Here is a 55655-nt window from a genome sequence, read left to right on the forward strand (position 1 = left end):
CGAGTCCGTGCCCGTGGAGGTCGGCGTCGGCGACTCCGTCACCGGGGCCACCCTCAACGCGGGCGGCCGGCTCGTCGTCGAGGCCACCCGGATCGGCGCCGACACCCAGCTCGCCCGGATGGCGAAGCTCGTCGAGGACGCCCAGAACGGCAAGGCCGCGGCCCAGCGGCTCGCCGACCGGATCTCCGCCGTCTTCGTCCCCGTGGTGATCGCCCTGGCGCTCGGCACGCTCGGCTTCTGGCTGGGCAACGGTTCGGGTCTGACCGCCGCGTTCACGGCCGCCGTGGCCGTACTGATCATCGCCTGCCCCTGCGCCCTGGGCCTCGCCACCCCGACCGCCCTCATGGTCGGCACCGGACGCGGCGCCCAGCTCGGCATCCTCATCAAGGGACCGGAAGTCCTGGAGACCACCCGCCGCGTCGACACCATCGTCCTCGACAAGACCGGCACCGTCACCACCGGCCGCATGACCCTCCTCGACGTCCACACCACCGCCACCACCACCGAGAACGAGGTCCTCCGCCTCGCCGGAGCCCTGGAACACTCCTCCGAACACCCCATCGCCCAGGCCGTCGCCACCGGAGCCACCGACCGCACCGGCACCACCCTCCCCACCCCCGAGGACTTCACCAACGTCCCCGGACTCGGCGTCCAGGGAATCGTCGAGGGCCACGCGGTCCTGGTCGGCCGGGAGCAGCTGCTGGCCGAGTGGGAGATCCACCTGCCGGTGGAGCTGGCCCGGCTCAAGGCCGCGGCCGAGGCCGCGGGCCGGACGGCCATCGCGGTCGCCTGGGACGGTGAGGCGCGGGCGGTGCTCGAAGTCGCCGACGCGGTGAAGGACACCAGCGCCGAGGCCATCGAGCGGCTGCGGGCCCTGGGGCTCACCCCGATCCTGCTGACCGGTGACAACCGGGCGGTGGCCGAGTCGGTCGCCGCCGAGGTCGGGATCGACACGGTGTACGCGGAGGTCATGCCGGAGGACAAGGTCGACGTCGTCAAGAAGCTCCAGGCCGAGGGCCGTTCGGTCGCCATGGTCGGGGACGGGGTCAACGACGCCGCCGCCCTCGCCCAGGCCGATCTGGGCCTCGCGATGGGGACCGGCACGGACGCCGCGATCGAGGCGGGCGACCTGACACTGGTCCGCGGTGACCTGCGGTCCGCTGCGGACGCCATCCGGCTGTCGCGCAAGACTCTCGGCACCATCCGCACCAACCTGTTCTGGGCCTTCGCCTACAACGTGGCCGCACTGCCGCTCGCGGCTGCCGGGCTGCTCAACCCGATGATCGCGGGCGCCGCGATGGCGTTCTCCTCGGTCTTCGTCGTCGGCAACTCGCTGCGGCTGCGGGGCTTCAAGGCCGCTTCGTAACCGTCGGACACCGCTGACAACGCGGCCTGCCGGGAGTCCAACAGGGCTCCCGGCAGGCCGCGTTGTCAGTGCGGGCACTTAGGGTTTCCGGCATGACGAGCTGGATGCACGACTCCTTCCCCGGCCACGAGGTGAACATCGTTCTCGCTCGTGGCCTGCCGCTTGACGCGCTCACCGCGGGCCTGCGCGAGCTGCGGCGCGAACCACTGGCGCACGGCGGAGCGGAGGGCGGTGATGACGGCACCGGGGCGGGCGGCTGGGCCTGGGCGGTGCACGACATGGTCAACGAGGAGATAGAGGACTACAACGGGGTCGACTACCGGCGGCTCTGCCCGCAGGGCACGGAGCTGGTCGTGTTCGAGACCGAGCCGTGCAGCGCGAAGGCGCACGGGCCCAGTTTCGAGTACCACCGCGACGGCCGCCTGGTCCTCGCCTTCAGCTTCGAGAACATCGGCCAGCGGGTCGGGGAGAACCCCGACCACCTCTCCGCCGAGCTGCTCGCCGCCGGACTCATAGGCCCCGGCGCGGAGTGCGAGGAAGCGGACGCGAAGGACGGCCACGACTGCTTCGACCACCACTACGACGACGAGGACCGCCTGGTGCGGACGATCGCCGGGGCCTTCGGCCTGCCGTCGCCCCCGCTGGCCCGGAAGGTGGTGAGCGGGGCATGAACGACCCGATCGCCTCCGGCGCCTCCGGCACTTTTGTCACCTACGCCCAGGGCCTGGACCTGCCCACGCTGACCGAGATCTTCGCCGCGGCGGGATACCCCGCCCGCACGCGGGGCGCGTCGGACGGCTGGTCCTGGCTGACGCACGACGCGGCGACCGTGCCCGGCGACGAAGTGGCGGACCTGTCGCGCGACATCACCGGGTTCCGTTACGAGGAACGCTTCGGCGGGCCCGACCGGGTGCGGACGGTGTTCCTGGCCACCACGCCCGCCTGCCCGTGCCCGCACGGGCAGAACTACATGGTGCCGCACTGCCCCGACCATCCCTTCCAGTTCCAGTACTGCCGGGGCGGGTTCGAACGGTCGTACTTCAACGTGGGGCAGCGCCGCGAGTCACGCCGCAGCGGTGACCTGCTGGTACGGGAGCTGCTGGACGCCGGGATAGTCGGCCGGGAGACCCCGGCGTACGAGAACGACCCCGGCTTCAATGCCGACGGCGCCGTGACGATGCGGATCATCAGGGACCACTTCGGGCTGCCCGCCGCGTCCTGACGGTCGCGGCGGTGAACCGTAGCCGGGTTCCCGCGACCGCCTGCGCCGCGGCCGCCAGCGCGGGCTCGGCGACCACCCCGATCACCGGATAACCGCCCGTCGTCGGATGGTCGTTGAGGAACACCACCGGGTGGCCGTCCGGTGGCACCTGGACGGCGCCGAGCACCATGCCCTCACTGGGCAGTTCGCCCGTGCGGGCGCAGGTGAGCGCCGGTCCCTCGGTGCGCAGCCCGATCCGGTTGCTGTCCGGCGAGATCCGGTACGTGGCCGTGGTGAGCGTACGCAGCGCCCCCGCGGTGAACCAGGCGTGACGGGGGCCGAGGCGGAGCGGGAGCACCAGCTCGGCGGGGACACCGGGCCAGGGCACCGCGTCGGCGGCCGGGGGGCTCGCCGGGGCCTCGCCCAGCGGCAGCACGTCGCCGGTGCGCAGGGGGGCCGGGCCGAGCCCGGAGAGCAGGTCGGCCGACCGGCTGCCCAGCACCGGTTCCGGCACCAGGCCGCCGCCGAACGCCAGGTAGCCGCGCAGGCCCCGCACCGCCGGGCCCGCGTCGAGCACCGCACCCGCCGGGACGCGGACCGGGGCGCCCCAGGCCACCGGCCGCCCGTCCACGGTGACCCGGCAGGGCGCGCCGCCCACGACCACGAGGACGGGCCGGTCGGGGCGGACCGCACAGCCGGTGACGGTGGTCTCCAGGAGCGCCGCGTCCGGCCCGTTCCCGGCCAGCCGGTTGGCGAGCCGGGCCGCCGGGACGTCCAGGGCGCCGGAACGCGGTACGCCGAGGTGCGCCCAGCCGGTGCGGCCGGAGTCCTGGACGGTGGTCAGCGCACCGGCCCGGACGACCTGGACCGCCCCGGTCACGACGCCGCCCCCAGCCCGACGAAACGCACCCGGGTTCCGGGGGTCAGCAGCGCGGCCGGTTCGCGGGCCGGGTTCCACAGCCCGCCCGGTTCGGGCATGCGCCCGACGAGCTGCCAGCCGCCGGGCGACGGGCGCGGGTAGATCCCGGTGTACGCCCCCGCGAGCGCCAGCGCACCGGCCGGGACCTGGGTGCGCGGGGTCGCACGCCGAGGCAGGTGGAGGTGCGCGGGGAGCCCGGTGAGGTAGCCGAAGCCGGGGGCGAACCCGCAGAAGGCCACCCGGAATTCGGTCGCCGCGTGGATACGGGACACCTCGGCCACCGGAACGCCCCAGGCCGCCGCGACGAACGCGAGGTCGGGGCCGTCGTAGACGACGGGGATCTCGACGGCCGCCCCCGACCCGTGACGCAGCGGCGGAATCCGCCAGGAGGCGAGTTCCCGGGTGAACCGGGCGAACCGGGCCCGACCGGCCGGGGTGCGGTCCACGAGCCCGTCGATGAGCACGGTCCGGGCCCCGGGCACGATCTCGCGCACGGCGGGCAGCTCACCGCGCGCGCGGCGGCGCAGCAGCTCGGCGTGGAAGGCGGCGGCCCGCTCGGCGCAGGGCAGTTCGACGAGCACCGCCCCGTCCCCGGCGGGCAGCACGACCAGCTCCCCGGCCCCGGCCCCGCTCCCGGCGGCCAGCCCCACCGGCTCACCGGCCCCGGCCCCGCCCCCGTCCCCGTCCCCGTCCCCCTGCGCGGTGTCCCTGCCGTACCCGCTCACGCGAAGGCCCGCAGGGGCACGTTCGCCGCCTCCAGCGCGGCCCGGACCCGGCGCGCCAGCGCTGCCGCTCCCGGAGTGTCGCCGTGCACGCACAACGAGCGCGCCGCGACCGGTATCCGGCTGCCGTCCGCCCCGGTGACCCCGCCCTCCACCGCCACGCCGACACTGCGCCGTACGACCTCGTCCGCGTCGTGCACCACCGCACCGGGCTCACCGCGCGGCACCAGCGTCCCCCGCGCCGTGTACGCCCGGTCGGCGAAGGCCTCCCCCACGGCGGCCAGGCCCGCGGCCCTGGCGTGGGCGAGCAGGCGCGAGCCCGGCAGGCCGAGGACCGCCAGGTCACCACCGGCCAGCCCGACGCCCGCGACCACGGCGGCGGCCTGCTCGTCGTCCCAGACGGCCCGGTTGTAGAGGGCGCCGTGCGGTTTGACGTACGCGACGCAGGCCCCGGCCGCCTCGGCGAACACCCGCAGCGCACCGATCTGGTAGGCGACCTCCGCGGTCAGCTCGGCGGGCGGGACGTCCATCGAGCGGCGCCCGAACCCGGCCAGGTCCCGGTAGGAGACCTGGGCGCCGATCGTCACGCCCCGGGCGGCGGCGGTGTCGCAGACCCGCCGCATCACGGAGGCGTCGCCCGCGTGGAATCCACAGGCCACATTGGCGCTGGTGACACAGGAGAGGAGGGCGTCGTCATCGGTGAGGGTCCAGTGCCCGAACCCCTCGCCGAGATCGGCGTTGAGGTCCATCGGGGCGGTCCGGCCGGCCGGGTTCGTCAGATCCGTCACAGGCGCACGCTAGTGAGCGCCCGGCCCGCCGGACAAGGCCCGCCCACATCACGGGACGGGCCCTCGGAACACCCCGTAGCCTCGTGCCCATGGCCGACAGCTCGCGTACCCACGGCACCGACGGACACCTGCGCGCCCGCTGGGCGGACACCCTGGTCCGCGCCCGGAACGGCGCACCGGGCCCCGATCCGGTGCCGTACGCCGACAACCTGCTGGCCCGCTGGGCCGAACCGCAGCGCAAGTACCACACCACCGCGCACCTGGTCGCGGTGCTCGACCACATCGACACGCTCGCCCCGTACGCCGCCGACCCGGACGCGGTGCGCCTCGCCGCCTGGTTCCATGACGCCGTGTACCGGCCCGACCGGTCCGAGAACGAGGAGCGCAGCGCCGCCCTGGCCGAGCGCGCCCTCCCGGAGGCCGGTGTGCCGGACGGGGTCACGGCCGAGGTCGCCCGTCTCGTCCGGCTCACCGTCACCCACGACCCGGCGGAGGGCGACACCGACGGGGAGGTCCTCTGCGACGCGGACCTGGCCGTGCTCGCGGGGAGCCCGAAGGAGTACGCGGCCTACGCGGCACGGGTACGCGAGGAGTACGGCTTCGTGCCCGACGAGGCGTTCCGGGAGGGGCGGGCGGCGGTGCTGCGCCAACTGCTCGGCCTGCCGAGGCTGTTCCGTACGCCGTACGGGGCGGAGCACTGGGAGCCGCGGGCTCGGCAGAACCTGCGGGCCGAACGGGACCTGCTGACCCGCTGAGCCATGGGTGAGCCACGGAGCGGTAGGCAGGAGAGCTGGTGGGCTGGTGGGCTGGTGGGCAGATACGCCGGTAGGCAGCTGCGCCCGTGGGCAGGGGAGCCAGCAGGCAGGAAGATGACAACTACGTAAATCCGACAAGCGCCGGGAATCACGTAGCGGCGGACACGGTTGTCTGCTGTCATGCCCGACTCTGCCGCACGACGCTCCCGCATGCCCCTGGCCGTCTACATCCTGGGTCTCTCGGTCTTCGCCCTGGGAACCAGCGAGTTCATGCTCTCCGGCCTGCTGCCGCCCATCGCCGACGACATGAACGTGTCGATCCCGCGTGCCGGTCTCCTCATATCCGCGTTCGCGATCGGCATGGTGATCGGCGCCCCGCTGCTCGCCGTGGCCACGCTCCGGCTGCCGCGCCGCACCACTCTGATCACTCTGATCACCGTCTTCGGGCTCGGCCAGGTCGCGGGCGCGCTGGCCCCGACGTACGAGGTGCTGTTCGTGTCCCGGGTGGTGAGCGCGTTCGCCTGCGCCGGGTTCTGGGCGGTGGGCGCGGCGGTCGCCATCGCGATGGTGCCGGTGAACGCGCGGGCCCGTGCGATGGCCGTGATGATCGGCGGCCTGTCGATCGCCAACGTGCTGGGCGTTCCGCTGGGCGCGTTCCTCGGTGAGAACCTCGGCTGGCGGTCGGCGTTCTGGGCGGTCGGCGCGGCCTCCGCCGTGGCACTGGTCGGGGTGGCGACACTGATCCCGCGCATCCCCCTGCCGGAGCGCAAGCCCCGGCTGAAGCAGGAGATGGCCATCTACCGGGACCGGCAGGTGTGGCTGTCGATCGTGATCACGGCGCTCGCCGCGGGCGGCGTCTTCTGCGCGTTCAGCTATCTGGCCCCGCTGCTGACGGACGTCGCCGGGCTGGACTCGGGCTGGGTGCCGACCGTGCTCGCGCTCTTCGGGATCGGTGCGCTGGTCGGCACGACGATCGGCGGCCGGGTCGCGGACGCGCACCTCTTCGGGGTGCTGATGAGCGGGATCGCGGCCTCGACGGTCTTCCTGGTCGCGCTGGCGCTGTTCGCGTCGAGCCCGGTCGCGGCGGTCGGGCTCGCGTTCCTGCTGGGCCTCTCGGCGTTCTACACGGCCCCGGCGCTGAACGCCCGGATGTTCAACGTCGCGGGTGCCGCCCCGACGCTGGCCGGGGCGACGACGACCGCCGCGTTCAACCTGGGCAACACGGGCGGCCCCTGGCTGGGCGGTGCGGTGATCGACGCCGACTTCGGCTTCACGGCGACGGCGTGGGCGGGGGCGGCGATGACGGTGGTGGCGCTGGTGGCCGTGGTGTTCTCGCTGCGGCTCCAGGGCGGCGGACGCTCGCGCCGGGTGGCGGGGGCGCCAGCCGCGGCGTCCGTGGCAAAGGCAACGGGATCGGCATCGGCGGCCCCCGGGGCTTCGGTCGTGGGACCGGCGGACGTGCCGGTGCAGGCTCCGGTGGACGTGCCGGTGGAGGCGTGCGCGGACGGGCGCCCCTCGACCACTGCCTGATCGCGGATCGCGCTCTCCCCTTCCCCTCTTTCCCCTTCCCCCGTTCTCCCCCTCCCCTGTTTTCCCCTCCCCCGTACACCGGCTCCCGGAATCCGCCGTCAGGCGCCGGGGGCCGGTCGTCCTTTCGGGCGGCGCAGCCCCGCCTGCGTGATCCGGCGGACCAGCTCCTTCGAACCGATCTGCACGGCCCCGGCGCGTACCGCGTCCTCGTACCGCGCATCCGGTACGTCGTAGTGGTCCCGGTCGAAGGCCCGGGGCGGGCAGCCGATGGACGCCGCGAAGGCGTGCAGTTCCTCGAAGGACACATCGCTGACCAGGTGCGACCAGAACCGGCCATGCCCCGGCCACTGCGGCGGGTCGATGTACAGCGTCACCGGCGCAGTATCCCGGCCAGTGAACCGACCGGCGCCACGGCCACCGCGGCCTTGGTGCACACCCAGTGCGGATCCGGCCCCAGCTCCGGTTCGACATCGAGGGCGTGCGGGTCGCCCGCGTCACAGACCGGGCAGAGCGGCCAGCGTCCGTACCGTTCGAGCAGGGCGTCCTGCACGTCCTGGGCAACGAGCCCGACCACGAACGCGGCGCCCTCGGGCCACTGCTCCACCCACCAGCGGCGGTGCGTCACCGCGTCCTCGACCATCGAGACGATCCCGGCCTCGGCGACATCCCCCGCGGCGAGATCGGCCATGACCAGCGCACGGGCCGTATGCAGGGCCTGTTCCAAGGGATTCATCTCCATGGCCCCATTGTCCCCTGCCCGAACAGTCGGCCCCCCTCGGCGGGATAGGGACAGACGCGGTCCGCCCCGCACGGCCGGAAGCGGACGGAAGGGGGACCGGCCGAAGGAACAGGGGCCAGAGAGGGGTTGACGGGTAACCCGGTTGAAAATATCTTTCAAATGTGACCCATGACCTGAAGGAAAGTTTCAGCGCTGAATCCCCGCCCGCCCCGGCGGCCCTCGCGGCCAAGGTGCGTACGCTCGCGCCGTCCATGACCCGTTCCATGCAGCGCGTCGCCGAGGCCGTGGCCGGTGATCCGGCCGGCTGCGCCGCCCTCACGGTCACCGGTCTCGCCGAGCTCACCGGCACCAGCGAGGCGACCGTGGTCCGCACCGCCCGCCTCCTCGGTTACCCCGGCTACCGGGACCTGCGCCTGGCCCTCGCCGGGCTCGCCGCGCACCAGCAGTCCGGCCGGGCCCCCTCCGTCACCGCCGACATAGCGGTCGACGACCCGATCGCCGACGTGGTCGCCAAGCTGGCCTACGACGAGCAGCAGACCCTCGCCGACACGGCCGCCGGACTCGACACGGTGCAGCTCGGCGCCGCCGTGGCCGCCGCCGCCACCGCCCGCCGGATCGACATCTACGGGGTCGGCGCCTCCTCGCTCGTCGGCCAGGACCTGGCGCAGAAGCTCGCCCGCATCGGCCTGATCGCGCACTCCCACACGGACCCGCACCTCGCGGTGACCAACGCCGTACAGCTGCGCTCGGGCGACGTGGCGATAGCGATCACGCACTCCGGCTCCACGGTCGACGTCATCGAGCCGCTGCGCGTCGCCTTCGACCGCGGGGCGACGACGATCGCGATCACCGGCCGCCCCGACGGCCCGGTCACGCAGTACGCCGACCACGTGCTGACCACGTCCACCGCCCGGGAGAGCGAGCTGCGGCCCGCCGCCATGTCGAGCCGCACGAGCCAGCTGCTCGTGGTCGACTGTTTGTTCATAGGCGTCGCGCAGCGCACCTACGAAACGGCCGCACCGGCCCTCGCGGCCTCCTACGAAGCACTGGCCCACCGCCACACCCCGCGCCCCCGCTGACCGTCCCGGTCCCCGACGGGCCGGGGAACGCACCACCGTACGAGACCGAGAAGACGAAGACCGAGAAAGCTGAGCCGCCCCCCATGACCTCCACCCCCGACACCGACGCCGCCTCCCCCGCCGCTTCCGACCCGTCCGGCGGATACGGCGAGCTGCGCGCCGAGCTGGCGACGCTCACCACCGAGGCGTTCCGGCCGGAGCTCGCCGAGATCGACCGCCTCGGCACGCTCGACATCGCCCGCATCATGAACGGCGAGGACCAGTCCGTACCGGCCGCCGTCGGCGCCCGGCTCCCCGAGATAGCCGCCGCCATCGACGGCACCGCGGCGCGCATGGCCCGCGGCGGCCGGCTGATCTACGCGGGCGCGGGCACCGCCGGACGGCTCGGCGTGCTCGACGCCAGCGAATGCCCGCCCACCTTCAACACCGACCCGTCCGAGGTCATCGGGCTGATCGCGGGCGGCCCCGGCGCCATGGTCAAGGCCGTCGAGGGTGCCGAGGACAGCAAGGAGCTGGCCGCAGCCGACCTCGAAGCACTGCACCTCACCGCCGACGACACCGTGGTCGGGATCTCCGCCTCCGGCCGCACGCCGTACGCGATCGGCGCCGTCGAGCACGCCCGCGCCAAGGGCGCCCTGACGATCGGCCTGTCCTGCAACGCGGACTCCGCACTCGGCGCGGCCGCGGAACACGGCATCGAGATCGTCGTGGGCCCGGAGCTGCTCACCGGCTCCACCCGGCTCAAGGCGGGCACGGCCCAGAAGCTCGTCCTCAACATGATCTCGACGATCACGATGATCCGGCTCGGCAAGACGTACGGGAACCTGATGGTCGACGTCCGCGCCTCGAACGAGAAGCTGCGCGCCCGTTCCCGCCGGATCGTCTCGCTCGCCACCGGTGCCTCCGACGCCGAGATTGAAGCCGCCCTGGCCGCGACCGACGGCGAGGTGAAGAACGCCATCCTCACCCTCCTCGGCCAGGTCGACGGCCCCACCGCCGCCACACTGCTGGCCTCGTCCGACGGCCACCTCCGCGCCGCCCTCGCCGCCGCCCCCCGCACCACCTGACCGCCAGCCCCGCCCCCACACCACCTACCTCTTCCCTGTCCCCCGCCCCCGCACTACCTGTACTGCCCGCACCACCCGCACCCCCGCACAGCAAGGCCCCAGCACCATGGCACCAGAAGACAAGAACCGCGCCACCGCCGCCGCGATCCTCCCCCTCGTCGGCGGCGCCGCGAATGTCGAATCCGTCGCCCACTGCATGACCCGGCTACGGCTGGGTCTGCGCGACCGCTCGCTCGCCGACGACGAAGCCCTGAAGGCGGTCCCCGCCGTCATGGGCGTGGTCGAGGACGACACCTACCAGATCGTCCTCGGCCCGGGAACCGTCGCCCGGGTCACTCCGGAATTCGAACGACTGGTCGCCGAAGCCCGGACGGCGGAGCCCGGAGCCCCCTCCACCCCACAGCCCGCACCCCCCACCGGAACCGGGCCTGATCCCACCGAGCCCGCCACGACCGCGGCCGGGCTGGCCGCGCAGGGGGCCGCGATGAAGGCGGCCCGGAAGGCGAAGAACGCCACACCGTTCAAACTGTTCCTGCGCCGGGTCGCGAACATCTTCGTCCCGCTGATCCCCGCGCTCATCGGCTGCGGCATCATCGCCGGGCTCAACGGCCTGCTGGTGAACCTGGGCTGGCTGCCCTCGGTCACCCCCGCACTGGCCGCGACGGCCTCCGGCTTCATGGCGCTGATCGCCGTGTTCGTCGGCTTCAACACGGCGAAGGAGTTCGGCGGAACACCGATCCTGGGCGGCGCGGTCGCCGCGATCATCGTCTTCCCGGGCGTCGCGAACATCGAGGCGTTCGGCCAGAAGCTCTCCCCGGGCCAGGGCGGTGTGCTCGGCGCGCTCGGCGCGGCGGTACTCGCGGTGTACGTGGAGAAGTGGTGCCGCCGCTGGGTTCCGGAGGCACTGGACGTCCTGGTCACCCCGACCCTCACGGTCCTGGTCTCCGGTCTGGTCACGCTCTTCGGCCTGATGTACGTGGCGGGCGAGATCTCCACCGCCATCGGCACCTTCGCCGACTGGCTGCTCTCCAACGGCGGCGCGGGCGCGGGCTTCGTACTCGGCGGCCTCTTCCTCCCCCTGGTGATGCTGGGCCTGCACCAGGCGCTGATCCCCATCCACACCACCCTCATCGAGCAGCAGGGCTACACCGTGCTGCTCCCCATCCTCGCGATGGCGGGCGCGGGCCAGGTCGGTGCGGCCGTCGCGGTCTACTTCCGCCTCCCCCGCAACGGCTCGATCCGCCGCACGATCAAGTCCGCCCTCCCGGCCGGTCTGCTCGGCGTCGGCGAACCGCTGATCTACGGCGTCAGCCTCCCGCTCGGCCGCCCGTTCATCACGGCGTGTGTGGGCGGCGCGTTCGGCGGCGGCTTCGTCGGCCTGTTCAACCAGCTCGGTGACAAGGTCGGCTCCACCGCCATCGGCCCGTCCGGCTGGGCGCTCTTCCCGCTCCTCGACGGCAACCACGGCCTGGGCACCACGGTCGCGATCTACGCGGGCGGCCTGCTGGTCGGCTACCTGGCCGGCTTCCTCGCGACGTACTTCTTCGGCTTCGGCAAGGATCTGCTGGCGGAGTTCGACGTCGCCCAGGAACCGGCCGCGCCCCCGGCGACGGCGCCCGGCTCCCCGGCCAACGGCCCCGACACCCCCACGAAGGAACCCGCCGGAGTCTGACCCCCGCGCCCCGGCACCCGGCACCCGGCACCCGGCACGAACGGCCGCACACGGATGAGGGGCGGCACCCAGGCCGGGTGTCATCCCTCATCCGTGTGCGGCCGCCCCGCTCACACCGGGGGCACCTCCGCACCGCCCTCGTCCGGCTCGGTGAACAGAGCAGACATCGGCGTGCCCCCACACCCATGGCCCCTGTTCCTCGTCACCGCTGTCACCGCTGTCACCACTGTCACCACTGTCATGGCCGTCATGGCCGTCATGGCCGTCATGGCAGCCTTCCTTGCCTGTTGACCTCCCGGACCCGGGCCCGCAGCACCTCCCGCAGCGGCGCGGGGCGCACCGAATCCGGCGGGCACTCCCACTCCGGCCCCCCGCCCGGCGCCCGCAGCTGCACGTACGACCCGCTCGTCCCCATCACGCGGCCCACCCGGCCGTCCCGGGTGTCCACCGCGAACGATCCCGGCTCGGGCGCCACCGGCTCACGGCTCTCACTCCTCATGACCAGCCGACCTCTGCGCCTCCAGCACCACACTCAGCCGCAACGCCGTATCGAGGTTGCACCGCCCCAGGTCGACCAGCGGCGCCACCGGATCGTCCCCCGCACACGACACCGGGTCGATCCGCAACGACGGCAAGGTGATCCCGATGCTTGAGAATCCCTCCTTCAGCCGTGTCACCGCGTCCTCCGCGGCCCGCACTCTGCCCTCCGCGACCCCGCGCCGTTCCTTGATCGTCATGAGCCATTCCTTTCCACGCTGAGTAACGACAATGCACACCCAGCGTGTCCAACGCGCCGCACGCCAGGAAGAGGCGCCGAACCTACAACCGCACATCTGTCACAGGGAGTTGTCATGCTGCGCCCAAGCGATTCACCCCTCCGGATTCCGGCGCACAACAGGCGCGGACCAGCCGGCAGCACTCCCCGTAACACCCCCGAGCACCCCGAAACCCCTCCGCTCCCCTACCACCGCACGCGCACCCCTGCACAACGACGCCACCGTTCATCCGGAGAACTAGGAATAAAGACCGAAATCCCTTGATTGAGTGGAGGTTTCAGGCCATACATGCGATTGGGGCGAAGAATGCCCCATCCGGACGCAATCATGCGGCGGTGATCTCAACAACCCGGACGGCACACCGCTCCCGTCCCCGCCCCAAGTCGCTGCGCACGGCCGGACTCGGCGCCCTCGCCGCGCTGGCCCTGCTCCCCGCGTTCCCGGCCGCGGCCGTCTCCCCCGCCGCCGCTCCCGCGCAGGCGCCGGCCGCCCGTACCGCCGCCCATGTGCTTCCCCGCACCCCCACCCCCGCCGAGGCCAGGACCTCCGCGCGCCTCGCGGCCCTGCGCGACAACCCGGCGCGGCTGACTGCCTTCTTCAAGGCGCTGCCCAAGGGCGGCGACCTGCACAACCACCTGTCGGGCGCGGTCACCACCGAGTACCTGATCAAGCTCGCGACCGAGGACGGGCTCTGCATCGACGCGACGACGACGGCCGTGGCGCCGCCGTGCGGTCCGGGAACCCGGCCCGTGGCCGACGCGCAGCGCGACGCCGCGTTCCACCGGCGGATCATCCGGGCCTGGTCGATGCAGGACTTCCCGGCCGGCAAGTCCGGGCACGACCAGTTCTTCGACGCGTTCGGCAAGTTCAGCATGGCCACCTGGTACACCCGGGGCAAGATGCTCGCCAACGTGGCCAACACCGTGGTCGAGCAGAACCAGTTCTACCTGGAGACCCTGGTCACCCCCGCGTCGGAAAGCAGCAAGGCGCTCGCCGAGAAGGTGGGGTACGACTCCGACCTGGCCGCCCTGCACCGCAAACTGCTGGCGGGCGGGCAGCTCGACCGGGTGGTGGACGAGGCGGTCAAGGAGGCCGACGACGCCGACGTGCAGTTCCGGGCGACCGCGCACTGCGACACCCCGCGCCCCGACCCGGGCTGCAGGCTCCCCGTCCGGTGGGTCTCCCAGGTGTCCCGGAACAGCTCCCCGGTACGGGTGTTCACACAGATGGCGGTCGGCATGCGGCTTGCCGAGCGCGACCCGAGGTTCGTCGCGGTCAACCTCGTGCAGCCCGAGGACGGCGCGACCGCACTGGCCGACTACAGCCTCCAGATGCGGATGCTGAAGTACCTGCGCGGCCAGTACCCGGCCTCCCACCTCACCCTGCACGCCGGTGAGCTGGCCCCCGGCCTGGTCAAGCCCGAGGGCCTGACCTTCCACATCCGTGAAGCCGTGCTCGTCGCCGGGACCGAGCGCGTCGGCCACGGCGTGGACCTGCTCCACGAGGACGACTGGCGCCAGCTCGCCCGGACGATGGCGCGGCGGAACGTGGCCGTCGAGGTGCCGTTCTCCAGCAACAAGCAGATCCTCGGCGTCGCGGGCGGCGACCACCCGTTCGACGCGTACCGCCGCTACGGCGTTCCGGTCGTGCTGGCCAGCGACGACCCGGGCGTCTCCCGGATCGACATCAGCCACGAGTACCAGTACGCGTCCACGACGTACGACCTCGGCTACGTCGAGCTGAAGGACCTGGCCCGCGCCTCGCTGGAGTACGCCTTCCGCGAGGGCCGCGGCCTGTGGGCCGACTCCGCGCCGTCCCGCTACCGCCCGGTCGGCGCCTGCCTCGCCGACCGGCTGGGCAGCGACCGCCCGAGCCCGCGCTGCGCCCGCTACCTCGCCGCCAACCCCAAGGCGGCGACCGAGTGGCGTCAGGAAGCGGCCTTCGCCGTGTTCGAGCGCCACAACGCCTGATCACCCACCCGCACCACCCGCTTCACCTGTCTCCTCCGGGCCCGGGGCCTGTGTCCCGGGCCTGTGTCCCGGGCCCGGAGGAGACAGCCCCGCACCCCCTTGCTCACCCGGTTCGCCCGAATCCGCCGACCACAGATGGCCGAGCGTGCCGAGCACCAGACGGCAGACCTCGTCCGGCTCCGCGCCGGCCAGCGGTTCGCGCGCGACGACCGTCCGCATCAGACCGATGCCCAGCAGCCAGGCCATGGCCAGATCCGCCCGCAGCACCGCGTCCGGAGCCCCGGAGAGCCCGGCCAGCGCGCTCTGATACTCCTCCCCCAGTTCTCGCAGCGTTCCGGCCGCTTCGTCGCCACGCCCCACCGAACGCAGATAGACCTCCAGGGAACGGTCCTCCGCACCCTCCGCACTACGGGTCAGCATCGAACGCAGGGCGGTCTCGAACAGCTCCTCCGGCGGCGTCGCCCGCAACTGCTCCAGCCCGCCCAGAGCCACGACTTCCGTCAGCAAACCTCGTTTCGAGCCGAAATAGCGGAACAGCAGGGCCTGGTTGACCCCGGCCCTCGCCGCGATGCCGCGGACCGTCGTCCCCTCGTAGCCCCGCTCCGCGAACAGGTCACGGGCCGCCTCCAGCAGCCGCCGGCGGGTGGCCACGGCGTCCCTGCGGCGTTCTTCGGGCGGCGGAACGGAACCGGGCTCCATGACGCTCTCCTCTCGAACGGCCCGTCAGGATAACGGCCGTAAAGCGTCGTTGACTGCCCCAGAAGGACGCTCCTACCGTTGTAAGCAGCTGCTTACATCCGGGAGGACGCAGTGACCACCGCTGACATCACACCCCTCGCCTACCCCTTCAACACCCCCGACGGGCTCCAGCTCGCGGACGCCTACGAGCGCGTACGCGAACAGCCCGGCCTGTTACGGGTCCAGATGCCCTACGGCGAACCGGCCTGGCTCGTCACCCGCTACGCCGACGCCCGGCTGGTCCTCGGCGACCAGCGCTTCAGCCGCGCCGCCGCCGCCTCGCACGACGAGCCCCGGCAGTCCGAGGGACAGCGGGACGGCGGCATCCTCGGGATGGACCCGCCCGACCACACCCGGCTGCGGTCCCTGGTGGCCAAGGCGTTCACCGTCCGCCAGGTCGAGAAGCTGCGCCCCCAGGTCCGCGAGCTGACCGCCGGCCTCCTGGACACGATGGAGGCGACCGGGGCCCCCGCAGATCTGGTCGACCTCTTCGCGCTGCCGCTGCCGGTCGCCGTGATCTGCCGCATGCTGGGCGTCCCCACCGAGGACCGGCCGCTCTTTCGCAAGTGGAGCGACGACGCGCTGTCGACCAGCTCCCTCACCGCCGCGGAGTTCGAGGCGAGCCGCGAGGAACTGCGGGCCTACATGGCCGGGTTGATCGAGCAGCACCGCCGCGCACCGCAGGACGACCTGATGACGGCGCTCATCGAGGCCCGCGACGGCGGCGACCGGCTCTCCGAGCTCGAACTCGTCGATCTGTGCGTCGGCATCCTGGTGGCCGGGCACGAGACCACCGCGTCCCAGATCCCCAACTTCGTGCTCACCCTCCTGGACCACCCGGACCAGCTCGCCCGCCTCCGGGCCGAACCCGCGCTCGTCCCGAACGCGGTGGAGGAGCTGCTGCGCTTCGTGCCGCTGGGCAGCGGCGCGGGGCAGGCCCGGTACGCCACCGAGGACATCGAGGTCGGCGGAACGCTCGTCCGCGCGGGCAGCCCGGTCCTGGTCGCCGTCGGCGCCGCCAACCGCGACGCCCTGCGGTTCAGCGCCCCGGGCGTGCTCGATGTCGCCCGGGAGGGCAACCAGCACCTCGGCTTCGGCCATGGCGTCCACCACTGCCTGGGCGCCCCGCTGGCCCGGCTGGAACTCCAGGAGGCGCTGTCCGCCCTCATCACCCGCTTCCCGGGACTGCGCCTGGCGGCCGACGTCACCTGGAAGTCCGAGATGCTCGTACGCGGCCCACGCGTCATGCCGGTGGAGTGGTGACCGCCATGACCTGGACCGTACGCGTCGACCCCCAGCTCTGCCAGGGCTCCGGCATGTGCGCCGGTACGGTCCCCGGCGTGTTCGAACTCGACGGTGAACGCGCCCGCGCCCGCACCGACGAGATCGAGCCGGACGAACAGGTCCTGGACGCCTCCGACATCTGCCCGGCCCTGGCCATCACCATCCACGAGGGAACCACCGTCATCGGCCCCCGCCGCGACTGACCCGCCCACTGCCCCGCTCACCCGGTGTGCCGGACCCCCGTCCCGCACACCGGGTCGCACCCCTCCCGTCGGTCAACTCGGGGTTCACCCGCCACCCGCCGCCCGGCACCCGGCACCCCCGCGTTCCGCGTTCCCTGGCCCGCACCCGCTGAACGGCCTTGACCTCAAGTCCAGTTGAGCTTCTAAGGTCGGTTCCGTCGCCCCAGCCCGAGCGAGGGCGGCGATGCCCGAGCACGTGCCGCGATGACGGAACCGACGGAGGAACCAGTCATGGAGTACTCGCACAACGACGCCGAACTGACGCAGCAGCCCATCGGCTACTGGAGCTGGGCGGCCTACAAGGCCGTCGTCTCCCGGACCCGGGCCGCGCTCGGGGAGATCGGCACCAACCAGCCGCAGTGGTGGGTTCTCGCACAGGTCGCGCGGGCCGAAGGCGGCAGGAGCCGTGACGAGGTGTCCCGGCTCCTGCGCAACTACCTCGACACCGGCCCGGAGAACATGGAGGCGGAGATCGACCAGACCATCGCCCGGGGCTGGGTCACCGAGGACGCCGAGGGACGCCTGGACATCACCGCCGAGGGCACGGCCTTTCACGCCAAGGCCGCGGCCCTGCAGGAAGAGCTGTGGGCGGAACGGCACGCCGGCATCTCCGACGAGGAGTACCTCACCACGCTCAAGGTGCTCCAGCGGTTCATCCACAACACCGGCGGGCGCGCCTGGCACCACTGACGCGGCTGCGGCGGGACGGCGAGGCGGTGGCGCAGCGGGGCTGCGGGACGGCGTGCCGGAGCGGGGGCGGGAGGGCAGTGGGGCGTGTCCGAAAGTTGCTCCCACCTGGGGGTGGTTTGGCAGCGCATCGCCCGCTGGACAGCCACCGCACGTGCTCCCCTTGGCGCGCATCGTAATCAACCGTCCCAAAGGGGAACACCACCCATGTCCGAGCCGTCCCGCGAGCAGATCGTCTCCGCGCTCCACGAAAGGCCCGCCATCGCGCTGACGCCCGGCACCCGGCTGGACGCCGAGCGGCCCGGCTCGCTTCCGGTGTCGCCCAGCGCCGTGTGGGATCTGCCGGGCGGCACCGCCTGGGTGTACCACGGCGAGGGCAACCCCGGCCTCGTACGTCCGGTGATCCTCGCCGACGGCTTCGGTACGGGCCCCAGCGAGCTGGAGTTCTCCTGGCAGATCCTGGAGTTCGGTGACTATCCGCTCATCAGCGAGCTGCGCCGCCGCGGGCGTGACGTCATTCTCCTCGGCCACCACGAGCGCGGGGCGTCGATTCTGGACAACTCCCGCACCGCGCGCGCCGCGATCACCCGGGCTCTGGCGGAGCGGCTGGGCGCCACCCCGCTGGTCGTCGGCGGGTTCAGCACGGGTGGGCTGGTCACCCGGCACGCGCTGGCCAGGATGGAGTACGAGGGCGCCGACCACGGCACGGCGCTTTACTTCTCGTACGACACTCCGCACCGGGGCGCCTGGGTGCCGGTCGCGCTCCAGGCGTTCGCGCATTACGTCAAGGACCTCGACGGCCGGTTCTCCGAGCAGATCAACAGTCCGGGCACCCGTGAACTGCTGTGGCGGCACATCGGGACCTGGGACGGCACGCCGGGCCGGAGCCAGGCGCGTACCGCGTTCCTCGCGGAGATGGCGGCCGTCGGCGAATGGCCGCGCCGCCCCCGGCTGATCGGTGTCGCCAACGGCACCGCCGACGGCGTCGGCACCGACGTACGGGCGGGCGAGCTGGCCCTGGAGGGGACGGGCCGCTCGGTCGTCGGCACCCTGCTCCACACCCAGGCGCCCGGCCCCGGCGTCTGCGTGGCGAAGCTCCGGGTGGCGGCGCCGAAGACCCATGAGGTACGGACGCAGGGGCTGCCGTCGATCGACGGCGCACCCGGCGGCTCGCTGGAGGGCTTCGGCATCGTCGCCGACGGCCTCAACGCCCTCGGCCCGGACCTCGGCCTCACGACCGCCGTGCGCATCCGGTCGCACTGCTTCGTACCGTCCGTCAGCGCGGTGGACGTCGGCGATCCGGACACGGACACGGAGCTGTACCAGGACATCTCCGCGCTTCCGGCCGGGGCGGGCGGGCTGGACGACTACCGGCTCGCCTCCCGGAACGAACCGCACGCGCTCGTGACCGGGGAGCTCTGCGCCTGGCTCCTCGGCCACCTTCCGTAGACGTCTCCGGCCTCCTTTCCGGCCTCCTTCGGCGGACCCGCGGAAGGAGGAACGGCGTCGGCCCCTGGGACCAGTTGGTCCCAGGGGCCGACGCGGCAGAGCTCGACGCTGTGCCGGAAGGAACTACCGATCCGTCAGGATCAGAAGTCCATGTCACCGCCCGGCATGCCGCCCGGGGCGGCCGCGGCGGCCTTCTCCGGCTTGTCGGCGATGACGGCCTCGGTGGTGAGGAACAGCGCGGCGATGGACGCGGCGTTCTGCAGGGCGGAGCGGGTGACCTTCGCCGGGTCGAGGATGCCCTCGGCGATCATGTCGACGTACTCGCCGGTCGCGGCGTTCAGACCGTGGCCGACGGCCAGGTTGCGCACCTTCTCGACGACGACGCCGCCCTCAAGACCACCGTTGACGGCGATCTGCTTGAGCGGGGCCTCCAGCGCCAGCTTCACGGCGTTGGCGCCGGTCGCCTCGTCACCCGAGAGCTCCAGCTTCTCGAAGACGGCCGAGGCCTGGAGCAGAGCCACGCCACCACCGGCGACGATGCCCTCCTCGACGGCGGCCTTGGCGTTGCGCACCGCGTCCTCGATGCGGTGCTTGCGCTCCTTCAGCTCGACCTCGGTCGCGGCACCGGCCTTGATGACGGCCACGCCGCCGGCCAGCTTCGCGAGGCGCTCCTGGAGCTTCTCACGGTCGTAGTCCGAGTCGGAGTTCTCGATCTCGGCACGGATCTGGTTGACGCGGCCCTGGACCTGGTCGCTGTCACCGGCACCGTCGACGATCGTCGTCTCGTCCTTGGTGATGACGACCTTGCGGGCGCGGCCGAGCAGGTCGAGACCGGCGTTCTCCAGCTTGAGGCCGACCTCCTCGGAGATGACCTGGCCACCGGTGAGGATGGCGATGTCACCGAGCATGGCCTTGCGGCGGTCACCGAAGCCCGGGGCCTTGACGGCGACGGACTTGAAGGTGCCACGGATCTTGTTGACGACCAGGGTCGACAGGGCCTCGCCCTCGACGTCCTCGGCGATGATCAGCAGCGGCTTGCCGGACTGCATGACCTTCTCCAGCAGCGGAAGGAGGTCCTTCACGTTGCTGATCTTCGAGTTGACGATCAGGATGTACGGGTCGTCGAGCGACGCCTCCATACGCTCCATGTCGGTGGCGAAGTACGCCGAGATGTAGCCCTTGTCGAAGCGCATACCCTCGGTGAGCTCCAGCTCCAGACCGAAGGTCTGGGACTCCTCGACGGTGATGACGCCTTCCTTGCCGACCTTGTCCATGGCCTCGGCGATGAGCTCGCCGATCTGGGTGTCGGCAGCGGAGATGGAGGCCGTCGAAGCGATCTGCTCCTTGGTCTCCACGTCCTTGGCCTGCTCCAGGAGAGCGGCGGAGACGGCCTCGACGGCCTTCTCGATGCCCCGCTTGAGCGCCATCGGGTTGGCACCCGCGGCGACGTTGCGCAGACCCTCGCGGACGAGCGCCTGGGCGAGAACGGTGGCGGTGGTCGTACCGTCGCCGGCGACGTCGTCCGTCTTCTTGGCGACCTCCTTGACCAGCTCCGCACCGATCTTCTCGTACGGGTCCTCCAGCTCGATCTCCTTGGCGATGGAGACACCATCGTTGGTGATCGTGGGGGCGCCCCACTTCTTCTCAAGGACGACGTTGCGACCCTTGGGGCCAAGGGTGACCTTGACGGCGTCGGCGAGCTGGTTCATGCCGCGCTCGAGACCGCGCCGGGCCTCCTCGTCGAACGCGATGATCTTGGCCATGTGAAGTGGTCCTCCCGGACAGGGGTGGATTTCTCCGGACCGGATGGCGCCCGCGACGGACGGCCTGCGTGCCTGGTGGTTCCTTGCCCCACCGGCCTGCGGGCCTCACCGGCCCGGTCCAAGTTCTGTCACTCTCACCTGGAGAGTGCTAACGCCAATGATTAGCACTCGACCCCCGAGAGTGCAAGCGTCCCCCTCGGGATGTGGACAGTGCGCCGGACGCGCCACAGGCCGTCCGCGGGGCGCACCACAGGCCGTACACAGGGCGCGTCGCAGGTCGTACGCAAGGCGCGTCGCAGGCGCGTGCCGGACGCACCACGGACGGGTGCGCCGGACGGCGTCACGCGCGGTGTGCCGGGGCGTCACGGGACGCGCTGAGGGCCCGTACCTCATGGGTACGGGCCCTCAGTGCGTGAGTGGTGTCGTTGGCCGACCGCTCGAACTCAGCCGACGGCGAGCTTGACCATGTCTGCCTGCGGCCCCTTCTGGCCCTGCGAGATCTCGAACTCAACTCGCTGACCCTCTTCAAGGGTGCGGTACCCGTCCATCTGGATCGCGCTGTAGTGGACGAAAACATCCGCACCACCGTCGACCGCGATGAAGCCGTACCCCTTCTCCGCGTTGAACCACTTGACGGTGCCCTGAGCCATGCCTAACTCCCCTATTACTGGCCCTTGCGCAGGACCGCACTTCGCGGACCCGGGTCAGAACTCACCCTCCGACAGGTAGAGGGTGTGTGCGCCGGAACGCGTCGACCGCGGCTGAATGTATCTGCCCAACTGCCCTCTGCAACAGGTCAATCGGACGAGAATTCTCGGCAGCACCGAACACCCGGATATACGCGATTCAGAAGATTCCCGGGCAAGTCGGGCCGGGCAAAGGCGACTTATGCCGCAAGGGGAACACGCACTTTGGCTGCATCTTGTCGTGAGGGGGCGCATTCTCATACGCGGTTGACGCGAGCAGCTGGGGGGACTTCCCCTACTCTACCGCGCTCAACCATGCAGAATTGCCCCCTCCGTTTGAATGACGGAGAGGGCAATTCGACAACTCGGCGCAACGACAACGCGGCGCGATCAGACAGGCGTCAGCAGCCGCCCGCCACAGCCGGGATGATCGAAATACCGGCGCCCTCCGGCGTGGCGGTGTTCAGGCCGTCCTCGAAGCGGACATCGTCGTCGTTGACGTACACGTTCACGAAGCGGCGCAGCTTGCCCTGGTCGTCCAGGACACGGGCGGCGATGCCCGGGTGGCTCCGCTCCAGGGACTCGATCACCTGGGAGAGGGTCGCGCCCTCGGCGGGGACCTCGGCCTGGCCGCCGGTGTAGGTGCGGAGGATGGTGGGGATACGGACCTTGACGCTCATGGTGGTGTCCTTCCTGGAGGCTCGGGTGGTCAGCTGGTGGCGAGGCCGGCGGCGCGGAACGCCTCCAGGCTGGGCCGGATCGTCGCGGTCGCCTGCGAGGTCTCGGCCACCGCGTCGAGGGTCTTGAGACCGTCACCCGTGTTCAGTACGACGGTGGTCAGCGCGGGGTCGATCAGACCGGCCTCGATGAGCTTCTTCGTCACGCCGACCGTCACCCCGCCCGCCGTCTCCGCGAAGATGCCCTCGGTGCGGGCCAGCAGCTTGATCGCGTCGACGACCTGCTCGTCGTTCACGTCCTCGACCGCGCCGCCGGTGCGGCGGGCGATGTCCAGGACGTACGGGCCGTCGGCCGGGTTGCCGATCGCGAGGGACTTGGCGATCGTGTCCGGCTTCTGCGGCCGGACGACGTCGTGACCGCCCTTGTACGCCACCGAGACCGGCGAGCAGCCCTCGGCCTGGGCGCCGAAGAGCTTGTACGGCTTGTCCTCGACGAGGCCGAGCTTGATCAGCTCCTGGAGCCCCTTGTCGATCTTGGTGAACTGCGAGCCGGAGGCGATCGGGATGACCAGCTGGTCCGGGAGCCGCCAGCCGAGCTGCTCGCAGATCTCGTACGCCAGGGTCTTGGAGCCCTCGCCGTAGTACGGGCGCAGGTTGACGTTGACGAAGCCCCAGCCCTCGCCGAGCGGGTCGCCGATCAGTTCGGAGCAGAAGCGGTTGACGTCGTCGTAGGTGCCCTCGATGCCGACCAGCTCGCCGCCGTACACCGCGGCCATGACGACCTTGCCCTGCTCCAGGTCGTGCGGGATGAACACGCAGGAGCGGAAGCCGGCCCGGGCGGCGGCGGCGCCCACCGCACCGGCGAGGTTGCCGGTGGAGGAGCAGGACAGCGTGGTGAAGCCGAAGGCGCGGGCGGCCTCGATGGCCTGGGCGACGACACGGTCCTTGAAGGAGTGCGTGGGGTTGCCGGAGTCGTCCTTGACGAACAGCCTGCCCGGCTCGACGCCCAGCTCACGGGCGAGGTTGTCGGCCTGGACCAGCTTGGTCCAGCCGGGGTTCAGGTTCGGCTTCTCGGCGACGTCGGCGGGGACCGGCAGCAGCGGGGCGTAGCGCCAGATGTTGGCCGGACCGGCCTCGATGCGCTTCTTCAGCTCCTCGGGGGAACCGCTCGGCAGTTCGTACGCGACTTCGAGCGGTCCGAAACAGGAGGCACAGGCGAAAATCGGGCCGAGGTCGAAACGTTCGCCGCATTCGCGGCAGGAAAGCCCGGAAGCGGGTCCGAGGTCGACGGTCGCGGCGGATTCGGTGGTGTCGGCGGAAGCGTCGATGCTTACTGCAGCGGTCTGCGCAGCCATGATGGCGAGGCCCTTTCTCCTCATCTTCCCCGCGGCGCGTTTCGCCACGAGACGGAATTGGCACCTTCCTCACCGGACCGCACGGTCGGTGGGGGGGTTGCCGGGACTTCAACGGGCCGTTCCCTCAGTCCCTCTGGATGAGCGCTGTGGCACCGGACCTTCGATCCGGGCATTTATCGGCGGACGGACCCCGGCATGCGAGGGTCGTCCGCGTTGTTCAAGACTGTAACCGAAGCAGCGGACGGTTGAGATAGTCGTCCGAACCGCGAGATGGATCACATACAGGGAGTATCGACCGTGCTGGAAGAGGTCGAGTGCTGGCTGGCCAGGCGTTCCTGGTCGGCCGCCGACCGCCCGCTGGACCGCCTCCTGGCCGCGCGGGCCGCGGCCGGGGAGGCGGGGCGCGGAAGCGTCAGCGTCGTACTGCCCGCGCTGAACGAGGAGGCGACGGTCGGCGAGATCGTCGCGACGATCCGGCGCGAGCTGATGGAGAAGGTCCGGCTGGTCGACGAGCTGGTGGTGATCGATTCCGGTTCCACCGACGCCACCGCCCGGGTGGCCAGGGAGGCGGGCGCCCGGGTGGTGCACCGCGACGCGATCCTGCCCCGGATACCGGCCGTGCCCGGCAAGGGCGAGGTGCTGTGGCGGTCGCTCCTGGTGACCGGCGGGGACATCGTGTGCTTCGTGGACGCCGACCTGAAGGACTTCTCGGCGGACTTCGTCTCCGGCATCGTCGGCCCGCTGCTGACCGATCCGGACGTGCAGTTCGTCAAGGCGATGTACGACCGCCCCTTCGGTGACACGGCGGGGCAGGGCGGCCGGGTGACCGAGCTGGTGGCGCGTCCGCTGCTCAATCTGCACTGGCCCCGGCTGGCCGGTTTCGTACAGCCGCTGGGCGGTGAGTACGCGGTGCGCCGCTCGCTGCTCGAACAGCTTCCGTTCCCGGTCGGCTACGGCGTGGAGCTGGGGCTCCTGGTCGACGCGCTGCACACGGTGGGGCTGGACGCGCTGGCCCAGGTCGACGTGGGGGTGCGCAAGCACCGGCACCAGGACGGGCAGGCGCTCGGCCGGATGGCGGCAGCCATCTACCGGACGGCCCAACTCCGGCTGTCCCGAGGGCACTTGGTGCGCCCGGCGCTCACCCAGTTCGAACGCGGGGCGAACGGGTTCGTGCCCCGGACCCACGCCGTGGACACCGAGGAGCGGCCCCCGATGTGCGAGATCGAGGAGTACGTGGCGCGCCGCGCGGCCTGATTTCGCACGTTTGGGCGGTTCGCGATCGGGCTAGATTCCGCAACATGGTCTCCGCGCACGCATCCCGCCCCACCGACCGGACCGGCGACACCCGGCCCGACGGCGCCCCGTCGGGCGACGCCCCGCCCGGCGCCCAGGTTCTCGTCGCGTCCAACCGCGGCCCGGTCTCGTACACCCGGGAGCACGACGGGTCGCTCACCCCGCGGCGGGGCGGCGGCGGTCTGGTCTCCGGGCTGAGCGCCGTGGACGACAAGCTGTGGGTGTGCGCGGCGCTGGGCGACGGGGACCGGGAGGCGGTCCGGCGCGGGGTGGGCGAGCCGGGCGTACGGATGCTCGACATCGACGCGGGCACGTACGCCGACGCGTACAACGGCATCGCCAACTCGGTGCTCTGGTTCGTCCACCACCTGCTGTACCAGACCCCGTTGGAGCCGGCCTTCGATGCGGGCTTCCGCCGCCGGTGGGCGTCGTTCGAGCGGTACAACCGGGCCTTCGCCGAGGCGCTCGCCGAGGAGGCCGGGCCGGGCGCGGCGGTGCTGGTGCAGGACTACCACTTGGTGCTGGTCCCGGGCATGCTCCGCGCGCTCCGGCCCGATCTGCGCATCGGCCACTTCTCGCACACCCCGTGGGCGCCGGTCGACTACTTCCGGCTGCTCCCCGACGACATCGCCGAGCAGGTGCTGCGCGGCGTCCTGGGCGCGGACCGGGCGGCGTTCCTGACCCGGCGCTGGGCGGACGCGTTCACCGGCTGCTGCGAGCGGATCCTGGGCGGCACCGGGGACACCCGGATCGGGGTGCACGGGCTCGGCGCGGACGGGGACTTCCTGCGCCACCGGGCGCATGAGGCGGACGTGGACGAGCGGATGGCGGCGTTGCGCGAGCAGATCGGCCCCGGCCGGAGGACGATCGTGCGGGTGGACCGAACGGAACTGTCCAAGAACATCGTGCGTGGCCTGCTCGCGTACCAGGAGCTCCTGGCCGAGCGGCCCCAGTGGCGCGAGCGCGTCGTCCACGTCGCCTTCGCCTACCCCTCGCGGCAGGACCTCGCGGTGTACCGGGACTACACGGCCGAGGTCCGGCGGGTCGCCGACGACATCAACAGGAAGTTCGGCACGGACGGCTGGACGCCGGTGGTGCTGCACGTCGAGGACGACTTCGCCCGCTCCCTGGCCGCGTACCGGCTGGCCGACGTGGCACTCGTCAACCCGATCCGCGACGGCATGAACCTGGTCGCCAAGGAGATCCCGGTGGTCTCCGACCACGGCTGTGCGCTGGTCCTGTCCCGGGAGGCGGGGGCGTACGAGGAGCTGGGCGGCGACGCGGTCGTGGTGAATCCGTACGACGTGTCGGCGACGGCGGCGGCGCTGCACGAGGCGCTGACGATGGCGGAGGACGAGCGGGCCGCCCGCACCGAGCGCCTGGCCGCGGCGGCGGTCGCGCTGCCTCCGCAGCAGTGGTTCCTGGACCAGCTGGACGCGCTGCGGCGGGGGTAGGCCGTGCCCCGGCCCGGGGTGCGGAAGGGCGGGGCACAGCCCGCGGGGCGCGGGGCGCGGGAGGGCGAAGGGCGGCGGAATCCCGGCTCGATCAGCCTGTACCCGCCTCCAGCCGGCTCGCGAGTGAGCGCAGGAACTCCACCACCGCCCCCGGGCCGGACAGGAGGAGGTCGGCGCGGCCGGACAGCTCGGGCACTTCCGCGCTGCCGCTGCACGCCAGCAGTCCGGGGATGCTGTCGGCACCGTCGGCGCGGAGCCTCTCCACCGCGGCGAAGGCGGCGAGGTCGCCGAGGTCGTCGCCCGCGTAGAGCACGGACCGGGCGCCCGTCTCGCGTACGTACTCGGTGAGTGCTACGCCCTTGTCGACGCCGGGCGGGCGCAGCTCCAGGACCATACGGCCGGGCTCGACGATCAGTCCGTGCCGGGCGGCCAGCTCGTCGAGGGGCTTGCCCAGGGCCTCGAACGCCCCCTGCGGGTCGGCGGCGCGGCGGGTATGGACGGCGATGGCCTGGCCCTTCTCCTCGATCCAGGTGCCGTGCCAGGAGCCGGAGCGGTCCAGGACGCCGGGGAGTTCGGCGCGGACGGTGGCGATGCCGGGGTGCGGGGCGGGGGCGTGGACGGTGCCGGTGACGGCGTCCCAGCGTTCGGCGCCGTAGTGGCCGAGGACGACGAGGTGGTCGAGGCCGGGCACGGAGGCGAACCCGCCGTGCCGGACCGCGACCGAGGCCGGGCGGCCGGTGATCACGGCGACGGAGGCCACCTTCGGGGCGAGCGCGGCGAGGGCCGGGACGGCGCCGGGGTGGGCGCGGGCCTGCTCCGGGTCGGGGACGATGTCGGCGAGGGTGCCGTCGAAGTCGAGCGCGATCACGGCACGGCCGGGGCGGGCGAGGATCGCGGCGAGGGCCTCGCGGCCGGCCGCGGTGGTGGGGGTCGGGAGCCCGGCGGGCGGCTGGCCCGGGGCGGGTGCGGATGCGGGGGTGGGTGCTTCCGGGTTGCTGCCCATGGGGCGAGCCTATAGCGGGGAGGCGGGGCGGGGGCGGCCGTCCGCCAAGCCCGTCCCCGGCGGGGAGTGGCCGGTGGGCGCTCCGGGGACGGCGGGGTGTTCCTGGGCCCCGCCGGGTGTGCTCGGCCCCGCCGGTGTTCCTGGGTCTGCGGGCGTTCCCGAGCCCGGCGGTCCTGGCCCGGGGGTGTCAGCGGGCCCCGGAGGCGTTGCTGGGTCCGGTGGGGCTTCCCGGGCCTGCGGGTGTTCTCGGGCCTGCGGGTGTTCTCGGGCCCGGGGCCGTTCCCGGGCCAGGACCGTTCCCGGGCCGGGCGGGGTGTGCTCGGCGGCGGGGTGCCGGGGTGCGCGGCCGTGCTCAGCGGCGGTCGCGGCGGGCGTCGCGTACCCGGCGCAGGCGGTTGACCGTGACCGGGTCCTCCGCCAGGGCGCGGCGGTCGTCGAGGAGGGCGTTGAGCAGCTGGTAGTAGCGGGTGGGCGAGATGCCCAGCTGCTCACGGATCGCCCGTTCCTTCGCCCCGGGACCGGGCCACGACTGCCGTTCGACGGCGAGCACGGAGCGGTCCCGCTCGGAGAGGGCGTCGGGGGCGTCGTCGGCCCCGGGCGTGGCAGCGGTCATATCAGCCAACCTATCGCCCGTCCGGCAGAGTGACACCTGGGCCGGTGCCCGGGAGTCCGGCGCCCAGGCAACCGGTGCCGTGGGTGACCGGCGCCCTGGGAGACCGGTGCCGCGGGAGGCGCCCCTACTCGTCGCGCTCCGCCGCGGCCGCGTCACGGGCGACCTGGCTCAGCGCCTTCTCGGGGCTGCTGCCCGGCTCGACGGCCCGGCCCACGTTCTCCTTGAGCGAGGCGCTGGTCTGGGCCCACGACGTCCTGCCGTACGGGTAGAACTGCGAGTCCGGCAGCGCGCTCAGGAACTTCCGCAGCGGCGCGTACCTGGGGTCGGACTCCATGGCCGCCGAGGCGCTGTCGGTGACCGGGAGCATGTCGTACTCGTCGGCGAAGGCGATGACGTTCTTGTCGGTGAACAGGTAGTCGAAGAACTTGCCCAGCTGCACGCGGTGGCCGCTCTGCCTGAAGCCCATGATCCAGTCGGCCACGCCCAGCGAGTTGCGGGCCGGGCCGTCGCGACCGGGCATCGGCACCATGCCGACCGGCACGCCCTTGCGCCCGGCCTCCTGCATCAGCGTCGGGTGCCCGTTCAGCATGCCGACCCGGCCGTCGGTGAAGGCGGAGAACGCCTTCTGCCGGTCGAGTTCGCCGGGGGCCTGCGGGCCGACGAGCCCCGGCTCGACCAGGTTGGTCTTCAGCCATGCGAACGTCTTCACGTTCTCGGTGGAGTCGATGTCGTACGAGCCGCTGTCGTCGGTGTAGCCGCCATCCCCGCCGAGCAGCCACATCATGGTCTCGGCCTGGGCCTCCTCCCGGCCGAGCGGCAGCGCGAAGGGGTAGTCCACGCCGCGCTGCTTGAGCGCCGCCGCGTCGTCGCGGATGTCGTCCCAGGTCCGCGGGGCGTCGAGGCCCGCCTGCGCGAAGAGCTTCTTGTTGTAGAAGAGCAGCCGGGTGCTGGCGACGAACGGCAGCCCGTACTGGGTGCGGTCGACGCTGCCCGCGTCGGCGAGGGACGGCAGGAAGTTGGCCTGCGTACGTATGGACAGCATCTGGTCGGCCCGGTAGAGCTTCCCGGCCTTGGCGTAGTCGGCGTACGAGGCGACCTGGGCGATGTCGGGGGCCTGCCCCTTCTCCACCATCGCGGCGACCTCGCGGTCGATGTCCTTCCAGGAGCGGATGCTGACGTCGACCTTGATCCCGGGGTGGGAGGACTCGAAGCCCTTGACGACCGCGTCCCAGTACTTCCGCGAGGTGTTGGCCGGGCCCGTTCCGTAGTCGGCCGCGACGAGCTTGAGCGTGACGTCCCCCGACCCGCCGTCTCCCCCGCAGCCCGTCAGCGCCGCCGTCATGCCCAGCGCGGTGAAGACCGCCGTCCGTACCCGGTAGCGCAACTGCACAGCCCAGACCGTCCTCGTCCATCGCGGTGTCCGCGCCGGCCGCACCGGCACGGGGTCCTCGGATGAGGAGCGATCCTGCACCAGCGGATCACCGCAGGTCTACACCTTCGGCGGTCTCGCTTTCGCAACGCGACCGGTACCTCACCAGGAGCAGCGGCCGGAAGCGGGCACGTCCTTGACCGTTATTTTGTATGCATCCGCAACAAACCGGGGTAGTGGACTAGACCTTTTTGGCTCCTCGGGCGAAACTGTTTCCCGTGAAACACGTCATCGCCCTCGATGTGGGCGGCACCGGAATGAAGGCCGCACTGGTCGGGGCTGACGGCGCACTGCTGCACGAAGCGCGGCGGGCGACCGGCCGCGAGCGCGGCGCCGAAGCGGTCGTGGAGTCGATTCTCGGCTTCGCCGCCGACCTTCGGGCGTACGGCGAGGAGCACTTCGGCGAGAGCGCCGTGGCGGCCGGGGTGGCCGTGCCCGGCATCGTCGACGCCGAGAACGGGACGGCGGTCTACGCCGCGAACCTGGGCTGGCGCGACGTACCGATGCGCCGCCTGCTGGGCGAGCGGCTCGGCGGCGTACCCGTCGCGCTCGGCCACGACGTACGCACCGGCGGGCTGGCCGAGGGACGGATCGGCGCCGGCAAGGGCGCCGACCGCTTCCTCTTCGTGCCGCTGGGCACCGGCATCGCCGGGGCCATCGGCATCGCGGGCACGATCGAGGCGGGCGCGCACGGGTACGCGGGCGAGATCGGGCACATCGTGGTCCGCCCGGACGGCCCCGACTGCGGCTGCGGCCAGCGCGGCTGCCTGGAGACGCTGGCCTCGGCCGCCGCCGTGAGCCGCGCCTGGGCCGCGGCGTCCGGCGATCCGGCGGCGGACGCGGCGGACTGCGCGAAGGCCGTCGAGTCCGGCGACCCGGCGGCGGTGGAGGTCTGGCGGAACGCGGTGGACGCGCTCGCCGCCGGGCTGGTCACCGCGCTGACGCTGCTCGACCCGCGCACGCTCATCATCGGTGGCGGTCTCGCCGAGGCCGGGGAAACCTTGTTCACACCACTCCGTGCGGCCGTCGAGGAACGGGTCACGTTCCAGAAGCTGCCCCACATCGTCCCGGCGGCCCTCGGGGACACCGCCGGATGCCTGGGCGCGGGGCTACTCGCCTGGGATCTTCTCTCCACGGAGGTATCCGCCTGATGGCCGGACGCGCAGACAGCACGGTTCTCGCAGGTGCCCGGGTGGTGCTTCCCACCGGGACCGTCGAGGGCGGCCGGGTGATCGTAGAAGGCACCCGGATCGCGGGCAGCGCGGCGCAGGACGCCCGGACCCTCGACCTGAGCGGTCACTGGGTGGTGCCCGGCTTCGTCGACATGCACAACCACGGCGGCGGCGGCGCCTCCTTCACCTCCGGCACCGTGGACGAGGTCCTCACCGGCGTCCGCACCCACCGCGAGCACGGCACCACCACCCTGGTCGCCTCCACGGTCACCGGCGAGATGGACTTCCTCGCCCACCGGGCCGGTGTGCTGTCGGAGCTGGTGGAGCAGGGCGACCTGGCCGGCATCCACTTCGAGGGGCCGTTCATCTCGCCCTGCCGCAAGGGCGCGCACAGCGAGAACCTGCTGCGCCACCCCGACCCGGCCGAGGTCCGCAAGCTGATGGACGCGGCGCGCGGCACCGCGAAGATGTTCACGCTCGCCACCGAGCTGCCGGGCGGCATCGACTCGGTGCGGCTGCTCGCCGAGCACGGCGTGATCGCCGCGATCGGGCACACCGACGCCACGTACGAGCAGACCGTCGAGGCGATCGACGCGGGCGCCACCGTCGCCACCCACCTCTACAACGCGATGCCGCCGCTCGCCCACCGCGAACCCGGCCCGATCGCGGCGCTGCTGGAGGACGAGCGGATCACCGTCGAGCTGATCAACGACGGTACGCATCTGCACCCCGCCGCCCTGGAGCTGGCCTACCACCACGCGGGCGCCCACCGCGTCGCGCTGATCACCGACGCGATGGACGCGGCCGGTTTCGGCGACGGCCGCTACCAGCTCGGCCCGCTCGCGGTCGAGGTCAAGGACGGGGTCGCACGGCTGGTCGAGGGCAACTCGATCGCGGGCTCCACGCTCACCCTGGACACCGCGTTCCACCGGGCCGTGACCATCGACCGGATTCCGGTCGGCGACGTCGTGCAGTCCATCTCCGCCAACCCGGCCCGGCTGCTCGGTGTGTACGACCGGGTCGGCTCGCTGGAACCGGGCAAGGACGCCGACCTGGTGGTGCTGGACGAGGACTTCGTCCTCCAGGGCGTCATGCGCAAGGGCGAATGGATCAAAAAGCCCCGAATCGCCTGATCCAACGCATGGCTGACGGCGTGTTGAACACGTAACGAAGAGACGGCGGTTGGTCCGGAGGTCTGGGCCGACCGCCGCCTCTTTGACATGATCGCCGGGGAAACAGCCAGTGAAAGCGCGCCCCACCCCAGGTTCCGCGCTTCGGAGCAGGGATCGAGGGAGCGGTCGCGGTGATCCTGACGGTCACACTGAACACGGCACTCGACCTGACGTACAGCGTGCCCGAACTCGTCCCGCACGCCAGCCACCGCGTCCGTGAGATGTCCGAGCGGCCCGGCGGCAAGGGGATCAACGTGGCCCGGGTGCTCTCCGCGCTCGGCCACGACACCGTGGTCACCGGCTTCGTCGGCGGCCCCACCGGCGCCCTGCTCCGCGAACTGCTGGCGACCACGAGCACCGCCCCGCGGAGCACCGCCCCGGTCACCGACGCCCTGGTCACCGTCGCCGGGAACACCCGTCGCACCATCGCCGTGGCCGACCGGACCACCGGCGACACCACCCAGCTCAACGAGCCCGGCCCGCACATCACCGCCGGGGAATGGGCCGCCCTGCTGCACCGGTACGAGGAGCTGCTCGCCGGGGCCGACGCCGTCGCGCTCTGCGGCAGCCTCCCGCCCGGCATCCACGTCGGCGCGTACGCCGAACTCGTCCGGGCCGCCCACGCCGCGAAGGTCCCCGTGCTCCTGGACACCAGTGGCGAGCCGCTGCGCCGCGGCATCGCCGCCCGCCCCGACCTGGTCAAGCCGAACGCCGAGGAGCTGGCCCTGCTCACCGGCTCCCGCGATCCGGCCCGCGCCGCCCGTGACGCCCGCCGCCGCGGCGCGCACGGCGTCATCGCCTCACTGGGCCCGGACGGCATGCTCGCCGTCACCCCCGAGGGCGGCTGGCAGGCCCGGCCGCCCGCCGCGGTCCACGGCAATCCGACCGGCGCGGGCGACTCCGCGGTGGCCGGGCTGCTGTCCGGGCTCGTCGAGGAACTGAGCTGGCCGGACCGGCTGCGGAGGGCGGTGGCACTGTCGACGGCGACCGTGCTCTCCCCCACGGCCGGTGATTTCGACCGCGCGGCGTACGAGGAGCTGCTGCCGCGCGTCGTCATCGAGGAACACACACCGGCGGCCTGAAGGGGCCGCGCCCGTGCCGGACCCGCCCGATCGCGGTTCGGAAGAAGCAACAAGAGGTCCGTATGCCGCTCGTCAGCACCGGTGAACTCGTCTCCGCCGCCCAGGCCCGGGGACACGGAATCGCCGCCTTCAACGTCATCACCCTGGAACACGCGGAGGCCATCGCCGCCGGGGCGGAGCGCGCCGGGGCCCCCGCCGTCCTCCAGATCTCCGAGAACGCCGTGAAGTTCCACGGCGGGCGGCTCTCCGGCATAGCCGCCGCGGCCGCCGCCGTCGCCCGTACGTCGAGCGCCCGGCTCGCCCTGCACCTCGATCACGTCGAGTCCGTGGAACTGCTTCACCAGGCACACACGGAGGGCTTCGGCTCCGTCATGTTCGACGCGTCCCGGCTGCCCTACGAGGAGAACGTACGGGCCACGGCCGAGGCGGTGGCCTGGGGCCACGAGCGCGGTCTGTGGATCGAGGCCGAGCTGGGCAAGGTCGGCGGCAAGGAGGGCGAGGCCCCGCTCGACGCCCACGCCCCCGGCGTCCGTACGGACCCGGACGAGGCCGCCGCGTACGTACGCGCGACCGGGGTGGACGCGCTGGCCGTGGCGGTCGGCTCCTCGCATGCCATGACGGAGCGGACCGCCGCCCTGGACCACGAGCTGATCGGGCGGCTGCGCGCGGCCGTCCCGGTACCGCTGGTGCTGCACGGCTCCAGCGGGGTGCCGGACGCGGAGATCCGCCGGGCGGTGGCCTCCTCCGGCATGGTCAAGATCAATGTGGGCACCGCCCTGAACACCGCGTTCAGCGGCGCGGTCCGCGCGTACCTGGCCGAGCACACCACCGGCGTCGACCCGCGGAAGTACCTCGCCCCGGGCCGCGAGGCGATGACCGGGACGGTCGCCGGATTCCTGGCTCTGATGGGCTGATCCCCCCGTACACGGGAAAGGTCCGGCGCCCACGCCGTCGAGCGTGGGGGCCGGACCTCTGCCGTACGGATCAGCGCTTCACGTGACCGGCCTTCAAGGACAGCTGGTCGAGGTTGGCGTCACACTGGTCGCCCTCGTTGCAGGAGATCATCAGGGTGTTCGGGCCCTTCTTGAGCTCCATCCACGCGAAGGTCGTCGTCCAGCCCTTCTCCAGGTCCCCCTCGGCGGCGTTGGCGTAGTTGTCCATGTTGATGCGGCGCGGGGCCTCGGCGTTGACCGTCAGAGACGTCTTCGCGTCCTTGCCCGGCACGCCGTACGTCACGAACAGCGTGTACGGGCCGTCCGCCGGGACGTCGACCGCCCAGGTCGCGGACCGGCCCACCTCGTTGAGGTTGATGTACTGGCCGTTGGAGCTCTTGGCGCCCTTGGTGCTGTTGTCCAGCGTCGCCGAACCGCCCAGCTTCAGCGTCGCCGCGTCCTGCTTGGGCAGCTCGGGCGGGGCCTCGGCGCTGGCGGACTGCTCGGGCTTCGCGGACTCCTCGACCTCCCCGCCGGGGGCGGCCGAGGAGGTGGCCTCGTTCTTCTTGTCGTCCTTGTTCTTGTCCGAGATCAGCGCGGCGCCGATCCCGATGAGCACGACCAGGACCACCGCGACCGCACCGATCAGCAGGCCCTTGGTGTTCGGCCCGCCCTTGGCGGGACCGCCGGAACGGCCGCCGCCCTGCTGCGGGGCGGTCTGCGCGGCGCCGGGGTACGTCTCCGGGGCGGCGTACTGGGCGTTCGGCTGTCCGTACGGCTGCTGCGGCTGCTGCTGGCCGTACTGGCGCTCACCGACGGCACGCACCTGGTTGTACGAGGTCCGGGGCACTCCGGGCTGGGCCGCCGGCGGGTAGCCGTAGCCGCCCTGCCTCGGCGACTGGGCGCCCGCTGCCTGACCGTCCTCGTACAGGTAGCCGAACGGATCGTCGTCCTCGGGCTTGTTTGCGCCGTTGTTCCCGGCCGTCATCCCTGGGTCACTCCTCACCATGTCGCCAGCCGTCGCCGAAAGTGCCAGCCGTGGCCGACCGGGCGAGCCTACCTCGAACGGCCCAGGCCAAGAATCGCCGTCCGCCGCGGCCAGGGGCGACGGCCGGGCCCGGGGACGGCGGTCCCGTGAACCTCAGCCTGCCCTGCGGTGAACCTTCGAGCGGGACCGCTTCTCCACGTACATCCGCTGGTCGGCGGAGCGCAGCACCTCATCGGCGGTCATCCCGCAGGCGGCCCAGCCGATGCCGAAGCTCGCCCCGACCCGGACCGCCCGGCCGTCCACCCGGATGGGCGGGATGATGGCGTTGCGCAGCCGGACGGCGAGGTCCGCCGCGTCCGCCTCGCCCAGCCCGTCGGCGAGGACCACGAACTCGTCGCCGCCGAGCCGGGCCACGGTGTCGCCGTCACGGACACAGGTGGCGAGCCGCCGGGCGACCTCGATCAGCACGGCGTCGCCGGTGTGGTGGCCGAACCGGTCGTTGATCGACTTGAAGCCGTCGAGGTCGCAGAAGAGGACCGCCAGCCCCTTCGCCCCGTCGTCCTGTCCGGTGTCGGGCGCCACGGCGTGCACATGGTGGTCGTAGGGACCGCCGGGCGCCGGGTCCACCTCGTAGCCGTGCGCCGGAGGCTCGTCGGTGTCGCGGTGGGCCGCGTCCCGCGCCTCCACCGGTCCGGCCGCGGCGTTCGGGCGCTCGCAGAGCCGGGCGCTCAGCCGGGAGCGGAGCTCGGCGCTGTTGGGCAGGCCGGTGAGCGCGTCGTGCGAGGCCCGGTGCGCGAGATGCAGCTCGTGGCGCTTGCGCTCCTCTATGTCCTCGATGTGGGTGAGCAGGAACCGGGGGCCGTCCGCCGTGTCGGCGACCACGGAGTTGCGCAGCGAGGCCCACAGGTACGTGCCGTCCCGCCGCCCGAGCCGCAGCTCGGCGCGACCGCCCTCGGCGGACGTCCGCAGCAGGGTGCCGATGTCCTCGGGGTGCACCAGGTCGGCGAAGGAGTAACGGCGCAGCACCGAGGCGGGGCGGCCGAGAAGGCGGCACAGCGCGTCGTTGGTGCGCAGCAGCCGGCCGTGCTGGTCGCCGCCCATCTCGGCGATGGCCATGCCGCTGGGCGCGTACTCGAAGGCCTGGCGGAAGGATTCCTCGCTGGCCCGCAGCGCCTGCTGCTCCCGTTCGAGACGGACCAGCGCCCGCTGCATGTTTGCTCTGAGCCGGGCGTTGCTGATCGCAATGGCGGCCTGTGAGGCGTACATCTGGAGGGCTTCGCGGCCCCAGGCGCCGGGACGGCGGCCGTTGCGCGGCCGGTCCACCGATATGACGCCCAGCAGATCGGCGTCGCCGCCGGTCGCGTACATCGGGGCGTAGAGGCGGTCCTGGGGGTGCCACTCGTCCTCGAAGCGGGGGTCGGGTCCGTCGGTGTGCCACTGCGGCACGTCGTCATCGAGGAGGACCCAGCCGTCGGTGTGCGGTATGAAGCGGAGCTCGTCCCAGGCCTGGCCCATCATCAGACGGCGTTCCCAGGAGGAGCGCGAGCCGACCCGGCCGGTGATCAGGGCCTCCGCCGCGCTGTTCCCGGCGAAGGCGGCGACGACGAGGTCACCGTCGGCACGGACCAGGTTCACACAGGCGAGCTCGTAACCGAGACCGATGACGATGCCGTCGGCCACGGTCTGCAGCGTGTCGGCCAGGCTCCGCGCCGTGTTGAGATCGGCTACGGCCTGGTGCAGCTGCCGCATCGTCGCAAGACGGACGTAGGGCTCCGACTCGGCCTCCATTGTTCGCACTCCCCGAGACCTCGACAGCACTCCAGGTTTCATATCGACGTACTAACCGCAGTGTCACGGCAACTGAATCACAGTGAGCTGTTCCGTCGGTACACAGGGTCAACAAATATCGCACTCTGTGACTCAAGTCACAAGAGATGATAAAGAGCCGTGCGGTCCGGTGGATGCGCCCCGCGCCTTTTGCCGAACGCAAATCCGGCCGTTGCTCCGGGCCTCGCGGTGGCGTTCCGGCCGTCTTTGGCGCACCGGTCCTAGGACCGGACTGGTCCCCTGGCCCGATGCGGAGGCTCCCGCCCCGCGGCTAGCGTGCCGGTGTGTCCCAGATGATGACCTCAGCCCCGCGCCCCCGGCCCATCCCTCATGCTGAGGGGGTGAGCAACGATGAGTTCCGCGCCGCCCTCGCCCGGCTGGCCGCCGGTGTCGTGCTGATCACCGCCCAGGAGCCGCCGCTGGACGAGGACGGACGCGGCGAGGACGCCGGGATGACGGCGACCGCCTTCATGTCCGTCTCGCTGGACCCGCCGCTGGTGATGGTGAGCCTGCGCAACGGCTCCCGGATGGACGACCTGCTGGCCGAGCAGCCGCTGTGGGCGGTGTCCGTGCTCGCCGAGGACCAGCGGCACATCGCCGGGCGCTTCTCGATGAAGGGCCGGATCAGTGACCGGCTGCTGTTCGAGGAGCTCGACTGCACCCGGGGCGCGATCACCTCGGCGCCGCTGGTGGGCGGCGCGCTGGCCTCGCTGGAGTGCCGGACCGAGCAGCGGGTGGTGGCCGGTGACCACACGCTGGTGATCGGACGGGTGCTGAGCGCGGAGCTGCCGGGCGGGGACGGGGCGCCGCTGACGTACTTCCAGGGGCGCTACCGGCAGCTGAAGTAGCAGGCACGGGCCGGACGGGACCGGACACGGACACCGGTCGACCGTCACCGGGCGCGGTCGCCGTCATCGGCCGCGGCCTGGCCTGGCCGCTGGTCCTGGCCACTGGCCTTGGTGGCCGGCTTGGTGGCCGGCCTGGTCTTGCCGCTGGTCGCGGCCTCGTCACCAGTCGCGGCCGGAGCGGCCGCGCTTGGTATCGCCGCGCTGCTTCTTCTCGCGCAGCCGTCGCTCGTTGATCCCCCGGGGGATGCGGGTCTTGCGGCGCGGACGGGGCGGTGGGGCCGTCGCCTCGGCCAGCAGGGAGGCGAGCCGGACGAGCGCCGTCTCGCGGTTGCGCCACTGGGAGCGGTGCTCGGAGGCCCGGACCGCGATCACCCCGCCCACGAGCCGACCCTCCAGGCGCTGTAGCGCCCGCTCCTTCCACACCTCGGGGAGCGCTTCGGTCGCCGCGAGGTCGAAGCGGAGCTCCACCTGGGAGTCGCTGGTGTTGACGTGCTGACCGCCAGGGCCCGAGGACCTGGAGAAACGCCACATGAGCTCGGCCTCCGGCAGGGAGACCGAACCGCGGATGACATAGGGCCCGGACATGACACCCATGGTCCCCGGTCCACGGGGGGTTCGTCACCTTCTTTTCCCGGGCGGTCCACTCGTCCAGCCGGGGGTTTCGGTAAAGAAAGCAAAGGGATCAGGAACCTCCTGGTCCCTTGTCCGCGTTAAGGCCTGTGACGGTAGCTTCGTGAGGGCACGAGGCCCGCGAGCGACGATGAAAGGGACTTCCCATGGCTGTAAGCCTGTCCAAGGGCGGCAACGTCTCCCTCACCAAGGAGGCCCCCGGCCTGACGGCCGTCACGGTCGGCCTCGGCTGGGACGTCCGCACCACCACCGGCACCGACTTCGACCTCGACGCCTCGGCGATCGCGGTCAACCCGGCCGGCAAGGTCGTCTCCGACGGCCACTTCGTCTTCTTCAACAACAAGTCGACGCCGGACCAGACCATCGTCCACACCGGTGACAACGTCACCGGCCAGGGCGAGGGCGACGACGAGCAGATCAACGTCAACCTGGCGGGTCTGCCGGCCGACGTGGACAAGATCGTCTTCCCGGTCTCGATCTACGACGCCGAGTCCCGCAGCCAGAACTTCGGCCAGGTGCGCAACGCGTTCATCCGCATCATCAACCAGGCCGGTGGCGCCGAGATCGCCCGCTACGACCTGAGCGAGGACGCCGCCACCGAGACCGCCATGGTCTTCGGCGAGCTGTACCGCAACGGTGCCGAGTGGAAGTTCCGCGCCGTCGGACAGGGGTACGCCTCCGGCCTGCGCGGCATCGCGCAGGACTTCGGCGTCAGCATCTGATCCCGCCGTACGCGCACACCTGTTCCACGAGCCCCCGGTCGCTGTCCGCGGCCGGGGGCTCGCGCATGGCCGGGTCCGGGAGCCCTGCCGAACATGGCCGAGCGCTGCCGGGCACGCCGAGCGCTGCCGAGCACTGCCGAGCATGGCCGGATATGGCCAACTCCCGCCGATTAACGAACACATGTGTATTCCATTCGGACAAGAAGTAGTCAAATAAATGTGAGGCATTTGTTAGCGCACGGTCAATGCCACTCATTCGGTGGCACGCTCTCCGCTCGTAACCCCCCACGGAACGAGCAACGGAGAACGCATGACCCCCCACATGAACACCCGTCGCGCCGCAGCCCTGGCCGCCGTGGCCGCGATGGTCGTCGTCGGTCTGCAGACCGGTGCGGCAACCGCCGTACCCACCAAGGGCGATGGCGGCTCCTCCTCCGCCCGCAGCGTTGTCCCCTTCGGCGCGAACGCGGGCGCGAAGCGCACCGCCGCCCTCATGTCCGCGCAGAGCGACGCCGCTTCGACCGCCAGCTCGCTCGGTCTCGGCGGCAAGGAGAAGCTGATCGTCCGCGACGTGATCAAGGACGCCGACGGCACCGTCCACACCCGCTACGAGCGCACCTACGACGGGCTGCCGGTGCTCGGCGGCGACCTCGTCACCCACACCGCCCCCGGCGGAAAGCTCAAGGGCGTCACCAAGGCGACCAAGGCCCGGATATCGGTGGCCTCCACCACACCGAAGATCAAGACCGCTGCCGCCGCCCGCAAGGTGATCTGGGCCAGCTCCGGCAAGCCCGTCCTCGCGCTGGAGACGGTGAAGACCGGGGTGCAGAAGGACGGCACGCCGAGCCGGGTGCACACCATCACCGACGCGACCACCGGCAAGGTCCTGCGCAGCTACGAGGCGATCGAGACCGGCGTCGGCCACAGCCAGTACAGCGGTGACGTGGACCTGTCGACCACCGAGAGCGGATCCGGCTTCGAGCTCACCGACAACGACCGCGGCGGGCACAAGACGTACGACCTGAACCAGGGCGAGAGCGGCACCGGCGACCTGGTCACGGACGACGACGACACCTGGGGCGACGGCACCGGCGACGACCGCCAGACCGCCGCCGTCGACGCCGCCTACGGCGCCGCGAAGACCTGGGACTTCTACAAGTCGGCGTTCGGCCGTGACGGCATCGCCGGTGACGGCAAGGCCGCGTACTCCCGGGTCCACTACGGCGACGCGTACGTCAACGCCTTCTGGGACGACAGCTGCTTCTGCATGACGTACGGCGACGGCACGGGCAACAAGAGCGCGCTGACCGCCCTCGACGTCGCGGGCCACGAGATGAGCCACGGCCTGACCTCGTCCACCGCCAACCTCGACTACTACGGCGAGTCCGGCGGCCTGAACGAGGCGACCAGCGACATCCTCGGCACCTCCGTGGAGTTCGCCTCCGACAACAGCACCGACGTTGGCGACTACCTCATCGGCGAGAAGATCGACATCAACGGCGACGGCACCCCGCTGCGCTACATGGACGAGCCGAGCAAGGACGGCGGCTCGGCCGACTACTGGGACAGCAGCGTCGGCGACCTCGACGTGCACTACTCCTCCGGCGTCGCCAACCACTTCTTCTACCTGCTGTCCGAGGGCAGCGGCGCGAAGACCGTCAACGGCGTCGACTACGACTCCCCGACCGCCGACGGCTCAAGCGTCACCGGCATCGGCCGGGACAAGGCCGTCCAGATCTGGTACAAGGCGCTCTCCGAGTACATGACGTCCTCCACCGACTACGCGGGTGCCCGCGAGGCGACCGAGAAGGCGGCGACCGACCTGTACGGCGCGGACAGCGCGGAGCTGACGGCCGTCGGCGCCGCCTGGGACGGCGTCAACGTGAAGTAGGAGTCCCACCAGCGGCACCCCCGTACTGCCCGGCAGGACCGGGCGGCGCCGGGCAGTACCGAGCGGAGTCCCACCGGGAGCCGGTCAGCCCTTCGGGGCGGGCCGGCTCCTGCCGTACAGCCAGGTACTCCACAGCTCGCTCAGATCGCGGCCGGTCGCCTTCTCGACGTAGGCGGTGAAGTCGGCGGTCGAGGCGTTGCCGTGCCGGTGGGCCTTCGTCCAGCCCTTGACCAGGGCGAAGAACCGCGCGTCGTCACCCACGGCCCGGCGGACCTCGTCGACGACCATCGCCCCGCGCCCGTACACCGGCGGCTGCGAGATGTCCGCGGCGGTCGGCGGATCGGCGGGCGGGAAGGCCCAGTTGGCGTCGTCGCGGAACGCGGCGTCGAAGCTGTCGCGGACCGGGACTCCTTCTTTGTCGGCCACCCACAGCCACTCCGCGTACGTCGCGAAGCCCTCGTTGAGCCACATGTCCCGCCAGCTCTCGGGGGTGACGGAGTCCCCGAACCACTGGTGGGCCATCTCGTGGACCAGCAGCCCGGCGTTCGGCGGCCCGGGGAAGAAGGGCCGGTTCTGGGTCTCCAGCGCGTATCCGGAGTCCCCGGGGTGCCCGATGATCGCGCCGGTGGAGGCGAAGGGGTACGGACCGAAGCGCCGCGCCTCCCACGCCACGACCTCCGGAATCCGGGCGAGGATCCGTGTGCTGTCCGCCGCCACCGCCCGGTCCGCCGCGGTGAACACCTCGATGCCGCCCGCCGTTCCCGACTTCTCCGTGTTCTTCGTGTTCTTCGTGTCGAAGCGGCCGATCGCCACGGTCGCGAGATAGCTCGCCATCGGCTCGCCGACGTGCCAGCGGTAGGTGGTGCGGCCCGCCGCGGTGACGGGGGCGGCCGGTTCACCGTTGGAGACCGCCGCCAGCCCTTCGGGAACGGTGACGGCGATGTCGTACGCGGCCTTGTCGCTCGGGTGGTTGTTGCTGGGGAACCAGGTCATCGAACCGGTCGGTTCGCCGAGTGCGACCGAGCCGTCCGCCGTCCGCAGCCAGCCCTCCTTCGACCCGTCGGGGTCGGTGAGGGTGCGCGGGGCGCCCGAGTAGCGGACCACCGCGCGGAAGGTGTGCCCCTCGCTCAGCCGGACCCCGGCGTCCGGGCGCAGCGTCAGCTTCTGGCCCGCCCGGCTGACGGCGGCGGGACGGCCGTCGACCGTCGCGGAGTCCACGGTGAGCCCGACGAGGTCGAGGTGGAAGGCGCTGAGGTCCTGGGTGGCGCGGGCGGTGACGGTCGCGGTGCCGCGCAGCCGCTGGGCGGCCGGGTCGACGTCGAGCACGAGGTCGTAGTGCGTGACGTCGTAGCCGCCGTTGCCGAGCCGCGGGAAGTACGGATCGCGCAGTCCGGCGGCGCCCGGCCGCCCCTCCACACCGCCGGAGCAGCCGGGGACCACCGCCAGCACCAGCAGGGCGAGGGCGGCGGAGGCCGTGCGGCGTACCGGTGTTCGCTGGTTCACTCCCGTGATCCTAGAGGGCGCCCGCGGCCTTTCGGTGGGATTGTCCCCCAGTGGGGTGCGGTCCGGGGGCCGCGGGGGCTCAGAGGACCGCGATGCCGAGCGGTCGGGCACCCACGGCGATCTCGAACGGCCGCGTGCGGCCCGTGAGGTCGACGACGGTGACGCCGTCGCGGTAGCCGTCGCGGGTGAAGCCCTCGGTGACGTACGCCGTGCGGCCGTCGGCGGAGACCGCGACGTCCTCGTGCGGTCCGTCCAGCGGTACGACGCGTTCGGTGCCGTCGGGGGCGCGGACGGTCAGTGAGGGGCCCCGGTCACCGGAGACGACCGGGCCGGTGCCGACGACGAGCAGGGTGCCGTCCGGGGTGATGGTCGCCCCGTGCTGGTGGGTGTCGGCGGTCATCCGCCGGATGGTGGAGCGCCCGGTGCGCGGGTCGAGGACGACGAGCCGTTCGCCCTCGAAGGGCAGCAGCAGCCTGCCGTCCGAGGGGCGCACGACGGCGTAGTGCGGCTTCAGCCAGGAGCCGAGGCCGCCCTCGGTGCCGTACGGGGCGACCTCGTAGCGCCGGGTGTGCCGGGTGGCCGGGTCCACCGCGGTGACGTCGAAGGAGTCGTGGCCGGTGGCGTACACCTCGGTGCCGTCCGGCGAGACGTCCACGTCGAAGGGGCGGCGGCCGACCGGGGCGGTGGCGGTGACCTCGCGGGCCGCGGTGTCGATGATCTCCAGCACGCCCCTGCGGCCGGGCACGTTGACGCCGACGTAGACCTGCCGCCCGTCCGGGGCGAGCGCGATGCCCATGCCGCCGCCCCGGTACTCGCCGGTGGTGACGGGCCCGGTCCGCGTCCGGTACGGGATCCGGGCGACCCGGGTGCGCCGCCGGGTGTCGACGACCGCGACGCCCTCGGCGGTCGCCACCCAGGCCAGCCCGTCGTCGCCGACGACCAGCCCGTACGGGGCGGTGCCGACCTCGACGGAGCCGAGGGTGTGGCGGCGGTGGGCCGGGTCCGGGTCGGCGAAGGTCACGGTGTCGCCGCCGAAGTCCGCGACGAGCAGCGTGCCGTACGGGGTGGCCGTCGGCGACGGCAGGGGCTTCGGGGTGCCCGGCGCACTTCCCGGCGTGCTTCCCGCCACGCTCCCCGGCGCACTGTCCGGCGTACGGGACGACGTCTCCGGCGTACCGCCCGCGCAGCCCGCCAGGGCCGCCGCCGCGAGGAGCGCGGCCACGGCGCGCCGCACGTTCACCGGGCTCCCCTCAGCAGGGCGGCGATCTCCGCGAAACCGCGGCGCTCCGCGTGCTCCAGGGACGTCGTCCCGTCCCCGTCCGGCAGGTCCGCGTCGGCCCCGGCGGCCAGCAGCAGTTCGACGACCTCCTGGTGCGCCCGGCCGCCGTCACCGAGGATCACCGCTTCCAGCAGGGCCGTCCAGCCCAGCCGGTTGACGTGGTCGACGTCGATGCCGGTCAGGCGCAGCAGCTCCCGTACGTACGCGGCGTGGCCGCGCTCGCTCGCCGGGATGAGCACGATGCCGCCGAAGCGGTTGCGGAGCGTCAGGTCGGGTCCGGCGGGCAGGAGGACGTGCAGCATCCGGACGCTTCCGGTCACCCCGGTCGCCAGCCAGGGACTCTCCTCGCGCCGGTCCTGCGCGTCGGGGTCCGCGCCCGCCGCGACCAGCAGCCGGGCGGCCTCGACGTGGTCGCCGTGGACCGCGAGGAGCAGCGGGGTGCGCAGCTCCTCGTCGCGGCAGTCGACGCGGGCACCGCCCTCGATCGCGGCCCGCACCCGGTCGGGGTGACCGGTGCGCGCGGCGTCGAGCAGTTCCTGATCGAGGGCGTTCATGTCCCTGCGGCTCCTGTCACCCGGCCTGTTTGGCGGTTACTTGCTGAGCGAGGCCACACCGGCCTGCGCGAACTTCTCGTCAAGGTCGCCGGACGGGGCACCGGCCACGCCGATGCCCGCGATCGGGGCGCCCTTCGCGGTGACGGGGGCGCCGCCCGCGAGGAACAGGGTGCCCGGGATGTCCTTCAGCGTGGGGGCGTTCGCCAGGCGCTTGGCGAGCTCGGAGGTCGGGGCGTTCCAGGAGACGGCGGTGTACGCCTTCTTCACGGCCGACTCGTAGGCCTGCGGGCCCGCGCCGTCACCGCGCAGGGTCAGGATCGTGTTGCCGTTGCGGTCGACGACGGCGACCGAGACCCGCTGGTTCTCCTTCTTCGCCGCGTCGAGCGCCGTCTGAGCGGCCTTGGTCGCGGCGGCCAGGGTCAGGTGGGTGCTCTGCTGGAGGCTGTGGTTCTTGGCATCGGCCTTCACCGCGGCGGCGGGCGCGGCGGCCGGGGCGGACGCGCTGGCGGAGGCGACTCCGACGGTGCCGGCGATGGCGGCGGCGGCGACACCGGTCAGGACACGAGCGCGCAGCGACAGCTTCTTCATGGTGGGCTCCTCAAGCACGGGATGCACGGTAGGCACGGGACGAGCGTGTTCGGCTCTGTCCTCCATGCTCCGGCCGCCCCCGGCCCCGTACCGTCGACGGACCGGCTCGTCGCCGCGTGCGGGACGGTCGACGGCCCCATCAGCCGAACGGCTGATGCGGCGGCGGCCGACCGGGGTGACCATGGCTGTATCCATGCAGGTCAGACGCATCGCCGGACCTGGGAGCGAGAGGTACGAGGTGAAGCACCGAACCCCATCGGCACCCGGCACCGGCGCGGGACGGCCCGCGGGTGGCTCCCCGGCCGCCGGGGCGGCACGGACCTCGGCCGGCTTCCCGGGCATCGGGGCGGCGCGGGGCGACGACCCGGACGCCCGGTGGCTCACGTTCCTGATGCACGCCGCGTTCTTCCTGCTGCTCGGCGCCTCGCTCACCCGCTTCCTGCTGCGCCACCCCGGCGAGGACCGGACCCCGTGGATCATCGCGCTCTCCGTCGCGCTCGCCGTGCTGTACGTGCTCGGGCCGGTGCTCGGCTCGCGCCCGACGCCGCGGTCACTGCTGTGGCTGGGCGCGCTGGTCGCCGTCTGGATGGTGGTGGTGGTCCTCGCGCCGAGCTTCGCGTGGTGCGCGGTGCCGCTCTTCTTCACCGGGCTGCGCATCCTGCCGCCGCGGGCCGCGCTCGCGCTCGTCGCCCTGCTCACCCTGTTCGTCGTCGCGGCGCAGCTGCGGCTGGCCCAGGGATTCGACCCGAACCTGGTCCTCGCCCCGCCCGCCGTGGCGGCGATCGCGACGGCGGTCTTCGTCCACATGCGGCGCCAGGGCGAGCGCCAGCGCGAACTGGCCGAACGCCAGCGGCAGCTCATCGACGATCTGCTGCGCACCCGCCGCGAACTGGCCGCCACCGAACGCCGTGAGGGCACCCTCGCGGAACGCCAGCGGCTCTCCATGGAGATCCACGACACCCTGGCCCAGGGCCTGTCCAGCCAGCAGATGCTGCTCCAGGCCGCCGACCGCACCTGGGACGCCGACCCCGGCACCGCCCGCCGCCACGTCCGTACGGCCACCGGCATCGCGGAACGCAACCTCGCCGAGGCCCGCCGCTTCGTCCACGATCTGGCCCCGGCCGACCTCGCGGAGGGCGGCGGGCTGGAGGCGGCCCTGCGTGCGCTGGCCGCCCGGGAGACGGCGCAGGGGCAGGGCCGGCTCACCGTCCGCTGCCATGTGGAGGGCGAGGGGCACACTCCGCTGTCCGCCCGGACCCAGTCCGCCCTGCTCCGCATCGCCCAGGGGGCGCTCGCCAACGTCAAGGAGCACGCCCACGCGACGGAGGCGGCGCTGACCCTGACCCACCTCGACGACCGGGTCGTCCTGGACATCGCCGACAACGGGCAGGGCTTCACCCCCGCCGGTGCCACCCGGGCCAGCGGCAGCGTGCGCGGCCACGGGCTGCCCGCGATCCGGGCCCGGCTGCGCCAGCTCGGCGGCACGCTGACCATCGAGTCGGCGCCGGGCGAGGGTACGGTGCTGTCCGCCACCGTCCCCCTCACCTCCACCGCGTCCGCCACCACGCCCCCGAGCACCCCTCCGACCACCCCGAAGGACCCCGGATGACCGCGACGCCGCCCGTACGCATCCTGCTCTGCGACGACCACGTCGTCGTACGCGCCGGTCTGCTCGCCCTGCTCGGCAGCGAACCGGACATCGAGGTCGTCGGCGAGGCCGGGAGCGGCGAGGAGGCCGTCGCCCTGGCCGCCAGGCTCACTCCGGACGTCGTCCTGATGGACCTCCAGCTCGGCACGGGCATCGACGGCGTCGAGGCCACCCGCCGGATCGCCGCCACCGGCGTCCACGTGCTGGTCCTCACCACCTACGACACGGACGCCGACATCACCCGGGCCATCGAGGCGGGCGCCACCGGCTATCTGCTGAAGGCCGAGCGCCCCGAGGAGCTCTTCGCCGCGATCCGCTCGGCCGCCCAGGGCCGAACGACGCTCTCCCCGCCGGTGGCCAGCCGGGTCATGGCCCGGATGCGCAAGCCGCTGCCCACCCTCACCGACCGGGAACTCGACATCCTGGCCCAGCTCTCCCAGGGCCTGGGCAATCGTGAGATCGCCCGCGCCCTGTTCATCAGCGAGGCCACCGTCAAGACCCACCTCGGCCGGATCTACGACAAGCTCGGCGTCGACACCCGCGCGGGCGCCGTGGCCGTCGCCAAGGAGCAGCGTCTGCTGCCGTGAGGCCCCGGGGCGCGCCTGCTGCCGTGCGGCGCGCGGTGCCCGCCGCGGGCGGGAGGCCCCGGGCGGCACGACCGGTCCAGGACGCGATCACCTGAGCCGCCGCAGGCATGAGGCTCCCGGGCGCGCCCCGCGCCGGACATGACACCATCAAGACGTGCTCGACATCGGCTACTCCCTCTCCCGGCGCTTCCCCGACCCGCCGCAGACCGACTACCGCCGCGCGGACGTCCACGCGCTGCGGCACGACCTGTTCTGCGGGGACGTCTACCTCGCGGACACCAAGGAGGACCGCGAGCTGTCCACAGCCTGGGGATGGGTTCCGGTGCTCGACTTCGCGTGGGCGCTGTGCGACATCGTCGAGCGGATCGACCAGGACCCGCGCGGCAGCCGTTCGCACCAGCGGCAGCAAGCCGAGCTGGACTTCACCGAGTCCTCCGACGTGATGTTCTTCGAGCGCCGCTTCGGCTGGGTCGACATCGAGGCCGACTGGATGCCCGGCGACGAGCCGCCGCTCACCTTCGGCCACTCGGTGCTGCGCCGCGAGGCCCGCGACTTCCTGCACGATCTGATCGCCGACCTCTCCGACCTGCACGAAGGGCTCGCCGACAACCCCGCGGTCTGGGACCTCCAGGCCCGCTTCCCCCGCGTCTGACACCGCGGTCCCCGGCTACGCCTCCACCCGCACCCCGATCTGCGCCGCGAACGCGGGCGCCAAGTCCATCAGCTGCGCCGGGCTGATCACCGCGCCCGCCAGCTGCTCCACACCGCGCGCGATGTCCAGCTCCGCGGCCGTCCGCAGGTCCACCGACTCCATCCGGACCGAACTGAAGTCGACCCGCTTCAGCACGCAGTCGCGGAACTCCACCCGTACGAGCTGCGCACCCCCGAAATCCGGCTCGGACAGCACACAGCCCTCGAACACCACGTCCGTGAGCCGGGCCTTGCGCAGATTCAGGTAGTCGATCTTCCCGCCGCGCACCAGCACCCGCTCCAGCACCGCGCCGTGCAGCTGCACCCCGCCCAGCCGGGCGTCCACCACCTCGACATCGCGCAGCGACGCTTCCGCGAGATCGGTGCCCACGCCCCGCACGCCGGTCAGCACCGAATCGATGAAGCGGGATCTGACCAGCTCCGTACGGTCCAGCGCGCAGCCGTCCAGCGCGCAGTCCATGAACCGGGCGCCCCGGCCCGACTCGTCCGAGAGGTCCGCCGCCCCGAACCGCACCCCGTCGTAATCGCCGTCCGGCTCCAGCCCCGCGCCGTCGTACGGGACGAGCGGCGGCAGCCGCACCTCCGGCCGCCGTGCCGCCGTGGTGGTCCGCTTCGCCGTCTTCCCGCTGCTCCGTGCCATGCCCCCATCGTGGCGCACTCCACTGACAACGCCCCGGGCCCCCGCCGCACGCGCCCGGGACCGGGCCTTCCGGAGCTGAGGGCCCCTCGGCCACCGGTCCGGGCGCCCGCCGGGCCTACCGCTGCCCGCCCAGCTCCGCCAGCGGCCCGTCCGTCAGCCGGAACACCGTCCACTCGTCCTGCGGCTGCGCGCCCAGCGACTCGTAGAACGCGATGGCCGGGGCGTTCCAGTTCAGCACCCACCACTCCAGGCGCTCGTAGCCGCGCTCCACGCAGATCCGCGCCAGCTCCCTCAGCAGCGCCTTCCCGTGGCCGCCGCCGCGCCGCTCCGGGCGTACGTACAGGTCCTCCAGGTAGATGCCGTGCACCCCGCGCCAGGTGGAGAAGTTCAGGAACCACAGCGCGAAGCCGACCGGCTCGCCGTCGTCCGTCTCGGCGATGTGCGCGTACGCGGCGGGCCGCTCGCCGAACAGCGCCTCGTGCAACTGCTCCTCGGTGGCCCGCGCCTCGTGCAGGGCCTTCTCGTACTCGGCCAGTTCACGGATCATGGCGTGGATGACGGGGACGTCTGCGGGAGCAGCGGTACGAATCATGAGGGCAGGGTAAGCGGCACTCCACGCTCCGCTTGTTCCGCCCCTGCCCGCCCCAGGCTCCACTCCTTGTCCTGTCCCTTGTCCCACCCCATGCCCCCACTCCTTGTCCTGCCCCCTGTCCCGCCCCGGCCTCCGGGGATGTCGGTCCCGCCGCCGGTCCGGGCGCCGTGCGTCAATCGGATATGACCCCGAGCAGCCCCGCACCGCCCGTCCGGCACCGCGGTACCGCCCTCCGGTGGCTCCGTGGCATCGGCTCCTGGATCCGCAGCGCGCCCGGCACCTACGTCTGGCTGGCCGCGCTCTTCGTCACCACGGTCGTCGCCCGCTTCATGCCTCCGGACTTCGAGGAGGACTTCCTGCGCCAGCGCTCCACCAACATCCACGAGCTCAGCCACGACCCGGTCCGCGTCCTGATCTCCAGCGCCTTCTGGACCGGCGGCGGCCACTGGCTGCCGTGGGCCTTCCTCTACACCGTCTTCCACGCGACCGCCGAGCGCTGGCTCGGCACCCTGCGGTGGCTCGCCGTCGCCGCCCTGGCCCATGTGCTCGCCACGCTCGCCAGCGAGTCCGTCCTGGCCTGGGCGATCCGGCACGGCGAGGCGGCACCGTCCGCAGCCGACACCCTGGACGTCGGGGTCAGTTACGCGCTCGCGGGGGTGGTCGCCGTGCTCACGTACCGCGTCCCGGCGCCCTGGCGGAAGGCGTACGCCTTCGCTGTCCTCGTCTTCTACGGCGTTCCGCTCATCACCGGCCGTACCTTCACCGACCTCGGCCACCTCTCCGCCGTACTCATCGGCCTCGCCTGCTACCCGCTCGCCCGGTCCCGGCAGGGGACGGGAGCACCCCGCGCGCAGTAACGTCCCGCCCGAGAGCCACGAGGGCTCCACACCGGACAAAGCAGGGGCAACATGAGCACCGTCAGCACGGTAAACGGCGGCATATCGTTCTGGTACGCGGACCAGGGCGTCCCGCTCGGCCGGGAACCCCTCCCCGGCGACGCGACCGCCGACGTCTGCATCGTCGGCGGCGGATACACGGGGCTGTGGACGGCCTATTACCTCAAGAAGGCCGTCCCCTTCCTCAACATCACCGTCCTCGAAGCCGCGTTCTGCGGATACGGCGCCTCCGGCCGCAACGGCGGCTGGCTGTACAACGGCATCGCGGGCCGCGACCGCTACGCGAGGCTGCACGGCCACGAGGCCGCCGTCCGGCTCCAGAAGGCGATGAACGAGACGGTCGACGAGGTCGTACGGGTGGCCGCCGAGGAGAACATCGACGCCGACATCCACCAGGGCGGCGTGCTCGAAGTCGCCTACACCCCCGCGCAGCTGGCCCGGCTCAAGGACTTCCACTCCGTGGAGATCGCCTTCGGCGAGACGGACCGGGTGCTGCGCGGCGCCCGGGAGACCTGCGCACGCGTCAACGTCACCGGGGCGGTCGGCTCCACCTGGACCCCGCACGGCGCCCGGCTGCACCCGGTCAAGCTGGTCCAGGGGCTCGCCGCCACCGTCGAGGCGCTCGGCGTCACCGTCCACGAGTCCACACCGGTCACCGAGATCACGCCCAAGCACGCCCGCACCCCGTACGGCACCGTCCGCGCCCCGTACATCCTGCGCTGCACCGAGGGCTACACCGCCAGCCTCAAGGGCCAGCGGCGCACCTGGCTCCCCATGAACTCCTCGATGATCGTCACCGAACCGCTGCCCCAGTCGGTCTGGGACACCATCGGCTGGGAGGGCCGCGAGACCCTCGGCGACATGGCCCACGCCTACATGTACGCCCAGCGCACCGCCGACGACCGGATCGCGCTCGGCGGCCGGGGCGTGCCCTACCGCTACGGCTCGGGTGCCGCGCACGTCAACGGCACCGCGCGCACCCAGCCCGCCACGATCGACGCGCTGCGCGACATCCTGGTCCGCTTCTTCCCCGCCACCGCGGGCACCCGCGTCGACCACGCCTGGTCGGGCGTGCTCGGCGTCCCGCGCGACTGGTGCGCCACGGTCACCCTGGACCGTTCCACCGGGCTCGGCTGGGCGGGCGGTTACGTCGGCTCCGGCGTCGCCACCGCCAACCTCGCCGCCCGCACCCTGCGCGATCTGGTCCAGCAGGACTCCGGCCAGTGCGGCCCCACCGGGCTGACCACCCTGCCCTGGGTCGGCCACAAGGTCCGCCGCTGGGAGCCGGAGCCCTTCCGCTGGATCGGCGTACACGGCATGTACGCGGCCTACCGCGGCGCCGACCGCCGCGAACTGACCTCGTCACGGGCCGGTACGGATCCGGTGGCGAAGATCGCGGACCGGCTGTCCGGACGGCACTGAACGCCCCGGACAGCCGTGCGGGCACCCGCCACCGCAGGGGGTGACGGGTGCCCGCGCGCCGGACCAGGTCAGGTCAGGCGTGGCAGTAGCTCTTCTTGTGACAGGGCTTCGGCTTCGGCTTGGGCTTGCACTTCTTGTCGTGCTTGTCGTGCTTGTCGTGGCACGGCTTGGGCTTGGGGTTCGGCTTGGGCTTGCAGTGCTTGCCCTCGCACGGCTGTTTCTTCTCGACGGTGATGCGGGCCTGGTCCGTGTTGGACACCACGGTGCCGTTGCGCGCGGTGGCCAACGCGTTGTTGACGACCTCGCCGCGGTCGGCGTCCGCCTGGGTGACGGTGTACGTACCCGTGCAGGTGGTGGAGGCACCGGGGGCGAGCGTGGTCGCCTCGCAGGTCACCCCCGTCACCCGGTCGTCGTTGACCGCGATCCCGGTCAGCTCCTGCGAGCCGGTGTTGGTGACGGTGTAGGTGTACGTCACCGTGTCGCCCACCCGGTAGGTGCGCGTGTCGTCCACCGTCTTCGCCAGACTCAGCGACGGCTCGGTCTCCGTCTCGGTGCGCACGGTGGCGTTGTCGGGCTCCGACTGCACGTCCGTGCGGCCGAACTGCCCGTGCGCGACCGCCACGTTGGCGATCTCGCCGCGGTCGGCGTCCGCCCGGGTGACGGTGTACGTGCCCGTGCAGGTGGTGGAGGCACCCGGGGCGAGCGTGGTCGCCTCGCAGGTCACGTCCGGCACGAGATCGTCTTCGACCGCGATATTGGTCAGCGTCACGTTGCTGGTGTTGGTGACGGTGTACGTGTACGACACCTGGTCACCGGGCCGGTAGACCCGGCTGTCGTCGGTCGACTTCGTCAGCCCCAGCGTCAGCTCGGAGGCGACCAGCACGGTCACCTCGTCGGGCTCCGACTCCACATCGGTACCGCCGGACCGGCCGCGCGCGGTGGCGACGTTGGTGACCGACTCCGCTTCGGCGTCGGCCTCGGTGATCCGGTAGGTGCCGGTGCAGGTGGTGCTGTCACCAGGCTGCCCGTTCGGGGCGAGCGTGGTCGCCTCGCAGGTCACTCCCGTCACCCGGTCGTCGCCGACCGAGAGGTTCGTCAGCTCCTGCGGGCCGAGGTTGGTGACGGTGTACGTGTACGTCACGTCGTCGCCGGCCTCGTACACCCGGGTGTCGTCGGCCGACTTCTCCAGCCGGACACCGGGTCCGGACTGCACCGGCAGGGTGACCTCGTCGGGAGGTGACTCGACGGGGGTGTCGTCCGCCCGGCCGCGCGCGGTCGCCCGGTTGGTGACCGAACCGGCCGCGCCGTCCGCCGCGGTGACGGTGTACGTACCGGTACAGGTCATCGACGCGCCCACCGCGAGCGTGCTCTGCGGACAGCTGATGCCGGTGACCCGGTCGTCCGCCACGGTCACATCGGTCAGCGGCACGCCGCCGCTGTTGGTCACCACGTACTCGTACGGCACCTGCGTGCCCGGGGTCAGCGGCAGCTCCAGCGGGGGTTCCTGGGAGACCTGCTTGACCAGGTTGAGCTGGGGCAGCGGCGCGGCCGGGTGGACGCTGACATTCCGGATCAGGTGGACGTCGGTGAACAGCCCGGTCGACGCGGCGAAGCCGAACTTGTAGGTGCTGGGCACCGGCTGGGGCGCCGGGGTGGAGAGCACCTGCTGGCTTCCGTTGCCGTCGTGGAAGTCGATCGCGACGGTGATCACCGGGCTCGGCGACGGGGAGATCTCCACGGTCACCGTGCGGCGGGAGGGCTCCAGCAGCGCCTCGGCCTCCGCCGGAGTCGCGTCCGCCGGGATCGAGGTGGTCGGACCGTGCAGCTGACCCGGCAGGGTGGAGGGCCAGGGACCGGTGGTGGAGAAGTTACTGGTCGTCGCGTCGAGGAAGCAGTAGCCCTCGGTGCCGTTGCCCGGCCCGCGCACCGTCACCATGTTCGTGCCGGGAGCCGGGACGTGGAAGGCCGTACCGGCCGGGGAGCGGTTGGCGCAGCCGTTGCCGCGGTGCTCCCAGTCGCCGAAGTAGTTGCCGAGCACATCGAGGCCGACCCCGACATAGCCGCGGTTGACGCCCGGCAGGAAGGGCTCGGCCGGGTTGTCGTCGGGCAGCTTCTGCGCGTAGCCCAGGCTGCCGCCGAAGGCCCCGGGGGCGGTCAGCGAGGCGGCTCCGTCGATGAGGAAGAACGAGATGCCGTCGGCCGGAGGGTTGGTGGTGCCGCCGTACTGCCACTGGTCGAAGCTGGTGACCAGACCCTGGTTGGCGGGGAGCGCGTGGTTGTAGAGCACCGCGGCGGACTGGTCGTGGGACGCGTCGGTCAGCCGCAGGTACCCGCGCGGCGCGGCGTTGTCCGGCGGTACGGGACCGGTGGCACCGGCCGGGCAGCCGGTGAGCGGGTGGGTGCCGGGGCCGGGCGCCGGGGCCTGAGGGGCGCCGGTCAGACAGGCGGGCCCGAACCCCTCGAACTCCGCGTCCGCGGTGGCCCCGGTGAACGTCTCGTTCACCAGGGGCACGCCCGCGGGCTGGGCGGCGACCGGCTGCGCGGGCAGCCCCAGCCCGGCCGCCACCAGCCCGAGCACACCGAGCCCGCCCGCGGTCAGGCGTCCCAGCCTGTTCTGTCCACGACTACGTCCACGACCTCTGGCCGGGGCACCGAAATATCTCAGCCTCATGCCGGGCAACGTAGGGATTCGCCCCGGCGCCCGGCCGTAACACGCCCCACGCCTCCCGACCGCCCACCGTCCGGCGTACGCATCCGAATGACGCCGCCCACGGCGGATCGCCCGTCGGAGCGAACGGCCAAGACGGCACAGAAATCCGGCACCGCCCGGCCGGATGATCCGACAACTGAACAAACGTTCCGTATCGGCGCGCATTGACAGAGGCGGCCCGCACTCCAAATACTGACTGTTCATTCAGTAAGGAGCCTGTGCCGTGCCTGGAGTCACCCCGTCGGATCCCACCCCCGCCGCCACCCCGATCACTGGCGGGAAAGCCCTGGTCCGGGCGCTCGCCGCACACGGCGTGACCCAGGCCTTCGGCATCCCCGGCACACACAACCTGGAGATCTACCGGCACCTGGACGCCCACCGGATCGCGCACCTGAACCCCCGCCACGAACAGGGCGCCGGTTACGCCGCCGACGCCTACGCCCGGGTCAGTGGCCGCCCCGGCGTGGCGCTCACCACCACCGGTCCGGCCCTGCTGAACATCGCGGCCGCCGTGGGCCAGGCGTACTCCGACAGCGTCCCGCTGCTCGTCGTCTCCCCCGGCATGCCGCTGCGCCACCCCCGGCAGTCGACCGGACTGCTGCACGAGACGCGCAGCCAGACCGAGGCCCTGCGGGGCGTCGCCGCCCTCAGCCACCGGGTGTCGTCGGTCGAGGAGATCGGCGTGGCCGTCGCCCGCGCCTTCACGCTCTTCCGGACCCGGCGCCCCCGCCCCGTGCACATCGAGATCCCGCTGGACCTGCTCACCGCCGCCGAGCCGGCCGGACCGGTGCGCACCGCCCCGCCGGTGCCGCCCGTCGCGGCGGACCCCGGGGTGGTCGCGGACGCCGCCGCGGTGCTGCGCACGGCCGTCCGGCCCGGGATCGTGCTGGGCGGCGGCGCGCGCGGGGCCGCCGCGGAGTGCCTGCGGCTGGCCGAACTGCTGGACGCCCCCGTGGTGACGTCCGCCAACGGCAAGGGGATCGTCCCCGAGCGCCACCCGCTCGCGCTCGGCGTCTCCCTGAACAGCCCGGCCGTCCAGCGCTGGCTCGCGGAGTGCGATGCGGTGCTCGCCGTCGGCACGGAGCTCGCCGAGTCCGACCTGTGGGCGCCGCCGCCCGCGCTCGGCGGCACGCTCGTACGGGCCGACCTCGACCCGGCGCAGATGTACGCGGGAGTGCCTGCGGACATCCCGCTGGTGGGCGACGCCCGCCCCACCCTGCGCGCCCTCCTCGCCGCCCTCTCCGGGAGCGCCGCGCGCCCCTCCGCCGCGCGCCCCTCCGCCGCCCACCGCTCCGTCGCCGCCCTGCGCGCCGAACGGGACGCCGCGACCCGGGAGCAGGACGCCCCTCTGCTGCCGTACCTGGCCGCGATCCGGTCCGTGCTCCCCGCCGACACCGTCCTCACCTCCGACAGCGCCCAGTGCTGCTACTACGGCGCGCTCCCGCACCTGCCGGTCGGCCCCGAGGGCCGCTACCTCCACCCGACGGGCTTCGGCACGCTCGGCTACGCGCTGCCCGCCGCGATCGGAGCGAAGGCGGCGGACCCGGCCCGGCCGGTCGTCGCGCTCAGCGGCGACGGCGGCCTCCAGTTCTCCGTACAGGAGCTGGCCACCGCCGTACAGCTGCGCCTCCCGCTGCCCGTCGTGGTCTTCGACAACGGCGGCTACGGCGAGATCCGCGACGAGATGGCGGCCCGCGGCGACCGGCCCACCGCCGTCGACCTGCCGTCGGTGGACCTGCCCGCGCTGGCCCGCGCCTACGGCGGCCACGGCGTGCGCGCCGAGTCCCCCGAGGCGCTCGCCGAGGCACTGCGCCGCGCCCTGGACACCCCCGGCCCCACCCTCATCACCGTCCCCGAGGAGCCCTCCCGATGACCGCCCCCGCCCCCGCCCCCGCTGTCGACGCCAACGCCGACGCCCCGTTGATCTCCCTCACCTGGACCGACCCGGAGACCGGCCACCGAGGGCACCTGGTCATCGACCGCCTGGTGCGCGGCGTCTCCAGC

The 55655-nt window shown here is 72.4% G+C and carries 54 protein-coding genes and 1 riboswitch (2 of these 55 cut by a window edge); of the genes, 29 read left to right on the forward strand and 25 right to left on the reverse strand.

Features of this window, described 5'->3' with window-relative positions; all coding sequences use genetic code 11:
- From ACFVWY_RS22485 to ACFVWY_RS22495, 3 genes are all read left to right on the forward strand, one after another.
- On the forward strand, positions 1–1366 hold the 3' portion of the coding sequence (locus ACFVWY_RS22485) for a heavy metal translocating P-type ATPase (RefSeq protein WP_389875204.1). 920 nt of this gene lie to the left of the window's left edge; only the last 1366 of its 2286 coding nucleotides appear in the window; its start codon lies off the left edge, out of view; the stop codon is at positions 1364–1366.
- 92 nt (positions 1367–1458) lie between these two features.
- A complete protein-coding gene (locus ACFVWY_RS22490) occupies positions 1459–2037 on the forward strand; it encodes a hypothetical protein (RefSeq protein ID WP_389875207.1) in 579 nt (192 codons plus the stop codon).
- Complete coding sequence (locus tag ACFVWY_RS22495; RefSeq protein ID WP_389875210.1) at positions 2034–2588, forward strand: hypothetical protein; 555 nt, start codon at positions 2034–2036, stop codon at positions 2586–2588. The genes ACFVWY_RS22490 and ACFVWY_RS22495 overlap by 4 nt, the downstream gene beginning before the upstream one ends.
- Here the strand turns inward: ACFVWY_RS22495 and ACFVWY_RS22500 are convergent.
- The 3 genes from ACFVWY_RS22500 to ACFVWY_RS22510 form a co-directional block, all read right to left on the reverse strand.
- Positions 2554–3447 carry a biotin-dependent carboxyltransferase family protein gene (locus ACFVWY_RS22500; protein ID WP_389875212.1) on the reverse strand — a complete coding sequence of 298 codons (894 nt, stop codon included), beginning with the start codon at positions 3445–3447 and terminating at the stop codon, positions 2554–2556. The genes ACFVWY_RS22495 and ACFVWY_RS22500 overlap by 35 nt on opposite strands.
- Positions 3444–4091, reverse strand: a complete 648-nt coding sequence (locus ACFVWY_RS22505) for an allophanate hydrolase subunit 1 (protein ID WP_389875408.1) — start codon at positions 4089–4091, stop codon at positions 3444–3446. The genes ACFVWY_RS22500 and ACFVWY_RS22505 overlap by 4 nt, the downstream gene beginning before the upstream one ends.
- A 116-nt stretch (positions 4092–4207) precedes the next feature.
- Positions 4208–4957, reverse strand: a complete 750-nt coding sequence (locus ACFVWY_RS22510) for a LamB/YcsF family protein (RefSeq protein ID WP_389875410.1) — start codon at positions 4955–4957, stop codon at positions 4208–4210.
- 128 nt (positions 4958–5085) lie between these two features.
- Here ACFVWY_RS22510 and ACFVWY_RS22515 point away from each other — a divergent pair, with 128 nt between their 5' ends.
- Positions 5086–5751 carry a hypothetical protein gene (locus tag ACFVWY_RS22515; protein ID WP_389875215.1) on the forward strand — a complete coding sequence of 222 codons (666 nt, stop codon included), beginning with the start codon at positions 5086–5088 and terminating at the stop codon, positions 5749–5751.
- A 210-nt stretch (positions 5752–5961) separates the two neighbouring features.
- On the forward strand, positions 5962–7281 hold the full coding sequence (locus ACFVWY_RS22520) for a Cmx/CmrA family chloramphenicol efflux MFS transporter (RefSeq protein ID WP_389875413.1): 1320 nt from the start codon (positions 5962–5964) through the stop codon (positions 7279–7281).
- Positions 7282–7379: 98 nt separating this feature from the next.
- On the opposite strand, the gene ACFVWY_RS22525 is transcribed toward ACFVWY_RS22520, so the two are convergent.
- A complete protein-coding gene (locus ACFVWY_RS22525) occupies positions 7380–7655 on the reverse strand; it encodes a DUF4031 domain-containing protein (protein WP_389875218.1) in 276 nt (91 codons plus the stop codon).
- Positions 7652–8020 (reverse strand): hypothetical protein, encoded by a 369-nt coding sequence (locus ACFVWY_RS22530; RefSeq protein WP_389875221.1) that lies wholly within the window; start codon positions 8018–8020, stop codon positions 7652–7654. The genes ACFVWY_RS22525 and ACFVWY_RS22530 overlap by 4 nt, the downstream gene beginning before the upstream one ends.
- Positions 8021–8181: 161 nt before the next feature.
- On the opposite strand from ACFVWY_RS22530, the gene ACFVWY_RS22535 reads away from it, so the two are divergent.
- From ACFVWY_RS22535 to ACFVWY_RS22545, 3 genes are all read left to right on the forward strand, one after another.
- Complete coding sequence (locus tag ACFVWY_RS22535; RefSeq protein ID WP_389875223.1) at positions 8182–9099, forward strand: MurR/RpiR family transcriptional regulator; 918 nt, start codon at positions 8182–8184, stop codon at positions 9097–9099.
- Between the two features lie 83 nt (positions 9100–9182).
- The gene (murQ, locus tag ACFVWY_RS22540) at positions 9183–10166 is read left to right on the forward strand and encodes an N-acetylmuramic acid 6-phosphate etherase (RefSeq protein ID WP_389875226.1); all 984 of its coding nucleotides are present in this window, start codon (positions 9183–9185) and stop codon (positions 10164–10166) included.
- A gap of 106 nt (positions 10167–10272) precedes the next feature.
- Positions 10273–11838, forward strand: coding sequence for a PTS transporter subunit EIIC (locus ACFVWY_RS22545; protein WP_389875228.1), 1566 nt, complete (start codon positions 10273–10275; stop codon positions 11836–11838).
- A 265-nt stretch (positions 11839–12103) separates the two neighbouring features.
- On the opposite strand, the gene ACFVWY_RS22550 is transcribed toward ACFVWY_RS22545, so the two are convergent.
- Together ACFVWY_RS22550 and ACFVWY_RS22555 are read right to left on the reverse strand one after the other, a co-directional pair.
- Complete coding sequence (locus ACFVWY_RS22550; RefSeq protein ID WP_389875230.1) at positions 12104–12337, reverse strand: hypothetical protein; 234 nt, start codon at positions 12335–12337, stop codon at positions 12104–12106.
- Positions 12327–12575 carry a hypothetical protein gene (locus ACFVWY_RS22555; RefSeq protein ID WP_389875232.1) on the reverse strand — a complete coding sequence of 83 codons (249 nt, stop codon included), beginning with the start codon at positions 12573–12575 and terminating at the stop codon, positions 12327–12329. Before ACFVWY_RS22555 ends, ACFVWY_RS22550 begins: the two co-directional genes overlap by 11 nt.
- Before the next feature lie 374 nt (positions 12576–12949).
- Between ACFVWY_RS22555 and ACFVWY_RS22560 the strand changes: the two genes are divergently transcribed.
- Positions 12950–14584 (forward strand): adenosine deaminase, encoded by a 1635-nt coding sequence (locus ACFVWY_RS22560; RefSeq protein ID WP_389875235.1) that lies wholly within the window; start codon positions 12950–12952, stop codon positions 14582–14584.
- Here ACFVWY_RS22560 and ACFVWY_RS22565 read toward each other — a convergent pair whose 3' ends face one another.
- A complete protein-coding gene (locus tag ACFVWY_RS22565; RefSeq protein ID WP_389875237.1) occupies positions 14585–15283 on the reverse strand; it encodes a TetR/AcrR family transcriptional regulator in 699 nt (232 codons plus the stop codon). It abuts the gene before it with no gap.
- Between the two features lie 111 nt (positions 15284–15394).
- Here ACFVWY_RS22565 and ACFVWY_RS22570 point away from each other — a divergent pair, with 111 nt between their 5' ends.
- The 4 genes from ACFVWY_RS22570 to ACFVWY_RS22585 all read left to right on the forward strand — a co-directional run bounded on the left by ACFVWY_RS22570 (position 15395) and on the right by ACFVWY_RS22585 (position 18984).
- A complete protein-coding gene (locus tag ACFVWY_RS22570) occupies positions 15395–16585 on the forward strand; it encodes a cytochrome P450 (RefSeq protein WP_389875240.1) in 1191 nt (396 codons plus the stop codon).
- A gap of 5 nt (positions 16586–16590) precedes the next feature.
- Positions 16591–16809 (forward strand): ferredoxin, encoded by a 219-nt coding sequence (locus ACFVWY_RS22575; RefSeq protein ID WP_389875242.1) that lies wholly within the window; start codon positions 16591–16593, stop codon positions 16807–16809.
- 270 nt (positions 16810–17079) lie between these two features.
- Complete coding sequence (locus ACFVWY_RS22580) at positions 17080–17538, forward strand: MarR family winged helix-turn-helix transcriptional regulator (RefSeq protein ID WP_389875244.1); 459 nt, start codon at positions 17080–17082, stop codon at positions 17536–17538.
- 204 nt (positions 17539–17742) lie between these two features.
- Positions 17743–18984, forward strand: coding sequence for an esterase/lipase family protein (locus tag ACFVWY_RS22585; RefSeq protein WP_389875247.1), 1242 nt, complete (start codon positions 17743–17745; stop codon positions 18982–18984).
- 140 nt (positions 18985–19124) lie between these two features.
- Here the strand turns inward: ACFVWY_RS22585 and groL are convergent, their stop codons facing one another.
- The 4 genes from groL to thrC form a co-directional block, all read right to left on the reverse strand.
- Complete coding sequence (groL, locus tag ACFVWY_RS22590) at positions 19125–20747, reverse strand: chaperonin GroEL (protein WP_352280049.1); 1623 nt, start codon at positions 20745–20747, stop codon at positions 19125–19127.
- 443 nt (positions 20748–21190) lie between these two features.
- A complete protein-coding gene (locus ACFVWY_RS22595; protein ID WP_003967346.1) occupies positions 21191–21397 on the reverse strand; it encodes a cold-shock protein in 207 nt (68 codons plus the stop codon).
- Positions 21398–21834: 437 nt separating this feature from the next.
- Positions 21835–22113: a ubiquitin-like small modifier protein 1 gene (locus ACFVWY_RS22600; protein ID WP_389875249.1), complete on the reverse strand. Its 279-nt coding sequence runs from the start codon at positions 22111–22113 to the stop codon at positions 21835–21837.
- A gap of 29 nt (positions 22114–22142) precedes the next feature.
- A complete protein-coding gene (gene thrC / locus ACFVWY_RS22605; RefSeq protein WP_389875252.1) occupies positions 22143–23465 on the reverse strand; it encodes a threonine synthase in 1323 nt (440 codons plus the stop codon).
- A 17-nt stretch (positions 23466–23482) separates the two neighbouring features.
- A riboswitch (SAM riboswitch) is annotated at positions 23483–23609 on the reverse strand.
- A 153-nt stretch (positions 23610–23762) separates the two neighbouring features.
- On the opposite strand from thrC, the gene ACFVWY_RS22610 reads away from it, so the two are divergent.
- A complete protein-coding gene (locus ACFVWY_RS22610; RefSeq protein ID WP_389875416.1) occupies positions 23763–24719 on the forward strand; it encodes a glucosyl-3-phosphoglycerate synthase in 957 nt (318 codons plus the stop codon).
- Between the two features lie 44 nt (positions 24720–24763).
- Positions 24764–26212 (forward strand): trehalose-6-phosphate synthase, encoded by a 1449-nt coding sequence (locus ACFVWY_RS22615; RefSeq protein WP_389875255.1) that lies wholly within the window; start codon positions 24764–24766, stop codon positions 26210–26212.
- A gap of 91 nt (positions 26213–26303) precedes the next feature.
- Here the strand turns inward: ACFVWY_RS22615 and otsB are convergent, their stop codons facing one another.
- From otsB to ACFVWY_RS22630, 3 genes are all read right to left on the reverse strand, one after another.
- Positions 26304–27215: a trehalose-phosphatase gene (gene otsB / locus ACFVWY_RS22620; RefSeq protein WP_389875257.1), complete on the reverse strand. Its 912-nt coding sequence runs from the start codon at positions 27213–27215 to the stop codon at positions 26304–26306.
- Positions 27216–27567: 352 nt separating this feature from the next.
- Complete coding sequence (locus ACFVWY_RS22625; RefSeq protein WP_389875259.1) at positions 27568–27828, reverse strand: DUF3263 domain-containing protein; 261 nt, start codon at positions 27826–27828, stop codon at positions 27568–27570.
- Positions 27829–27952: 124 nt separating this feature from the next.
- A complete protein-coding gene (locus tag ACFVWY_RS22630) occupies positions 27953–29170 on the reverse strand; it encodes an extracellular solute-binding protein (protein WP_389875418.1) in 1218 nt (405 codons plus the stop codon).
- A 305-nt stretch (positions 29171–29475) separates the two neighbouring features.
- Here ACFVWY_RS22630 and ACFVWY_RS22635 point away from each other — a divergent pair, with 305 nt between their 5' ends.
- From ACFVWY_RS22635 to ACFVWY_RS22650, 4 genes are all read left to right on the forward strand, one after another.
- Positions 29476–30408: an ROK family protein gene (locus tag ACFVWY_RS22635; protein ID WP_389875261.1), complete on the forward strand. Its 933-nt coding sequence runs from the start codon at positions 29476–29478 to the stop codon at positions 30406–30408.
- Complete coding sequence (nagA, locus tag ACFVWY_RS22640) at positions 30408–31562, forward strand: N-acetylglucosamine-6-phosphate deacetylase (protein WP_389875262.1); 1155 nt, start codon at positions 30408–30410, stop codon at positions 31560–31562. The genes ACFVWY_RS22635 and nagA overlap by 1 nt, the downstream gene beginning before the upstream one ends.
- A 170-nt stretch (positions 31563–31732) precedes the next feature.
- Positions 31733–32683: a 1-phosphofructokinase family hexose kinase gene (locus ACFVWY_RS22645; protein ID WP_389875264.1), complete on the forward strand. Its 951-nt coding sequence runs from the start codon at positions 31733–31735 to the stop codon at positions 32681–32683.
- A gap of 62 nt (positions 32684–32745) precedes the next feature.
- On the forward strand, positions 32746–33597 hold the full coding sequence (locus ACFVWY_RS22650; RefSeq protein WP_389875266.1) for a ketose-bisphosphate aldolase: 852 nt from the start codon (positions 32746–32748) through the stop codon (positions 33595–33597).
- A 70-nt stretch (positions 33598–33667) separates the two neighbouring features.
- Here ACFVWY_RS22650 and ACFVWY_RS22655 read toward each other — a convergent pair whose 3' ends face one another.
- A complete protein-coding gene (locus ACFVWY_RS22655) occupies positions 33668–34603 on the reverse strand; it encodes a carbohydrate-binding protein (protein ID WP_389875269.1) in 936 nt (311 codons plus the stop codon).
- A 153-nt stretch (positions 34604–34756) separates the two neighbouring features.
- Positions 34757–36391, reverse strand: coding sequence for a diguanylate cyclase CdgB (gene cdgB, locus ACFVWY_RS22660; RefSeq protein ID WP_389875272.1), 1635 nt, complete (start codon positions 36389–36391; stop codon positions 34757–34759).
- Positions 36392–36771: 380 nt separating this feature from the next.
- Here cdgB and ACFVWY_RS22665 point away from each other — a divergent pair, with 380 nt between their 5' ends.
- Positions 36772–37278: a flavin reductase family protein gene (locus tag ACFVWY_RS22665; RefSeq protein ID WP_389875274.1), complete on the forward strand. Its 507-nt coding sequence runs from the start codon at positions 36772–36774 to the stop codon at positions 37276–37278.
- 159 nt (positions 37279–37437) lie between these two features.
- Here ACFVWY_RS22665 and arfB read toward each other — a convergent pair whose 3' ends face one another.
- The gene (gene arfB / locus ACFVWY_RS22670; RefSeq protein ID WP_389875276.1) at positions 37438–37872 is read right to left on the reverse strand and encodes an alternative ribosome rescue aminoacyl-tRNA hydrolase ArfB; all 435 of its coding nucleotides are present in this window, start codon (positions 37870–37872) and stop codon (positions 37438–37440) included.
- A 182-nt stretch (positions 37873–38054) separates the two neighbouring features.
- On the opposite strand from arfB, the gene ACFVWY_RS22675 reads away from it, so the two are divergent.
- On the forward strand, positions 38055–38630 hold the full coding sequence (locus ACFVWY_RS22675) for a TerD family protein (protein WP_389875279.1): 576 nt from the start codon (positions 38055–38057) through the stop codon (positions 38628–38630).
- Between the two features lie 310 nt (positions 38631–38940).
- Complete coding sequence (locus ACFVWY_RS22680; protein ID WP_389875281.1) at positions 38941–40521, forward strand: M4 family metallopeptidase; 1581 nt, start codon at positions 38941–38943, stop codon at positions 40519–40521.
- Between the two features lie 84 nt (positions 40522–40605).
- Here ACFVWY_RS22680 and ACFVWY_RS22685 read toward each other — a convergent pair whose 3' ends face one another.
- The 4 genes from ACFVWY_RS22685 to ACFVWY_RS22700 form a co-directional block, all read right to left on the reverse strand.
- Positions 40606–42024: a M1 family metallopeptidase gene (locus ACFVWY_RS22685; RefSeq protein WP_389875283.1), complete on the reverse strand. Its 1419-nt coding sequence runs from the start codon at positions 42022–42024 to the stop codon at positions 40606–40608.
- A gap of 79 nt (positions 42025–42103) precedes the next feature.
- Entirely contained in the window at positions 42104–43264 is a 1161-nt protein-coding gene (locus tag ACFVWY_RS22690; protein ID WP_389875285.1) for a YncE family protein, read from the reverse strand.
- A complete protein-coding gene (locus ACFVWY_RS22695) occupies positions 43261–43857 on the reverse strand; it encodes an ankyrin repeat domain-containing protein (protein WP_389875288.1) in 597 nt (198 codons plus the stop codon). Before ACFVWY_RS22695 ends, ACFVWY_RS22690 begins: the two co-directional genes overlap by 4 nt.
- A 36-nt stretch (positions 43858–43893) precedes the next feature.
- Complete coding sequence (locus ACFVWY_RS22700) at positions 43894–44445, reverse strand: heme-binding protein (RefSeq protein WP_389875420.1); 552 nt, start codon at positions 44443–44445, stop codon at positions 43894–43896.
- A 193-nt stretch (positions 44446–44638) separates the two neighbouring features.
- On the opposite strand from ACFVWY_RS22700, the gene ACFVWY_RS22705 reads away from it, so the two are divergent.
- The 3 genes from ACFVWY_RS22705 to ACFVWY_RS22715 all read left to right on the forward strand — a co-directional run bounded on the left by ACFVWY_RS22705 (position 44639) and on the right by ACFVWY_RS22715 (position 47332).
- Positions 44639–46054: a sensor histidine kinase gene (locus tag ACFVWY_RS22705; protein ID WP_389875291.1), complete on the forward strand. Its 1416-nt coding sequence runs from the start codon at positions 44639–44641 to the stop codon at positions 46052–46054.
- Positions 46051–46680 (forward strand): response regulator, encoded by a 630-nt coding sequence (locus tag ACFVWY_RS22710; protein ID WP_389875294.1) that lies wholly within the window; start codon positions 46051–46053, stop codon positions 46678–46680. The genes ACFVWY_RS22705 and ACFVWY_RS22710 overlap by 4 nt, the downstream gene beginning before the upstream one ends.
- A 154-nt stretch (positions 46681–46834) precedes the next feature.
- The gene (locus ACFVWY_RS22715) at positions 46835–47332 is read left to right on the forward strand and encodes a hypothetical protein (protein WP_389875296.1); all 498 of its coding nucleotides are present in this window, start codon (positions 46835–46837) and stop codon (positions 47330–47332) included.
- 15 nt (positions 47333–47347) lie between these two features.
- On the opposite strand, the gene ACFVWY_RS22720 is transcribed toward ACFVWY_RS22715, so the two are convergent.
- Entirely contained in the window at positions 47348–48031 is a 684-nt protein-coding gene (locus ACFVWY_RS22720; protein WP_389875299.1) for a pentapeptide repeat-containing protein, read from the reverse strand.
- 115 nt (positions 48032–48146) lie between these two features.
- Entirely contained in the window at positions 48147–48623 is a 477-nt protein-coding gene (locus ACFVWY_RS22725) for a GNAT family N-acetyltransferase (RefSeq protein ID WP_389875301.1), read from the reverse strand.
- A gap of 182 nt (positions 48624–48805) precedes the next feature.
- Between ACFVWY_RS22725 and ACFVWY_RS22730 the strand changes: the two genes are divergently transcribed.
- Entirely contained in the window at positions 48806–49480 is a 675-nt protein-coding gene (locus ACFVWY_RS22730) for a rhomboid-like protein (protein ID WP_389875303.1), read from the forward strand.
- Positions 49481–49531: 51 nt separating this feature from the next.
- Positions 49532–50941, forward strand: a complete 1410-nt coding sequence (locus ACFVWY_RS22735) for an NAD(P)/FAD-dependent oxidoreductase (RefSeq protein ID WP_389875306.1) — start codon at positions 49532–49534, stop codon at positions 50939–50941.
- A gap of 73 nt (positions 50942–51014) precedes the next feature.
- Here ACFVWY_RS22735 and ACFVWY_RS22740 read toward each other — a convergent pair whose 3' ends face one another.
- Positions 51015–53612 (reverse strand): hypothetical protein, encoded by a 2598-nt coding sequence (locus ACFVWY_RS22740; protein ID WP_389875307.1) that lies wholly within the window; start codon positions 53610–53612, stop codon positions 51015–51017.
- 262 nt (positions 53613–53874) lie between these two features.
- Here ACFVWY_RS22740 and ACFVWY_RS22745 point away from each other — a divergent pair, with 262 nt between their 5' ends.
- Together ACFVWY_RS22745 and ACFVWY_RS22750 are read left to right on the forward strand one after the other, a co-directional pair.
- Positions 53875–55524 (forward strand): thiamine pyrophosphate-binding protein, encoded by a 1650-nt coding sequence (locus ACFVWY_RS22745; protein ID WP_389875310.1) that lies wholly within the window; start codon positions 53875–53877, stop codon positions 55522–55524.
- Positions 55521–55655: the 5' portion of a Glu/Leu/Phe/Val dehydrogenase dimerization domain-containing protein gene (locus ACFVWY_RS22750; protein ID WP_389875311.1), read on the forward strand. The gene runs 1083 nt beyond the window's last position; 135 of the gene's 1218 nt are visible here — the first part of the coding sequence; the start codon lies at positions 55521–55523; the stop codon falls past the right edge of the window. The genes ACFVWY_RS22745 and ACFVWY_RS22750 overlap by 4 nt, the downstream gene beginning before the upstream one ends.

The sequence above is a fragment of the Streptomyces sp. NPDC058195 genome (assembly GCF_042883525.1).
Classification (GTDB): domain Bacteria; phylum Actinomycetota; class Actinomycetes; order Streptomycetales; family Streptomycetaceae; genus Streptomyces.

Bases quoted from the DNA above. Each gene is read 5' to 3' on its own strand.
- nagA (WP_389875262.1), top strand. From the start codon at position 30,408: ATGGCCGGACGCGCAGACAGCACGGTTCTCGCAGGTGCCCGGGTGGTG.
- ACFVWY_RS22575 (WP_389875242.1), top strand. From the start codon at position 16,591: ATGACCTGGACCGTACGCGTCGACCCCCAGCTCTGCCAGGGCTCCGGC.
- ACFVWY_RS22520 (WP_389875413.1), top strand. From the start codon at position 5,962: ATGCCCCTGGCCGTCTACATCCTGGGTCTCTCGGTCTTCGCCCTGGGA.
- murQ (WP_389875226.1), top strand. From the start codon at position 9,183: ATGACCTCCACCCCCGACACCGACGCCGCCTCCCCCGCCGCTTCCGAC.
- ACFVWY_RS22595 (WP_003967346.1), bottom strand. From the start codon at position 21,397: ATGGCTCAGGGCACCGTCAAGTGGTTCAACGCGGAGAAGGGGTACGGC.
- ACFVWY_RS22730 (WP_389875303.1), top strand. From the start codon at position 48,806: ATGACCCCGAGCAGCCCCGCACCGCCCGTCCGGCACCGCGGTACCGCC.
- ACFVWY_RS22720 (WP_389875299.1), bottom strand. From the start codon at position 48,031: ATGGCACGGAGCAGCGGGAAGACGGCGAAGCGGACCACCACGGCGGCA.
- ACFVWY_RS22545 (WP_389875228.1), top strand. From the start codon at position 10,273: ATGGCACCAGAAGACAAGAACCGCGCCACCGCCGCCGCGATCCTCCCC.
- ACFVWY_RS22580 (WP_389875244.1), top strand. From the start codon at position 17,080: ATGGAGTACTCGCACAACGACGCCGAACTGACGCAGCAGCCCATCGGC.
- ACFVWY_RS22510 (WP_389875410.1), bottom strand. From the start codon at position 4,957: ATGGACCTCAACGCCGATCTCGGCGAGGGGTTCGGGCACTGGACCCTC.
- ACFVWY_RS22680 (WP_389875281.1), top strand. From the start codon at position 38,941: ATGACCCCCCACATGAACACCCGTCGCGCCGCAGCCCTGGCCGCCGTG.
- ACFVWY_RS22675 (WP_389875279.1), top strand. From the start codon at position 38,055: ATGGCTGTAAGCCTGTCCAAGGGCGGCAACGTCTCCCTCACCAAGGAG.
- ACFVWY_RS22495 (WP_389875210.1), top strand. From the start codon at position 2,034: ATGAACGACCCGATCGCCTCCGGCGCCTCCGGCACTTTTGTCACCTAC.
- ACFVWY_RS22565 (WP_389875237.1), bottom strand. From the start codon at position 15,283: ATGGAGCCCGGTTCCGTTCCGCCGCCCGAAGAACGCCGCAGGGACGCC.
- ACFVWY_RS22725 (WP_389875301.1), bottom strand. From the start codon at position 48,623: ATGATTCGTACCGCTGCTCCCGCAGACGTCCCCGTCATCCACGCCATG.
- thrC (WP_389875252.1), bottom strand. From the start codon at position 23,465: ATGGCTGCGCAGACCGCTGCAGTAAGCATCGACGCTTCCGCCGACACC.
- ACFVWY_RS22710 (WP_389875294.1), top strand. From the start codon at position 46,051: ATGACCGCGACGCCGCCCGTACGCATCCTGCTCTGCGACGACCACGTC.
- ACFVWY_RS22740 (WP_389875307.1), bottom strand. From the start codon at position 53,612: ATGAGGCTGAGATATTTCGGTGCCCCGGCCAGAGGTCGTGGACGTAGT.
- cdgB (WP_389875272.1), bottom strand. From the start codon at position 36,391: ATGGAGGCCGAGTCGGAGCCCTACGTCCGTCTTGCGACGATGCGGCAG.
- ACFVWY_RS22600 (WP_389875249.1), bottom strand. From the start codon at position 22,113: ATGAGCGTCAAGGTCCGTATCCCCACCATCCTCCGCACCTACACCGGC.
- ACFVWY_RS22615 (WP_389875255.1), top strand. From the start codon at position 24,764: ATGGTCTCCGCGCACGCATCCCGCCCCACCGACCGGACCGGCGACACC.
- ACFVWY_RS22490 (WP_389875207.1), top strand. From the start codon at position 1,459: ATGACGAGCTGGATGCACGACTCCTTCCCCGGCCACGAGGTGAACATC.
- ACFVWY_RS22695 (WP_389875288.1), bottom strand. From the start codon at position 43,857: ATGAACGCCCTCGATCAGGAACTGCTCGACGCCGCGCGCACCGGTCAC.
- groL (WP_352280049.1), bottom strand. From the start codon at position 20,747: ATGGCCAAGATCATCGCGTTCGACGAGGAGGCCCGGCGCGGTCTCGAG.
- ACFVWY_RS22655 (WP_389875269.1), bottom strand. From the start codon at position 34,603: ATGACGGCCGGGAACAACGGCGCAAACAAGCCCGAGGACGACGATCCG.
- ACFVWY_RS22550 (WP_389875230.1), bottom strand. From the start codon at position 12,337: ATGAGGAGTGAGAGCCGTGAGCCGGTGGCGCCCGAGCCGGGATCGTTC.
- ACFVWY_RS22555 (WP_389875232.1), bottom strand. From the start codon at position 12,575: ATGACGATCAAGGAACGGCGCGGGGTCGCGGAGGGCAGAGTGCGGGCC.
- ACFVWY_RS22630 (WP_389875418.1), bottom strand. From the start codon at position 29,170: ATGACGGCGGCGCTGACGGGCTGCGGGGGAGACGGCGGGTCGGGGGAC.
- ACFVWY_RS22700 (WP_389875420.1), bottom strand. From the start codon at position 44,445: ATGAAGAAGCTGTCGCTGCGCGCTCGTGTCCTGACCGGTGTCGCCGCC.
- arfB (WP_389875276.1), bottom strand. From the start codon at position 37,872: ATGGGTGTCATGTCCGGGCCCTATGTCATCCGCGGTTCGGTCTCCCTG.
- ACFVWY_RS22650 (WP_389875266.1), top strand. From the start codon at position 32,746: ATGCCGCTCGTCAGCACCGGTGAACTCGTCTCCGCCGCCCAGGCCCGG.
- ACFVWY_RS22705 (WP_389875291.1), top strand. From the start codon at position 44,639: ATGCAGGTCAGACGCATCGCCGGACCTGGGAGCGAGAGGTACGAGGTG.
- ACFVWY_RS22515 (WP_389875215.1), top strand. From the start codon at position 5,086: ATGGCCGACAGCTCGCGTACCCACGGCACCGACGGACACCTGCGCGCC.
- ACFVWY_RS22530 (WP_389875221.1), bottom strand. From the start codon at position 8,020: ATGGAGATGAATCCCTTGGAACAGGCCCTGCATACGGCCCGTGCGCTG.
- ACFVWY_RS22625 (WP_389875259.1), bottom strand. From the start codon at position 27,828: ATGACCGCTGCCACGCCCGGGGCCGACGACGCCCCCGACGCCCTCTCC.
- ACFVWY_RS22735 (WP_389875306.1), top strand. From the start codon at position 49,532: ATGAGCACCGTCAGCACGGTAAACGGCGGCATATCGTTCTGGTACGCG.
- otsB (WP_389875257.1), bottom strand. From the start codon at position 27,215: ATGGGCAGCAACCCGGAAGCACCCACCCCCGCATCCGCACCCGCCCCG.
- ACFVWY_RS22585 (WP_389875247.1), top strand. From the start codon at position 17,743: ATGTCCGAGCCGTCCCGCGAGCAGATCGTCTCCGCGCTCCACGAAAGG.